The organism is Streptomyces sp. NPDC001493, assembly GCF_053597235.1.
On the sequence record NZ_JBSFHV010000019.1, the window covers coordinates 1 to 55986 of the forward strand.

A 55986-nucleotide genomic window follows, 5' to 3' on the forward strand; every position below is an offset into this window, starting at 1 on the left:
CATCATCAGACAGGATCAACTCGGCCTTCGGCCGCCCAGTACGCGCCACAGACCAAGCCTATACATCTGAACAGAATTCCTGACTCAGAAGACTAGCGGGCAGGGCGTGGACGGAGTGAGTCGAACCGGCAGGTTCCCCGCGGCCGGCCATTGAGGGGAGACGATGACGGCCTGCACGAGTGCGACTACCTCCGGCAGCTTGTCCAGCGATGAGGTACGGGTCGCTCAGGCAGTTTCGCGGTGTTCGGGTTGCCTCGTGGGTTCGCCGGCGGCGTCGCACAGAGCGGCGAGGCCGATGGCGAGGGCGTTCTGGGCTTCGGGGCTCATACGATCCATGGCCTGGCGCAGGACCTGTTCCCGGCGGTGCCGGATGCCGTGGAGGTAGGCGTTTCCCGCTTCCGTGAGTTCCAGTTGCGTGGCGCGCCGGTCCTCGGTGTGGGGGGTGCGGCGGAGGAATCCGGCGGCTTGGAGGCGGTCGCACAGGCGGGTGACGGACGGTGCGGCAGAGGAAAGGCGGCGGCCGAGCGCGGTCAGGTTGATGCCGGGTTCGCGTTCGATGAGGTACATCACACGGGTTTGGGCGGCGGAGAGCGGAGCGGTACTGAGCGTGTCGCGGTGGCGCTCCCACGCTGCTTCCAGCAGCTCCAGCATGTCGCCGATTCCGGGCGCGGTTCGGGAGGCGTGCTGGTCGTGGGCCTCGCGCATGTGACACTCCCGAGTGGGCGCTTCGTACCCGTTCTGGCTGGTCGATGTGAGCAGTCGCATAGATGAAGATATGTGAAGGAAAGGAAGACCGGTACCGGTGGACAGACCCAGTGCGGTTGAGCGTGCTCTGCGCGAGGCCGCGCCCCACGAGATCTTCGACGTGCTCCGTTCCCTGATCGAGGATCGTTTCGGCGCCCGTACAGTGGAACTGTTGATGGCCGACTACGCCATGACCCGGCTGCAACCGGTCGGCGTGCTGCCGCACACGCTGCGGCCGCTGTCGGTGCACGAGAGCGCGCCGGGCCGCGCGTTCGGGGCCCAGGAGCCGCACTGCGTGCACGACGCCTCGGCTTCCACGGTAACGGTGCACCTGCCGGTCAGTGTCCGGGGGGACCGGCTCGGTGTGCTGAGCGTCACCCTGCCGGCCACCGGGGACACGGCGGAGGCGAACACGGTGAGGGAACTCCAGTTGTACGCGGACGCGCTGGCGCACGAAGTGGTCGTGGCGGAACGCGACACCGACGTGTTCCTCCAGGCCCGTCGGGCCGAGCGCCTGACGCTGGCCGCCGAGATGCAGTGGCAGCTGCTGCCCGGCCGCTCCTGCGCCCGCCCCGAGTACAGCCTCGGAGCGCAGCTGGAACCCGCGTACGCCATCTTCGGTGACAGTTTCGACTGGTCTGCCTCCGCCGACGATCTGTATCTGACCGTGAGCAACGGCATGGGCGAAGGGATCGACGCCGCGCTGCTGACCAACCTCGCCGTCAACGCCCTGCGCAACGCCCGCCGCGCCGGACTGGACCTGAGCGATCAGGCGTATCTCGCGGACCAGGCCGTCCACGGGCAGTACAGGGGCGCCAAGTACCTGGCGACGCTGCTGCTCCGGTTTCACCTGCCCACCGGTGAGGTGGAGATCATCGACGCGGGCTCGCCGCGGGTGTGGCGGCTTCGGGCGGGGGCGGTCGAGACGGTCGAGCTGGAGGCGCAGGATCCGCTGGGGATGTTCGAGGACACGGCCTACGTCCCCCAGCACCTTGCCGTCGAGCCCGGTGACCGCCTGTTCTTCATCAGCGACGGCGTCTACGACGCTCTGTCACCCGCCGGGGAAAAGTACAGCCTGCGCGCCCTGGCCAGGTCCATCACCAGCACACGGCTGCTCCCCGCCTCCCAGGTGCCCCGCGCGATGCTGCAGGAACTGCTCGGACACCGCGGCTCCGGCCCGGCTGCCGACGACTCGTTGGTGATGTGCCTGGATTGGCACGGACGCCCCACGGCGGAAGAGGAAGGCCTTCCTCCCGGCGGTTTTGTGTGATCACGGCGTGAAGGTTCCGGTTGCGTGGCGTGTACCCCGCGTGCAGCACACCGGCACGGGAACGCGGCACGTGGGGCAGGTTGCCATCGAGGACGCTTCTGGAGGATGCTTGCCGCACGGCAAATACTTTCGTCGAGCAGGGGAAGGTGGTGCGGTTCGCCCAGGGCGGGCCCTCTTACATGGCCTCAACCAGGGAAAATACCGCTACCCACACGAGTTGGTGGGGCCTCGCCCCCTACCCCGCCATCGTGGCGGACGCGGCTGGGACCGTTCTTGCTCTGAACAGCGCGGCCGCTCTCCTCCTGAACGGTGCGACGCCCGGGGCGAGTATGCAGGACGTGGCTCCGGGCTGGCTGGCCGACGCCCACCGGTGCGTGACGGCCTCACGCACCGGGACCGCCGTAAGGGCCGAGACGGACTCCGCCCGGCCCGCTCCGGTGTCGGGGCGGATCGGCGCCCAGACCTTCGAGGCACATGCCACGCCCACGCCGGAAGGGAGCGTGGTGTGGTGGCTGGTCGACGATACCGACCGTCGGCTCGCGGAAGAAGCACTCGTCACGGAGCGTGAACGCACTCGTTTCCTCTCGGAGGCGTCCAATGTCCTGCTGGCCTCGTTGAACGCCGACAAGTGCATGTCCGCGACCGCGCAGCTTGCCGCCGAGTACCTCGCGGACGTCGCCATCGTCGTCGCCCCCGCCAAGGGCGGCAAACTACCCGTCTCCCGAGCCCTCACCGGGCAGGAGGCCGACCGCGCTCTGCTCGTCGCCGACCCGTCCGATCTCCCCGGACTCGCGGAAGCGCTCCAGGGGTTCCCGCCCGTGCCGTCGCGCTGGATCGACCCCGCCACCCTGCCCGGATGGGCCCTCCCGGACGGCTTCACCGAGAAGATCGAGTCGGTCGTCGTGACCCCCCTGCCCGGACACGGGGTGCCGGCGGGAGCCCTGATCCTCCTCCGCCGCAGCGGTCGCGCGCAGTTCAACCGGGACGAAGAGGTCTTCGCCCGCCTGTTCGCGGCCCGGGCCGGTGCCGCGCTGTCCGCCGCACGCCTCTACAGCGAACAGAGCGCCATCACCCAGACCTTGATGCGTGACCTGCTGCCGCCGACCCTGCAACGCCTGGACGGGGTGGAGATCGCCGGCGGCTACCGCCCCGCAGGCGCCGCCGAACAGGTCGGGGGCGACTTCTACGACGTCCACCCCGGCAGCACCGCGGCGGACGCGTCGCTGGTGGTCCTCGGGGACGTGTGCGGCAAGGGACTGGAAGCCGCCGTCCTCACCGGCAAGATCCGCAACACCCTGCAAGCGCTGCTGCCCATGGCCGACGACCACGAACGAATGCTGCGACTCCTCAACGGCGCACTGCTGAACTCCCATCACACCCGCTTCGCCACACTCGTACTGGCCTCGGTGCACCGCGCGGAGAACCAGGTGAGACTGCGCCTCACCTCGGCCGGCCACCCCCACCCCCTCGTGGTCCGCGCCGACGGAAGCATCGAAGAGGTCCCCACCCGCGGTTCACTGATCGGGGTCCTCCCCACGATCGAGGCACTCACCGTGGAGGCCGTGCTGGAGCCGGGCGACACCTGCCTGCTCTACACCGACGGATTCACCGAAGCCCGCGGCGGTCCGCTGGGTGACGAACTGTTCGGAGACGAACGCCTGCGACGGGCCCTGTCCGAGTGTGCCGACATGCCGGCCGAAGCCGTCATCGAGCAGATCCAGATGCTCGCCTCCCAATGGCTGCGCAACGGCCGCCACGACGACATGGCGCTCATCGCCATCAGCGCACCCCGCACGCAGCATCTCAGCGCCGTGAACGGCCACACCCGAGGCAGGTACACCGCATGACCCCCACGACCGCCGTCGCCCAGGGCCTGCGGGACCAGTTGTGGGCGGCCATCACGACCCGCGACGAGTACCGCGCCGCCGACATCGTCTTCACGGCTCTCGACAACGGGCTGGACGCGGAGACCGCCCTGCTGGATCTCATCGCCCCGGTGCAGGCGAAGGTGGGCGCCGAATGGGCCGCCAACCGGCTCAGCGTCGCGCAGGAGCACGCTGCCAGCGCCATCACCGAACGGGTCATCGCCGCCCTCGCCCACCACCCCGCCCACCGCACCCCACCCGGCCTCGGGCACATCACCGTGTCCTGCGTGGAACAGGAATGGCACTCCCTGCCCGCCCGCCTCCTGGCCGAAGTCCTCACCCTGCGCGGTTGGCGGGTCGACTTCCTCGGTGCCCAGGTCCCCACCCCGCACCTCATCGCCCACCTCCACACCAGCGGCGCCGACGCGGTGGCCCTTTCCTCCTCCCTCCCCACCCGGCTGCCCGCCGCCCACGCGGCGATCACCGCCTGCCAGGCAATCGGTGTCCCCGTTCTCGCCGGCGGCGCGGCCTTCGGACACGACGGCCGATACGCCCGCCTCCTCGGCGCCGACGCCTGGGCCCCCGACGCACGCGCCGCGGCACGGCTGCTCGCCGACGGCATCCCCGCCCCCGCGGTGGGTCGCGGGCACCAGCAGATCGACGACCTGCCCCACCTGATCGACCAGGAGTACACGCTCGTCGGCCGCACCCAGCCGCAGCTCGTCAAGACGGTTCTCGCCCAGCTCGTGGACCGCTTCCCCGCCATGGCCGCCTACACCGTCCACCAGCGTGAGCGCACCGCCGAAGACCTCGCCCACATCGTCGAATTCCTCACCGTCGCCCTCTACACCGACGACGACGACCTGTTCACCACCTTCATCACGTGGACCGCGGGCATCCTCACCGCACGCCACGTCCCCGCCCACTCCCTGCACCCCGCCCTGGACATCCTGGCCACCGAACTCAAGGACTTCCCCCGGACCGCACGGCTGCTCGACCAGGCGCGCCTCGCTCTGGACCGTGCACCCGCCACCACAGCGCCGCACTCCGGAGCGACCACATGACGCCTCTGTCCCCCTCGTTCACCCTGACGGCCGAAACCGGCCACGGCAGCGCATGCCTCCACCTCGCCGGCGACCTGGACTACAACACCGGCGACACCCTGGTCGAGCGCGCCGGCCGGTTCCTCACCGAGCAGCCCGGGCTGCACGACCTGCGCCTCGACTGCGCGGAACTGACCTTCTGCGACTCCATCGGCGTCTCCTCCCTCCTGATGATCCACCGCCAGACCACCGCGCACTCCGTACGCCTCCACCTGGACAACCAGCCCCCGTTCCTCCGGCGCCTCCTCGACATCACCGGAATCCAAAAGCTCTTCGCCCAGCCACGCATCGCCCAACAAGCCGAATGAGCCCCGGCGTGTGTCTGAACCGACGGTGCAGAGCGTGCTCAGGGCGATCGGCTACGTCGGATGGGACGAAAACAACCTAGATCACCGGTAGTAGCGCTAGCTTGATCTTTAAGCAGTGGGTCCGAACGGCTTGTCGTACTTGGTCACTCGGATTGGTAACTGCCGTACACGCGGGCGGCCTTCGGCTGAGCATGTGATCCGACCAAGGAACACACAACGCTCAGCACGAAGGCCGTGAGGATGAGTCTGTCGCACGACACAGTCCTGGGGGACCCGTTTGCGGAACTGTCACGCTTCCGGGGTGCGTTCTACTCCTGCCTGACCAGGCGTGCGGACGCTCTGTTCGAACTCGCGGACGCGGTGTTGTGCGCCGACGGTCCGGTCCGGTCGCTGGTGGAACTCTCGCTGGTCGGCGAACACCGGCGCGGGCACGGCGGACTGTACGACGCCCTGTCCGCGGGCCGGGTCGAGGTGGGCCGGCTACGGCGAGCGCTCGCGGCGGTGGAACTCCCGCGGGCGCCGGACGGCCGCTTGGTCCTGGCCGCCGACCTGACCTGCTGGCTGCGGCCCAGCGCCCCCACCTCGCCGCAGCGCATCCTGTGCCACACCTACGGCCGGGGCAAGGACCAGCACATCCCGGTACCCGGCTGGCCCTACTCGGTGATCTGCGCACTCGAAACCGGCCGCACTTCCTGGACCGCACCGCTGGACGCAACTCGTCTGACGCCGGGCGACGACGCCGCCACCGTGACCGCCAGGCAGATGCGCGACCTCGTCGAACGACTCATGGACGCCGGACAGTGGAACGACGGCGACCCGGACATCCTGATCGTGGTGGACGCCGGATACGACGTCCCCCGCCTCGCCTTCCTGCTCAAGGATCTGCCGGTGCAGGTGCTGGGCCGGATGCGCTCGGACCGTGTCCTGCGCCGCACTGTCCCACCCCGCGATCCCGGCCTGCGGGGTAGGCCGCCCCGCCACGGCGGCGAGTTCGTCTTCGGCGACCTGGCCACCTGGGGCTCACCCCACGCAGCGTCAGTGACCGAGACCCGCCTCTACGGCACCGCGACCGCCCAAGCCTGGGACCGCTTGCACCCGAGACTGACCCACCGCTCGGCCTGGACCGCACAACTGGGCGCCCTCCCGGTGATCGAGGGCACCGTGATCCTGCTGCGGGTCGACCACCTGCCCAGCGGCGCGACACCCAAGCCCGTCTGGCTGTGGTGGTCGGGCACCGACGCCACCCTCGCTCAAGTCGATCTGCTCTGGCAGGCTTTCCTCCGGCGTTTCGACATCGAGCACACCTTCCGCCTGTTCAAGCAGACCCTGGGCTGGACCTGCCCGAAGATCCGTACTCCGGAAGCCGCGGACCGGTGGACCTGGCTGATCCTCACGGTCTTCACCCAGCTCCGGCTCGCCCGGCCCCTGGCCGCCGACCTGCGTCGGCCATGGGAGAAACCCAGCCCGCCCGAACGGCTCACTCCCGCCCGGGTCCGACGCGCTTTTCGGCACCTCCGCCCCAAAGCGGCCTGCCCGGCCGGAGCACCGAAACCCTCACACCCCGGCCCGGGACGACCACCCGGCATCAGGAACAAGCAGCCAACCACCCGCTACGACGTGCACACCGCGGGCAAACCAGACCCCACGAAACGACGAACCAAGAAAGCACCAAGCCCACGACCACGCCGCACTGGTTAAAGAACAAGCTAGCCCTTGAGCTTCGCCATGCGCGCTCCTTCGATCGTGCCAGCAGGCCGGCAGCCTGCTGGTCTGTTGCTCCCGGAAGGCTGCCAGATCAGAGGCCTCTTCACTCTCACTCCAGGCCGAGCCGTGGGGGCGGCGGCCTTCCGCGCCACACGATCGAGTGATCACCAGCCCGCTGGCCTACCTTCAGACCAGCGGGCGGGTAGCGAGCTCGGGCAGGCGGTACGGCCCGTCCCGAGCCGGGTCGGCTCGGGACGGGCCCGGGTGTTCAACCGCTCCAGGCCGCAGTGACCCTCCAGACGGACGGCGGGAGGGCCGTGAGCGCCCTCGTGGGCCGCTTGAGCAGCACCGGTCGCATCGGTCACCGGGGTGGGCCATGTCAGGAACCGGCCGGGCCTGTCGGACGGTCCGGTCAGGCGGCGGTCGGCTGGGGCCGGCGCAGTTCTGCCCGGCCGAAGAGGAGGGCGTAGCCGTCGGGGAGCCGGTGGAGGATCCGGGTGATGAGGTCGGGGCCGACGAGGGGGGTGATGACGGCGAGTACGGTGCCGGTGTCCCAGCGGGCGGTGGCCGGGGTGGCGCCGGTGCGGGTGGCCAGGTCCTTGACGAAGCCCCAGCCGGTGAGGGGATCGGTGTCGGGGATCTGGGCGGTCAGGGTGAGCGCGGCCTCGACGGGCAGGCACCGGGCGAGGTCGACGCGTTCGTCTCCGGTGAGCTGCCGGCCGAGGGCGGCCAGGACGTTGTCGACGGATTCCGCGGCGCGTTCGCGGGTGGGGTAAGCGCCTTCGTAGCGCACGCGTTCCAGCATCTGGTCGAACGTCATGGCCGTCTGGGGCCGGTTCGCTCGGGGCTGGTCGTACATGGCTGCGGTTGCCTTTCTGCGAAGGATGCCGCCGCGCGCGGGCGGCGGGCCGGTGGTGGTCAGGTGGGCTGGGGGTGTCCGAACAGGAGGTCGTAGCCGGGCGGGAGCTGGAGAAGGACCTCGCGGGTGAGGACGTCGCCCGCGGCGGCGGCCGCGGTGGACAGGACCGCGCCGATGTCCCACAGGGCGGTCTTCTCCGTGGCACCCTCGATCCAGGCTGCGGTCGCGCGGACGAACCGCTCGGGCGAGAGCGGCTCCGCCGCCTGCAGCGGGTTGAGGAGGATCAGGGCGTAGGTCTCGGGGAGCCGGGCGGCGAGCTGGGCGCGCACGGTGCCGACCAGGTGCGCGCCCAGCAGGGCAAGGACGACGCGTGCGACGCGATCGGCCTCTTCGGGGGTCTCGTACTCGCCGTGTTGCTGGACGTGGGCCAGAAAGGATTCCCTGCGCATCGACATCACGTCACCTCCGGGAACGGGGTGAAGGGGTCAACGGGGGTGCGGAGGGCGGGGCACCGGGGGGAATGGGATCTTCCCGCCCTCCGCTGCCGGGTTCTGCTGGAGGACTCAGCCGGAGATCTGCTTGCGGCCGGACTCCCCGCCGATGGTGACCTTGCGGGGCTTGGCTCGCTCGGCAATCGGGATCCGCAGGGTCAGGACACCCGCGTCGTAGTCGGCCTCGATCCGCTCGGTGTCCAGGGTGTCGGCCAGGACGATCTGGCGCGAGAACACGCCCAGCGGCCGCTCGGACAGCTCCACCTTCACCGAGTCGGCCTGCGCGACCGGGCGGCGCTCCGCCTTCACGGTCAGCATGTTCCGCTCGACGTCGATGTCGATCGCGTCGGTCGTGACCCCGGGAAGGTCGAAGGCGATGACGTACACGTCGCCCTCGCGGTAGGCGTCCATCGGCATGACCGATGGCTTCGACCACGTGCCCGACGTACCCGACAGCTGCTGGACGATCCGGTCCATCTCGCGGAACGGGTCGGTGCGCATCAACATCGCGAAACACCTCCAGTTGGTTCAGGCAGAAACTGCCAATGCGCTTCAACGTGCCACTGTTGTAACATGTCATCGAAACGATGACAAGCAGGAAGTCATCAGGAGGATGACAGGACGGAAGAGAGTCCCGTGAACCAAGCCACCCCACCCACCACGCCCGTTTCCCTCACCGCCGCCGCGGCGGCGCTGGAAGCCATCAACCAGTCCATGAAGGTCGCTCAACAGCCCCCCGCCCTCACGCCGACGAACGCGGCCCCGCCGTCCGACGCCGGCCCGCACCCTGCCCTGGCCGCACTGCTGATGCTGCGCGAGGTCCGCGAACAGCTCGCCGGCTGGGAAAGCGGGCTGATCGAGACCGCCCGCGGGCACGGCGCGAGCTGGGCCGACCTCGCCGGGCCCCTCGGCGTCGCCAGCCGCCAGGCCGCCGAACGCCGCTACCTGCGCCTGCGCCCCGGCACCCCTGGAAGCACCGGCGAGGAGCGGGTCCAGGCCACCCGCGACACCCGCGCCGCCGACCGCTCCGTCACCGCCTGGGCCCGTGACAACGCCGCCGGCCTCCGGCGCCTCGCCGCACAGATCACCGCCCTCACCGACCTGCCCACCGACGCCCAAGACGCGGTCGGCGAGCTGAACCTGGCCCTCGCCGACAACGACCCCGCCCGGCTCCTGGGCCCCCTGACCGCCACCCAGCCACATCTGCGGCCCGCAGCCGCAGACCTCGCCGACCGTATCGAGGACCTCACCCGGCACACCGAACAGCTCCGCCGCGACATCCACGACCAGCGCGGCACCTAGCTTGACTCTGTCGGGGATCTTGGAGAACTCCAGTGCGGAAGCATGGTCGACGGGCATGCTCGGGTAGTTCTGCCGACCGATGCAGCTGTCGAGGTGCCCGTTGTCCCTGCGCCCCCGTTCTGGTGAGCACGTTCCGCCTCTGTCCGCGCGGGTCGCGCGGGCGAGCAACCCAGGTGGCACGACGGCGATATGGGTGCGGGACCGGCTGGATGGGCAGTGGCGCGATGAGGACTTCGCGGACTGGTACCCCAGGGACGGACGTCCGGGGCTCTCGCCCGCTCAGCTGGCCGCTGTCTGTGTGCTGCGGTTCTTGCTCGGTCTGTCGGACAGGCAGGCCGCCGAGGCGGTCCGCTGCCGCATCGACTTCACATATGCGATGGCCATGGAGCTGGACGATCCGGGATTCCACCACAGCGTGCTGGCCGACTTCCGCGATCGTCTCGCTGAAGACTGCCGTGCCGACCGCCTTCTCGACCTTGCACTGGCCGGTCTCAAGGAGGCCGGACTGGTGCGCGAGCGCACCACGCAGGACGAGGCCTGGGGGCTCCGCTACGGTCGGCCCGTCCGCCTGGGGAAGAACCCCACCAAGCCCATGACCAGGATCCTTGCCACCGGAAACGACGCCGTCCGGGTCCTGGAACACCTCTACCGGCACAGAGCGGACCGCATGTCCGGTCCTCGTGTTCAGGCTCTGCGGCAGATCGTGTTGCAGAACTATCACCGTGACGCTGCTGGGCACCTTCGCTGGCGGACCGCCGAGAAGGAAGGCGGGGCGGGCCTGCCGCCGTCGTCGTGGGCGATCGTCTCGCCCTACGACACTTCGGCCCGCTACGCACGACACGGGCACATCATCAGCTGGAAGGGGTTCGCCGCTCATCTGACCGAGACCTGTGCTGCCAACGGCCCCAACGTGATCACGGATGTCGCCACCACCGCGGTCACCACCCACGACAGCCAGGTCCTGCCCGGCATCCACACCCGCCTGGCGCGTCGCGGGCTGCTGCCCGCCGAGCACTTGGTCGACGACGGCTACACGTCCCTGCCTCATGTGGAACAAGCTGCTCGTGAACACCAGGTCACCGTCTCCGGGCCGCTGAAGAGCAATCCCACGCACCAGCACTGCCGAGGCGAGGGTTTCGCCCGGGACGACTTCCATATCGACTTCGACCGTCAGCAGGTCACCTGTCCCCAAGGGCAGGTCAGCGCGGGCTGGCACGGCCCCTACCCGACCTCCTCACCCACCGCGGCCCCGCTGATCGTGGCACGGTTCACCAGAAACCAGTGCCGTCCCTGCCCGGCACGGACGCAATGCACCAGCACCGCCGACAGCGCCCGCACCGTTGGCTTTCCCCGCGCAAGCTCCGTGACCTGCAGCTCCGCATCCGCGCCGAGCAGCAGACGCCCGAGTGGAAGGCCCGCTACGCGGTTCGCTCCGGAGTGGAGGGCACGGTCAACCAGTTCGCCCACGGATACGGCATGCGGCGCTGCCGCTACCGAGGACAGGCAAAGGTCCACGTTCAGCACGTGTTGACGGCCATCGCCGTCAACATCGAGCGCCTCAGCGGGCTGTCACCGGCTGAGGAAGCCCCCACACCCCGCCGGCCGACTGCCTTCCAGAACTACCTCGACCAGCGCGACATCCCTCGCCCAAAGTTCTGGCGAACCCTGGGCAGTTGAATCCGTCGACACCAAGATCCCCAACAGAGTCAAGCTAGATGGCGGGCGCGCGCAGAAGGCGCTCACGGGTCGCCTCAGGCCGTTCCCGCCGCAGAACCGGTGCGGTCGAGCTGAGGGAAGCCGCGAAGGCGGCGACGAGATCGTGCGGGACGCTGGCGGCGAACGATGCCGCCCACAGCCAGCGCGCGCCGAGCACGGGTTCGGACCACGCTTGCCATCCGGCCGCCCCCGTGTCGTCGGCTTCGGCGACCAAGACGCGCGGGTCGGCGTCCTGGACGAGGTGCGAGACCTCGCCGAGGCTGATGTGCGAGGTGAACGTCGGGTCCGTCGCTGCCGCCTGGCGCTGGTCGATGTCGCGGAACCATCCGTGGGCGGAGACCGCGTCGAGAACGAGTTCGGCCGCGGCGAGCGGAGCGGCGGGCTGGTCGCTCGCGTCGAGCGCGACGAGAAAGTCGGCGACCGCCTCACCGGGGACGTCGCGGGTGAAATAGGCCGACCACTGGGCGAGTGGACTGACCGCCTCGGCCCGGGCGGAGACCTGCCAGGCGACCGGAAGCTCGCCAAGAGTGAAGGGCTCATCCGCCAGGGACCACTGAGCCCAGCGCAGGGTGTCGGGGCTGATGTGCAGGACGGTGCTCCGTAGAACTTGGCGGTCCTCCGGTGCCTCGTCCGGCTCGTGGCGTCCGCGGACGATCGTCAGACTCGTCCAGCCCAGGCCGGCGAGCGTGTCGGCGACCACGTCGTAGAGGCACCCGTCGTCACCTGCAAGGTGCCGGGGACCGACCCAGAACGCGGGCTGGCCACCGCTCGGAGTGGACGGGTTGAGCGGGACATCGGGGTACAGCGCGCCTCCAAGGGCTCGGTGGATCTAGTTGCCGGCGGCGCGGCGGCGGGTACGGCGTGGGGGTGCTTGGACGGGACCTTGCCACGTCAGAGCAACGGCGACCTCCGGCGGCAGGTGACCGAGCTGCGCGTCCTCGTCCCGCCCTTCGGCGAGGTAGACGACGGTCCGGCCGGTCTCGTCGACCGACTGCAGGACCAGCGCCAGACGGTGGGCCATCGGAAAGAACGGGTTGACGGCCTGGCGGACAGGAGCGTTCGGGTCGCAGGCGGACAACAGGTCGATGAGACCGCCGACGGTCAACTCCGGGGACCTCACGAACAAACCTCCTGGTGGTGGGGAATCGAGTTTCTGGGGATGGAGAACGAGTCACGGAGCGGACCGCCGCTCGGACGGCCGGCTCGCAGAACGGAGGCACAGCCTCTCGGTGTCCGCGTCGTCATAGACGGTGAGAGGTCTCCAGCACGCGGGCTACGGCGGCGGCGACGATGTCGGCCGGCGTGTCGGTGTCGAACGACACGTGGTAGCCGGGCACCGTGGCGGTCCCGGTGACGGCGATCTTCCATCCCTCGCCGTCCGTGCCGGGGCGGCCGAAGGGGAACCATCCGAGGTAGAACCGGCCGTCCTTGGACGAGACGTGCACATCAGCCCGGTCATCGACGACCAGGTGGAAGTCCTCGGCGGAGAACAGGTCCGTGACCAGGGTCGGCTGGCCGGGACCGAGCTGCCACTCCCGCAGCCGGAGCGCTTCGACGGTGGTGCGGAAACCAGGGCCCGACGGAGCTACGGTCACAGGCAATCACCTCTCTGACCTGGGGTTTCTTGCAAGGTCGTCTACGTTGACATGCCCTCGCGCACGTTGGCCAGTCTTTCCGCGATCTTTCCTGTCTGCCCCCGGCGAACTGTGTCCTTTGACATCCAATCGAGGCGATCGACAACGAACCCAGTCGTCCAGGGCGAGCGGAGTGAGTGCCATCGCGGACGGGTCAAGCCGCGGATGCGGGCCCGGGCGGGAGATGGACGGTCATGATCAGATTGCAGGTCTCGTCTCCCGCCCCGCGATAGGTGTGGGCGACGTCGCCTTCGAACGTGGCGGTCTGCCCGGCTACGACCGGGTGCTCCGTTCCGTCGACGACCAGGACCATGCGCCCTGCGATGACGCTGACAGTCTCGACGACGCCGGCCTGGTGGGGGTGGCTGGGATACTCCTCGCCCGGTTCCAGGCGCCAGCGCCACACCTCGACTGGAGCGGGCCCCGAGGTCGTCAGCATGAGCCGAGCCTCGCTGCCCTGTTCGCCCGCCCACAGCGGCATCACGGTGCTGACTGAGACCACACGGACGCGCCCTTCGGTCGGACCTTCCATCAGTGCGGACACCGAGACACCCAGCGTGTCGGCCAGCCGGACCAGGGTCGCGAAGTTCGGATTGCCCTGCGCCTTCTCCAGTCCGACCAGGGCTCCCTTGCTGACCTTCGCCCGGCGACCGAGCTCGTCCAGCGACAGGCCCGCGCGACTACGAGCCGAACGGACGTTGTGCGCGAGCGTGCGCAGGGCCGCATCTGTCTCGGTCACCTGGTCACCATCCCCATCGATTGGTCAATGGAATGAACCACCCGGTCGTTCGGTTGACAAAGAATGGTCGTTCCGATGTACGGTTTAGTCGTTCTGTTGCAATCGTAAGGGATCGTCTCGTGATAGCTCTACTGCTGGCCCTGGGCAGCTCACTGGCCTACGGGTGCGCTGACTTCCTCGGCGGCCTGGGCGCCCGACAGGCCCACGTGCTGCGCACTGTGATGATCGCCGCGCCGGCCAGCCTCGCAGTCGAGCTGCTGCTGTGGCCCGTGCTCGGCGCCTCGTTCAGCCCCGCCGCGCTCAGCTGGGGCGCCGCCTCCGGCGTGGCCTCAGCCGCCGCGTTCGCCCTGCTCTACCGCACCCTGGCAATCGGCCCGATGAACGTGCTCTCGCCCGTCACCGCCCTCGTGTCGGCCATGCTGCCGGTCGGCGTGGGCCTGCTCCAGGACGAGCACTTGGGTACCGCCGGCCTGATCGGGCTGCCGCTCGCTCTGGCTGCGGTGGTGATGGTCAGCGCAGGCCACGGCACCGTATCGGCCCGCCCGTCGCGTACCGCGCTGCTGCTGGCCCTCGGGGCCGGCGCCGCCATCGCCCTCCAGCTGATCTTCCTGCACCAGGCCCCGTCCGACAGCGGCGTGGCACCCCTGATCATCGGACGGGCGGTCTCCTCCGCCGTCACCCTCGCCGCGGCCGGCCTGACGTACCGCAAACTCGGGACGGAGAAGCCCGCATACGCGATCTCGGCCGCCGCCGGCGTGCTGGACTCGGTGGCGAACCTGCTCTTCCTGCTCGCCGCCCGCAGCGGGGACCTCGCCGTCGTCGCCGTGATCACCGCTCTCTACCCGGCCGGCACCGTCCTGCTCGCCCGCAGCGTCCTCGCCGAGCGCATCCACCGCGGACAGATCGTCGGCCTGGGCGCCGCCGCCGTCGCCGTCAGCCTCCTCGCCCTCACCTGAGACCTCCGGCACCACCGCCCCGCAAGGAGACCAGCATGTTCACCCAGCCCTGGGACTCCAGCCTGGACGAAGCCGAATGGCAGACCTGGATCGCCGAAGGCCACGACTTCGGCCTCCTCAGCGTCAACGGCCTGCCCGGACAGGCACCCGTCGCCGTCCCCACCCACTTCACCAGCGACCCCGGCCACCTCTTGGTCCACCTCGCCCGGCCCAACCCGGTCTGGACGGCGATCGACAACGACCCGAACGTCCTGTTCACCGTCTTCGGCGACTACGCCTTCATCCCCGGCCCCTGGCGAGCCCAGCCGGACACCCCACCCGCCGACGGCGTCCCCACCAGCTACTACACGGCCGTCCAGTTCACCTGCCGCGCCACGATCGTCGACGATCCCGAAGACAAGGCCGAGCTGCTGCGCCGCCAGATGGCCCACTTCCAGCCCGACGGCGACCACGCCCCCATCTCCGTCGGCCAGGCCCCGTACGGCCGGATGCTGCCCGGCATCCGCGGCCTGCGCCTGGAGGTCACCGACGTACGAGCCAAGTTCAAGTACGACGACCACAAGCCCGTCGAGCACCGCACCGCCGTCGCCGGCCGCCTCACCGAACGCGGCCAGGGCCTCGACGCTCCCACCGCCCACCAACAGCGCCGCCGCCTGGACCGCATCGGCCCCTGGAAGCCCTGACCACCCGCCCCATGCGCACGAAGGAACGGAAACCCCACCCCATGACCGTCTTCCGTATCGCCCCCGCCGTCGCAGACGCCTTCCCCGACACCCTCATCGCCGTGGTCACCGCCACCGGCCTGCGAGGCCACGAGCCCTGGCCCGACACCGCCGCTGCCCTGGAGTTGCTGGAGCAGCAACTCACCGACGGGGCCTGGCAGCCCGCCGACGAGACCGACCCGCGCATCGAGGCATGGCACACCGCCTACCGCTCCTTCGGTACCAACCCCCGCCGCATCCGCCCCAGCGTCGATGCTCTCGGCCGCCGCCTCGCCAAGAAGGGGACACTGCCGCGGATCAACCCGGCCGTCGACTCCTACAACGCCGTCTCCGTAAGCCACGGCCTGCCCGCCGGCGCCTTCGACCTCGACCACGTCACCGGCGATGTCACCATCCGCTACGCGGACGGCACCGAGACCTTCACCCCGCTCGGCGAACCCGACACCATCGAAAACCCCAAGCCCGGCGAGATCGTCTACGACGACACCACCAGCGTCCTGACCCGCCACTGGAACCACCGCGACGCCCACCGCACCCGCGTCACCGAGGACTCCGCCCGTGTCGCCTTTGTCCTCGAAACCCTCCAGGCCACCCGCGACAGCCACCTGCTCAAGTTCGCCGCCGAGGAGCTGCACGGCCTGCTGATGCTCCACGCCGAGCAAACGAGCGTGCGTTACCTCAGCCCGGAAAACCCGGAAGTCACAGTGTGAGCAGGCCGTCCACACACGACACGTCGACGTACGGAGCCGTGCTCACCATTCTGCCGATACCGACAGCAGACACCCCAGCGTGATCAGCCCTCCGACGTGACTTACTGTCAGAGAACCGAAACGACTGGGTTCGCTGTCAAACGCCTCGATTGGATGTCAAGGGACAAACTGGTCCGCGGCCATCCAACCGAGGTGCTTGAACAGCGGACCCAGACGTCGCTGACCCCCCCCCGACGGAGAAGACGGCGGGAACGGTCCGTACTCCCCCGGCCGTCGCCGTCCCGGCTGTAGGTGCGCGGCGCGCCACCGTCAGGTCTGTCCGAAGAGCGCGGAGGCCCCAGGCCGCCACTTCAGAACCTCAGAGGGGCAAGGTGGTGAGCCTGAGGGCTCAGAGGGCAGGGCCGGTGCGGCCAGGGAGCCGGGCGTGCAGCAGCTGCTTTCGCCTCTCACGGGCGAACGGTTTTTCGCGGGTCGGGTGGAGCTCCCGGGCGGGCGGCGTGACGGCGGAAACCCGGGAACTCCCCCTCGCGGCGCTGGCCTTCGTCGGGTGGCAGCGACGGTTAGCCGAAGTCTTACCGGCGCCGATCGCCCCTCCGGGGCGGCTCGCCGTTCGTCGCACCGGTTCAGTCGTGCGGCGGTGTGACTCGGGCCGACTCGGCGGCGGCGCGGGCGTCTTCGACGGTGGGGTGCAGCCGTAGCCCGGTGTGAGTGCCTTGGCGATGAGGTGATGATGCCCACGGTGTGCGGCGCCGGACCTTCCTCCCGGCAAGGCACCCAGCGCCGGGAGCGGTCCGCAGACATGCCAGAGTGATCCGCATGATCCCCGCACACGTCCCCGACGCGCCTCCGTTGACGTACGCCGACAGCTTCGACGTACCGGTCCTGTTCCGTAGCGGACCCGCGAAGAAGCCCCGGAGGCAGTGGCGGACCGCCAAGCACACGGCGTGGACCCGATCGGACGGGTTCCCCGCGTCCGACGGCTGGTACGCGCCGACCACTACCTGGCGGGAGATCATCAAGGCCGCAACCGAAGTCGGCCGCGACGTCACCCCACATCTGCAGAACCAGCCGCGCTACGCGCACGGGGAACTCGTCGCCCGGGTCTCCCCGCTGTACGCGTACCTCGGCGCGCACCCCGTGACGCCCCGCCACCCCGTGCACGGCGCAAAGGGCCGCCGCCTGACCTGGAACCCGGTCTACGCGCACGGCACCGAGCGCAGCGCGAAGGTCGCCGCCGGGTATCGGCTGGGCTTGACGATGACCGAGTGGGCCTGCCGCTCGCTGCTGGGTCTCGGCCAGACCGAGCACCTCGAACTCGGCGGCCCGATCCCCGCCCTGCTGACGACGTTCAAGAATCCGAAGGCGAAGTTGCCCGATTTGTGGGGTCGCCACGAGACGGAGCAGTTGTACTGGCTCATCGAGGCCAAGGGCGGTGACGTAGGTATCAAGAAGTTGCGCGAGGGGTGGGAACAGCTCGCGGCCGGCAGCAAGGCCCTCGGCGCGTACGCGCACCGCACCGTTCTGGTCGGAGCCTCCGTGAGGCCTGACGACGACCTGTTCCTCACGATCGACCACAACCTGCACCCCGGGCTGCCGCCGCTCGCCCCCGCCGGATCCGGTACCGCCAAGGCGGCGGGCCCGGGCAATCTGGAAGACCGCCTCGGCGACAACGACGACGCGCTCATCGGCGCCGCCCGCGCCCAGATGCTGACCTACCTGGCACTGCGCTCGGCTCCCGCCGCACAGCTGCGCACCGTACCCGTAGCCGCCGACCGATCCTCCCGCCGCCGACGCACTGGGCTGACCACCCCGCTGGAGGGCGACGACCTCACCCTCGCCATGCGGGCCGAAGCCCTCGGAGCAGCGGCCGGCACCAAACAGCGCACGTTGCGCACCCGGATTCGCGCCATGGGCCTCGACGATTTCCTCAGCTGTCGCATCCCCGGTACAGAGGTCCACCTCGGCATGTCTCGGAAGCTTTTCGCCGCCTGTGAGCGCCTCCACGAGGAGGACCTCGCCATCGCCCGGCGCACCCCGGGCCTGCGCGCCGAGGACCAAATGTTCGCCGATCCGGAACTCAGCGAAGAGGATCAGGAAGAACAACGCCTCACCCAGCGGCGTATCTTCCGCTACCAGCAGGAGGAAGCCCGCCCACGGCTGCGTCCCCTGCTCCGTGACGCCTACGAGCACGGAGCGGAGAGGGGCTGGACCAGCCTTCTGCGTCGTTCTGAAGAACCGGAACTCGACTTGCGGGGAGACGAGAGCCTCCTCGAAGCAGCGACACCGGAGACCTATGTGGCCGTCAGCCGGTACGACCTGCCCCCCGCGCGCCTCTAGGCCGTGTATCGAAAGTAGATCTTGGGCTGTGAATGATCACGGTTCATGGGGCGGGGAGATCTGACGGACGGGCAGTGGGCAGCGCTGGAGCCGTTGTTGCCGAATGGTGCCAGGGCGGGGCGTCCACCGGTCTGGTCTCGGCGGCGGCTGATCGACGGCATACGTTTCCGTGTCCGGACCGGTGTTCCGTGGCGGGACGTCCCGGCCGAGTACGGGCCGTGGGGCCGGGTTTACGACCTGTTTCGCCGGTGGCAGCGGGACGGCACCTGGCAGCGAATCCTTACCCGGCTCCAGTCCCTGGCTGACGCGAAGGGCGCGATCGTCTGGGAGCTGAGCGTCGATTCCACGGTATGCCGCGCCCATCAGCACGCGGCTGGGGCGCGAAGACAGGGTGATCTGCAGAAGGAACCGCCGGGCGGCGTCTTCACCGAGCCTGATGATCACGGTCTGGGGCGTTCGCGCGGCGGGTTCACCACCAAGCTGCACTTGGCCGTCGAGCAAGGGCAGAAGCCCATGTCGGTGGTGGTGACGGCAGGGCAGCGTGGGGACTCGCCGCAGTTCGAGGTCGTGCTGGAGAAGGTCCGGGTGCCCCGGGTCGGGCCGGGCCGGCCGCGCGTGAGACCGGTCCGCGTGAGGGCCGACAAGGCGTACGCCACCCGTAAGAACCGTGCCTACCTGCGCCGGCGCGGCATCAGATGCACCATCCCGGACAAGGCCGATCAGGCTCGCAATCGTCGCAAGCTTGGTTCGCGTGGCGGTCGGCCCCCGCGTTTCGATCCGGCCGACTACCGCGATCGTCACGCGGTCGAGTGCGGGATCAACCGCCTGAAGAGGCACCGCGCTGTCGCGACGCGGTACGACAAACTCTCGGTCCGTTATGAGGCGACCGTTCTCGTCGCTGCCATCCATGAGTGGCTGTGCCCCTCCGCCGCCCCCGCGGCATGGGCTCCAAGGCCACGCCACAGGCGGGGAGTTGTAGCGGAAGAGCAGGACCCGGTGATCCTCGCGCGAGTGTTCCCGGCGGCCGGCCGCCATGAACCTCGCTGCGCTGGTGGAGCTGGAGGGCTGGCTCAGTTCAGGCGGCCGGGAGGGCCCAGTCCTGCTGCTCCGCCCACTGCTCGAAGGTGGTCATGGTCAGGCCGTAATGGGCGGCGTGGTGGGGGCGAGCGGGGTAGCCGACGCGGTCGTTCCAGGTCTGACTGTCCGTCGTGGGGGCGCCAAGGCGCTGATCCTGCTCCTCGCGGGAGACGAAGACGGCGGTGATCTCGCGGTCGGCGGCCTTGGAGAGAGTCTCCGCGATTTCGGTGTGGGTCAGGGCGTCGCCCGCGAACTCGATCTCGGCTTCGTGGAACTTTCCGGGCTCGGCCACGGCGGCAGCGACCGCGGCTCCGAGGTCATCCGAGCAGATGAGCGCCATCACGGCCTGCGGGCTGGCAGCGGTTACCAGCTTGCCCTCAGGCAGGTCGGGGAACATGTAGTCCCGCTTGGGCGGAAGGAAGTTCTCCATGTAGAGGGCGGGCTTAAGAATGGTCCAGTGCTCCACGCCGGCCTGCCGGATCGTGTCCTCCGCGGCCTCCTTCTCGTCGCAATAGGCCGTTGTCACAGGGTGGATGTCCTCGATGTCCGGGTGCTCGTTGCGCCATCCGGTCGCGGACACGGAGGTGTGGATGATCTGGGTGACGCCGGCTCGCTTGGCCGCGGTGGCGACGTTGCGGGCCTGGCGCTGCTCGGCCCCGGGATCAGCGGGGTCGACGCCCGGCATCTGCACAGAGAAGATCACGTCCTGTCCGGCGCTGGCGGCCTCCAGGGACGCGAGGTCGTTCATGTCGCCGGTCGCGAGAGCGACGCCCTGCCCGGCGAGCGCCTGAGCGGGGGCAGAGGTGGGGTTGCGGACGAAACCGGTCACGGGATGCCCTGCGCGCAGAAGCGCCTGGACGGCAGCGCCGCCCTGCATCCCGGTCGCGCCGGTGACGAGAACTTTCGCCTTGTCGTTGTGCGTCATAGCGGGCCTTGCTCTCGATTGATCACGGATGGTCGGTAGGCGGGCACGAAACCCCACTACTAGAGACCGTACAGTATCGAGTCGCGAGTGTACCTAGTTCGTGATCTGCCTGAGCAGAGGCGACCGGCCAGCAACCCGGTCCGATCCGCAACTTCCCCGGGCAGGTCAGGAAGGCCCGGTGGGCAACGAAACAGATGGAGTACCGTCGTGCGTATGACCAGGTCAACCCGCCCCGCTGGACGCCAACGCCCCAGCGGCGCCTTCGGGCCCGTCCGCGACGAGACACGCAATGCCCGCATCATCGAAGCGGTCCTAGACCTGATCGTCGAGAACGGATACGCGGAGCTCACCATGGCCTCGGTGGCGGCGCGCGCGGAGGTGGCCAAGGCCACCGTCTACCGCCGCTGGGCCTCACGCGAAGATCTGGTCGCCGACGCCCTGGAAAGCCTCATGCTCCCCGCGGCCGTTCCGGCCGAGGTAACGGCCGCCGCCACACTGCGCGAGGACCTCATCGCCACGCTGACCCACAGTTCCGCATGCCTGCAACCCCGGGGCCGCCGCTTCTCCGCCGTGCTGGCCGCCGCCACCGGCTCTCACCCCCAAATCACCGACACCCTGCGCGAGCGCTACATCGCCGGGCAACGCGAAGGAATCGCCGCCTGCCTCCACCGCGCTCAAAAGCGCGGCGAGATCACGGCAGAGAAGGTTGAGCGTCTGCTTGCCCCGGACAGGCTGGAAATCGCCGCAGCCGTCGGAGTGATGGTCCTGCAAGAGGACCTGCTCGGTGCCGTTCTCGACATCGACGGGCTCGCCCGCCTGGTGGACCAGGTACTGCTGCCTCTCATCAGCGCCACCACTGCTCGGCCCCTGTAGGCCAAGATTCATTTTCGATACACGGCCTAGGCCTGCGGGTCCGCGAAAGCATTGTGGAGATCGCGGTCTGGGACACCGACCCCACCCTGCCCACACCCCGCACGCCGGCCCCGGACCGGATCGGCCAGCACGGACTCGAAATCGTCCGGGCCCTCGCCGCGTCCTTCGACGCCCGCCGTGAGCCCGGCGGCAAACGCGTCAGCGCCCGCATCAACCTCACCCACACCGCCTCCGAACCCGCGGCGTAAGCCAGCGTTCATGCCAACTGTTACACCGGGTGTTGGGCGCACGGAGAAGGGCGACTTACGAGTAGGCCGAGGGCGGTGTCGCTTTCGCGCAGTGGGCGGTTCGAGTGCAGCGGATGTCGCAGCGGCTTCGGCGTATACCTCGACTTTCCCGCGGGTGTGCCTGCCCGTGCGGGCGCGGGTCGCGAGACCGTACCAGCACAGGGTGCGCAGGACCGTGAGGCTCCACATGGTCATCAGGGGTGCGCAGGCGAAGACGAACAGTCTGTGCGCCACCGCTCATTGTCGGGGCGGATCGTCAGGTAGCGCAGGCTGTGGAGGTCGCCGAACGCGATCGCGATCAGCAGAAGAAGGGACAGCGGGGCCGCTCTGCTGAAGGGCTGCAGGACGATGAACCAGGTGAAGGCGGCGACGGTCGACAGGGTGACGAACCAGTTGCCCACCTGGTTCCAGAACGCATAGCCGCTGAGGGGCAGGTACCGGACGCGCCAGAAGGAGCGGATCGCGGAGCCGCGCATCCAGTGGATCTGCTGGCGGATGTGGTGGCTGAGGCTCTGGGGCATGGTGGCGCGGAGAGGGCTATGGCCTGGCGGAGCGCGTCAACGCGCGCAGAAGGGCAAGCCCGTCGTCAGAGGAATACCGCAACAACGCCGACGGTTGGGTGGGGCTGCTGGGGTGGTCCGGAGGATGAGCAGCCCTCGGCGCGGGACCGCCCGCGGGCCCGAGTAGCAGCGGGCCAGACCGACCACTCCGTCACCCCAGTCCACGATGCCGCAGCCCAGGGCGGATCTGCAGGCCACCAGATCCCCGGATGTCAGAGATCGTGTCGCGGACGCTGACCCACGATCGACCGGGGCAGTGGGGCCCGGCGGCGAACCACCGCCAAGAAGTGCTGCCCACGTCTGGGTCGGGTGCCAGAGGGAAGGGCGACCGGACGGCCGGGGAGGCCGCGTAGCGAGATGGGGTGAGGCACGCCCGCGGCGAGGCCGAGCCTGGTGCTGGAGAGCAGGCGCTCGTCGGCCCGGGCGCCACCCGGCTGTACCAGACGTGCGAGCCGGCGTGAACGGGCGTCGATCACCGAGGCGTGCGACCGTGGCCGGGGGGCAGGAGCGAGGAGCCGTAGGTCGAAAGCCGAGAGGCGCGTCGGTCGGCGGCTCCAGTGCGATCGCCGACGGAGAGGACGTCGTGATGGAGACCATCGCGGTGGAGGCGGGTGCGGCCCCGACGCGGCCGAGAAGGCTCGTGCGCTTTCCGGGTGTCTACGCCCCGCAGGCGGACAGCTACTTCCTCGCAGCCGCCCTGCACCGGGAGGGCATCGGCCCCGGCATGGACGTCCTGGATCTCTGTACCGGAACCGGCGCCTTGGCCCTGCGGGCGGCTCGGCTGGGGGCGCGGGTGACTGCGGTCGACATCAGCAGACGGGCTGTGGCCGCCGCGAGGGTGAACGCCTCGTTCGCCGGGCTGTCGCTCTCCGTGCACCGGGGCGATCTTCTCGGAGCTCTGCCCGGTCGCCGTTTCGACGCCGTGATCAGCAACCCGCCCTACGTGCCGGCGCCCGACCCCGCCCTTCCGCGGCGCGGGCCGGGCCGGGCCTGGGACGCGGGTCCGGACGGCCGGGCACTGGTGGACCGCATCTGCGACACGGCCCCCGACGCGCTCAGGGCGGGCGGGCTGCTGCTGATGGTGCACTCGGCGCTCAGCCGACCCGAGGAGAGCGTCCGCCGTCTGGAGCGGGCTGGTATGCGTGCGTCCGTCAGCGATCGGCTGTCCATTCCGTTCGGACCGGTGCTGCGAGGCCGTCTGAAGTGGCTCCGCGCCTGCGGGCTGCTGGCCGCGACCGCCGCCGCGGAGGAACTGGTGATCATCCGTGCGCGAAAGAAGTGAGGACGTGGCCGTGCCGGGGGAGCGCGAGGAAGCGCCGGGGGTCGGTGCCCGCCGCGCCCGCCTGGTGATCGTGGATCCCGAGGGCCCGGTCCTGATCGAGGGCCCCGTCACGCTGCGGACGGCCGACGGCCGAACCGTGACGTCGGAGCGGTTCACCGTGGCGGTCTGCACCTGCCGCCGCAGCCGCACCCACCCGTGGTGCGACACCAGCCACCGACGGCGCGAGCGGATCTCCGCGCCGCCCGACGAACCCCGGCCGGAGCCGGCCTCCCCCGAGCACCGACCCGAAGACCCCACCCCGAGGGAAGGCTCCGCATCGTGAAACTGGCCGCGACCGCCGACTCGACGCCCACCGGTCCGCCGCGCTCGGGCTCTTCGCCGCATTCGGAGGCCGGGCCTCCGCTGCCGCGTCCGCGAGGCGACCTGTCCGCCGGCGTCCTCGCGTACCTCACCGGCGACCGCACACGCCTGCCGTCGGACAACGAGGTCGGCCGGGCCGACCCGTTCGGCGACGACTTGCAGCTGCTGCTGTACGTCCTGTACGAGACCCACTACCGCGGGTTCGCCTCCGTTGACGAGGACCTGGAGTGGGATCCGGCGCTGCTGACGGTGAGGGCGGCTGCCGAGCGGCACTTTCTCGCCGCTGTACGGGCACGCACGACGGGCGGCGCCGACGTGGCGAAGGCCATCGAACCGCTGCTGATGGAACCGGTGGGCGACGACGGCACCAGTGTCAGCCACCACCTGCTGCGCGAAGCGAGCCTCCCCCGCCTGCGGGAGTACGCCGCCCTGCGCTCGCTCTACCACCTGAAGGAAGCCGATCCGCACCTGTGGGTGGTCCCGAGGCTCCGGGGGCGGCCGAAGGCGGCAATGGTCGCCATCGAGTACGACGAGTTCGGGGCCGGCCGGGCCGAGGACGTCCACGCGCGGCTCTTCGCAGACCTCATGGCCGACCTCGGTCTGGACACCGCGTACGGGACATACCTCGACGCAGCGCCGGCCGAGGCGCTCGCCACCGTCAACCTGATGTCTCTCTTCGGCCTGCACCGCTCGCTGCGCGGTGCGCTGGTCGGGCACTTCGCCACGGTGGAGATCACCTCGTCGCCCGGCTCGCGCAGGCTCGCCCAGGCACTTCGGCGGGCGGGCGCGGGCCCGGCGGCCCAGCGCTTCTACGACGAGCACGTGGAGGCCGACGCGGTCCACGAGCAGATCGTGCGCCACGAGGTGATCGACGGGCTGCTGGAAGACGAACCGCGGCTGGCCGCCGACATCGTCCTCGGCATCGAAGCCACCGGACTGCTCGAAGACCGGCTGGCTGCGCATCTTCTCGACGCCTGGCGCCAGGGTCGGACAGCGCTCCGCGCACCGCTGTAACCGACGGCCGCTACCGAGCCCGCCGCGGCCAGTTGAGGCGACGGCGAGCCCCGCCTCCGCCGCCGTATGCCCCGGAGGCGGCGCAGACAGCGCATTCTGCCCGCCTGTTCCGTTATTAGCGTTTTGCCCATATTTATTTGGCTAAGGAGATTCCATGAGCGAAATGAAGAACCCTCTGAAAGCCGCGGCCGAGAAGGCCGCGGACGCCCTACGGGGCACCGACGGCCCGCCCGGTGGTGTACCCGGGGCGCCGAGCGCGCTTCCGCCGTCCGTCGACGAGCCGACGTCCCCGCGTGAGCCGCTGCCGCCCAAGCCCGACCAGGCGGGGCCGGAGACGGTGAGCCCGACCGGGCAGCCGACGGGGGCGGACCATGCACGGAACGCGCAGAGCGGGGCGTACCTGACGACGGCCCAGGGCGCGCGGCTGCACGACACCGACCACTCGCTCAAGGCGGGCCCGCGCGGGCCCGTTCTCCTGCAGGACCACCACCTGCGGGAGAAGATCACGCACTTCGACCACGAGCGCATCCCCGAGCGGGTCGTCCATGCCCGGGGCGCGGCGGCGCACGGGGTGTTCCATGGTTACGGGACGGCGGCGCGGCTGTCGAGGGCGGCGTTCCTGGCCAAGGACGTGGAGACGCCGGTGTTCGTCCGGTTCTCGACCGTCCTCGGTTCCCGGGGCTCCGCCGACACGGTGCGCGACACCCGGGGGTTCGCCACGAAGTTCTATACCGAGGAGGGTGTTTTCGACCTGGTCGGCAACAACATCCCGGTGTTCTTCATCCAGGACGCCATCAAGTTCCCCGACGTGATCCACGCCGGGAAACCGCACCCGGACCGGGAGATCCCGCAGGCGCAGAGCGCCCACGACACGTTCTGGGACTTCGTCACCCTGCACACCGAGGCGACCCACCACACGCTGTGGAACATGTCGGACCGGGGCATTCCGCGCTCCTACCGGATGATGGAGGGCTTCGGCGTCCACACCTTCCGCCTCGTCGACGCCGAAGGCGCCTCGACCCTGGTGAAGTTCCACTGGAAGCCGAAGCTCGGCGTGCACTCCCTCGTCTGGGAGGAGGCACAGATCGCCGCCGGGGTCGATCCCGACTTCCACCGCCGCGACCTCGCCGACGCCATCGAGGCGGGCGCCTTCCCCCAGTGGGAACTGGGCGTGCAGACCTTCCCGGACAACGAGGAGCAGACGTTCGAGGGCATCGATCTGCTCGACCCGACGAAGATCGTGCCCGAGGAGCTCGCTCCCGTACAGCCGATCGGTCTGATGACGCTCAACGCCAACCCCTCGAACTACTTCGCCGAGACCGAGCAGGTCGCCTTCCACTTGGGCAACCTGGTTCCGGGCATCGACGTCACCAACGACCCGCTGCTCCAGGGCCGCCTCTTCTCCTACCTCGACACCCAGATCAGCCGACTGGGCGGCCCGAACTTCCCGCAACTGCCGATCAACCGCACCCACGCACCGGTCAACGACATGCTGCGCGACGGCATGCACCAGACCGCCGTGCACCGGGGCGTCGCACCGTACCGGCCCAACTCCCTGGACGGCGGCTGCCCCTTCACCGCCGGCGCGGACACCGGCGCGTTCATCGAGGTACCGGCCCCGGTGGCGGCGAGCACCAAGGTTCGCGAGGCCCCCACGTCCTTCGACGACCACTTCACCCAGGCCCGCCAGTTCTGGCTCAGCATGACGCCGGTGGAACGCGAACACATCGTCGCCGCGTACACCTTCGAACTCGGCAAGTGCTGGGAGCAGGCCGTCAAGGAGCGCGCGCTGACAGTCCTGGCCCGGATCGACACCCAGCTCTGCCAGGAGGTCGCCACCGGACTCGGCCTGCCCGCCCCCACCGCGGACGGGCCTCTGCCCGAGCCCGCGCCGAGCCCCGCCCTCTCCCAGGTGGGCGGTGTCTGGCCGCTGGACGGGCGGATCATCGGCATCGTCGCCGACGACGCTGCCGATCTCGCCGGCGTACGAACCGTCCGCGAAGCGGTGCTCGACGCGGGCATGGTCCCGCTCGTCATCGCCCCGGCAGGAGGCAAGCTCGACGCGGACGGCGACCCGGTCACCGTCCAGCGCACCTTCGCCACCGCCCGGTCCGTCGAGTTCGACGCCCTCCTGCTCGCAGGTACTCCCGGTCCCGGCGGCGACGCGGCCGGAGCACGGGACGCCAAGGCCGACAACACCGGCACCGCCGACGAGGTCGCCACCGACCCCCGCGTCCTCCTTCTGGTCAACGAGGCGTTCCGCCACGGCAAGGCGATCGGCGCCTGGAACGGCGGCGAAGGCGTCTTCCCGCTCGCGGGCATCGTCGCCGACGCTCCCGGCACCGTCACCGGCGACAGCGGCACAGCAGTGCTGGAACAGGTCACCACCCTCCTCGGCTCCCACCGCGCCTGGGAACGCTTCACCTCGCAGATCTGACCGCCGGTCGGCGTCCCGGCCGCCACCGCACCGCAGACGCGGAAACCCCGCTTCCAGTGTTGCCGCAGGGCTCACCCGGCCCTGCGGCAGCACGTCCCCACGACGCGCAGGCGAGAGGAGAGCGACGATGGCCACGAGCACGGCCCGCCCGGCGGAGGACACCCTGCCCATCAGCATCCGGCTGCCGGGCATCCTGCTGGGAGTGGGGCTCGGCGGATTCGTCGACGGCATCCTGCTACACCAGCTCCTGCAATGGCACCACATGCTTACCAGCACCAACGACGACCGCATCGGCGTCAAGTACTACTCGCTGCACACGGTCTCCGGACTGGAGATGAACACCGTCTGGGACGGCGTGTTCCACACGATCTGCTGGCTGGCCGTCCTCACCGGCCTCGCCGTCCTCTACGCCCGGGTCACCCACCACCGACGCAGGGTGTGGACCTCCCGGGTGCTGTGGGGATGGGGCCTCGCCGGATGGGGCCTCTTCAACCTCGTCGAAGGGCTGCTGGACCACCAGATCCTCGGCATCCACCACGTCCACGAAGGCCCCCACCGCATCTGGTGGGACCTGGGCTTCCTCGCCCTCGGCGCGGTGCTGCTCGCTGCCGGATACCTCCTGCGGCGCGGAGCCAGGCCATTCGACCTCGACGAACCGGCTTCACCAGGGGCGCCGGGCCGGTGACGGACCACACCCCTCACGCACACCCGGCAGGCGCCGGCGCATGGGAGTCATGGGTCCCCCTCGGCGTCGTCGGGATCCTCGCCTGCGGATACCTCCTCCTCGTCCAGCGGGCACGGGCACGCAACCCCGCTCGCGGATGGACACGGCGGCGGGCCGCCAGCTTCGTGGCGGGGTGCGCGCTCCTCGGCGCCGCGCTGAGCCCACCTGTGTCGACCTTCGCCCATGCCGACTTCCGAAGGCACATGACCCAGCACCTCCTGCTGGGCATGTACGCCCCCTCCTGCTGGTCCTCGGCGCACCGGTCACCCTGCTCCTGCGAACCCTGCCCGCCCGCCGCGCCCGGTCACTGACCAGGCTGCTCCACACCCGGTCCCTGCGCGCCGTCACCCACCCCCGCACGCGGCCGTATCCCAGCTGATGTACGGAGGCTTCCTCATCGACGTGCGCGCCCCCGTCGACCAGGTGCGGGGCGGCGCGGAGATCATGTACTACGGCGGCGACATCGGCGAGCTGCTGCTGGCCGGCGCACTGGTCGCGACCTGGCGTCCCGCCTGCCGCCTCCGGACCGTCGCCGCGCGCCCCGGGCCGGGGGTGGGCGACGCCCGATTTTCGGAACTCTGATTTCCGGAGGGAGGCCGGCGCCGTGACGACCCTGACCGGTCGGAAAGCTCCTCGGTGCCGACGGTCCGTGCCGACGACCGGCAAAGATGTCGAAGGAGATCCTTCCGTCGCGTCGGCGGACGTACGCCGATTCGTGAGCGCGTCAGACGGGACCAGGTGAGCAGGCCCTGCCGGCCCGGGCACAGGACGGTAGCGTCGCTTTTGGGTGGCTGCCCCTCGTGGACGTCGGCGACCGCCGCGACAAAGCCGCGTGCGACCCGTGTCGGTGCTCCGTTGCGATGGGACGGAGCACGTGAGGTCGCACGCTGCTGCTGTGCCGCTTGTTCACGCTGTGGGTGCGGAGCACGAAAGCGGTCGCCGGGCCCGCCCCTCGCCACTTTGCGATAGCCGGCCGGGTTCGTCCCTCGGCGGCGCTCATCTTCTCAGGCGGATATGAGCGTAGCGGCCGCCTCGCCGCAGGCGAGGCGGCCGCGGGCAGCCTCGAGAGCGGACTCGAGATCACGGGTACCGGTGGAGACGCACAGCGTGTACTCCACGTCTTCCAGTCGCCGACGCGCCAGCGCGTCCTCCGCGTCTGCGGACCGGAGCGATTCGTACCGCTCGATGAGACCCTTCAGAACCACCGGGTGAGCCATGAGCACAGCAATTCTCCTTCCGGGCCAGGGCCTCCATCCGCCCGGGCTGTCCTGTCGAGTACCCGCAGATGCTGTCCTCATCCATCTGTTCGCACACCACGGTCATCTCGCCCACAGCCCGGGGGCCGTGCGCTGCGATGCGGTCGACGCCCCTCACAACCGTTCCGTACGCGCTGATGGGCGGCCTCGATCCGAGCCGTCAACGGGGTGAGGGAACCCTGGGGATCGCAGGTAACCCGCAGAGCGGAAGGCGCCGGTGCCAGGTGCCCACCCCCGCCTCGCCGGCGTCCCCGCTGCGGGGGCCGAACGGTGCGCAGGTTCTCGTCCGCCATGGCGCAGCCCGCTTACGCCGAATGCGTCGCACCTGTGGTGGACCTGCCGGACCTCGGCGAGCGTGGAAACGGCGTCCGCAATGGCGCGGGCCTTTCTGGCTGAGGAGCGAGTATGTCTGAGCGCAACACCGTCCTGCGCAGCGTCCACGATCTGGGGATGGCGGCGTGGTTCGGCGGGTCTTTGATGGGCGCGGTCGGCCTGAACGGGGCGGCCCGGAGCCAGGGCTCCACGGCGGCGGAGACGGCCCGGATCGCGAGCGAGGGCTGGACCCGGTGGATGCCCGTGAACGCTGCGGCGATCGGCGCGCACCTGATCGGTGGCACGGGTCTGCTGGCCGCGAACGCCGCCCGCGTGCAGACCCAGCAAGGTGTCGCCGCTTCGACGCTGGCCAAGACGGTGCTGACCGGGGCGGCCCTGGCCGCGACCGCCTACTGCCGGGTGCTGGGCAAGAAGCTCGAACTGTCCGCCTCCGACGACCCGCGCGACCTGGAGAAGGCAGCGGCCCACCCCGTCGACCTGGACAAGGCCCGCAGCCACCTGACGCTGATGCAGTGGGCCGTACCGGCTCTGACCGGGGCGATCGTCGTGCTCAATGCCCTGCACGGAGAGCAGCAGCGTCCGCTCCAGCAGCAGGCCGGTATGGTGCGCAGGGCCACGTCCCAGCTGCAGGCTCAGCTGCCCCAGTTCCCCCACCACTGCTGACCAGCGATCCACATTTTCCGGACCGTAAAGACCCCACCTGAGAGACCGGCACCACCTTGCTGTGCGCATCGATCCGCAGGGCGGGCTATGCCTCGACCCAGCCGCTGAGGGTGTCGCAGGTGTAGCGCACTTCTTCCATGAGGCGGGTGGCCTCGACGACGAGTACGCCGTAGGGCCGGCCGGGGTCGGACAGCGGCAGGGTGCGCGCGTCGGCCTCGGCGACGACCTCGCGGCATCGGCGTTCCACCTCCCCGGCCATCCGAGTGAGCCCTGCGGTCTGCTGCGGCAGCGTCGCCTCGTCCAGTGTGCTCAGCGCGAGGGCCGTCTTCGACACCGCTTCCAGGAAGTCGGCGTACCGGGCCAGGAACGGCCGGTAGACGTATTCGTTCTCCTCGTCCTGCCACCGGTCGAGGGACCGGGTCATGGAGGCCAGTTGGTACAGGGTCCGCTCCAGCGCGCCGAGCACCGAGGCGTACCCGTGGAAGGTGAGGTGGCCGCGGTGGCGGCGCAGCAGTCGGCGCGGGTTGTAGCGGACGCTCTCCACTGCAGTGTCCAGTCCGGCCCTGGCCTGCTCGATGAGGCCGCCGGTGCGGGCGGCCCGATCGCGCCAGCGGGCGGTGGTGTCCGCGTCGAGGGCTCCGTCGCGCAAGGCGGGATATATGTCGGATGTGAGGTCGTGGAGCGTACCCGCTAGGACGCGGACGGCGTATTCGGCGCTCCGGTAGCGCAGCGGCGGAGCGATGGTGACGTTGACCGCGGTGCCGATGGCGCAGCCGATCAGGACCAGGAGAACGATCTGCCCGAGCTGGATCACGCGGGTGGAGTTGTCGGGCCCGGCGATGTAGGTGGAGAAGGCGAAGAGGGCCGCGGTGGCCACCTGGGGGCCTTGTGTTCCCAGGACGCGCAGGCGGCTGATTGAGAGGGCGATCACTGCCACCAGGACGAAGGTCAGCAGATCCGGGCCGGCGAGGAAGCCCAGCACGGCTTGGACCGCGACGCCCACCGCGACGGCCCCGACGTAGCGCAGCGACTGCACGACGGACTGGTACACGGTCACATACATGATCGTTACCGCGGCGAACGGCGCGAACGCCGGCGAGGCGGCGTCCATGAGGTCGTACGACACGACCCAGGAGAGGGTGGCGGCGAGGGTGCTCTTGCCGATCAGTAGCAGCGTGTGCCGCTCCGGGCCGTCCTCGTGCGCGGCCCTTTGCCACCAGTCGGCCGCCCGCGTGCCCCATTTCCGCGCTTTCGCGGTAGCCCCGTCAGTCGGCACACCGGGCACCGCGCTCCGCATGCCCGTCCCCGTAACTTTGCGGGTCGAACGCGCGCGGCGTGGTCGCTTCGCGTTCAAGAGCGGCGAGGCGTGAGAGTGAAGAGCCCGCCGGCCGGGTCCTGCAGTGTTCGTGAGAACCCCTTCGGCGTCCCGCTCGTGGCGGGCAGCCGAGGTCGGCGACCGCCTTCCCGCGCAGCCGCCGCCACGGCGGCCTCCACGTCGTCGACGCTGAAGTTCACCAGCCAACGTGGCCGCAGATGCGGCTCGGCCGATCCCGGTGTTCCGCCGCCCCGGAGGGTGAGGGCCACCGTCCCCTCCGCCTCCACCACGACGTGGTCGTCCTGGTAGGTGACCTCGATCCCGGGCTCCATCTCCCAACCCAGCACTCCGCCGTAGAACAGGGCAGCGTCGAAGACGTTACGGCCTTGCAGATCGATCCGAGAACGGATCCGAGACTCCACGGTCCACGCCGGAACAGTTCCTTCCCAGAACCCGAAGGTCGCTCCTTCCGGATCAGCGGCCAGACCGGCGCGTCCCTCGCGCAGTGCCACCGGGCCAACGGCGACGGTGGCACCTCGCTCTTGGACTCGGGCGGCGATCGTACCGGCGTCGCGAACCAGGAAGTAGGGGGTCCACTCGGATTCCGGAGCGAAGCCCGGCCTTCGCGTGCCCAGTACCGCGACCGGTGCGCCGTCGGCGAAAGCCACGAGAAACTGATCTCCCAGGGGGCTGGGCTGGAACTTCCAGCCCAGAACCGCCGCGTAGAACGCCCGGGTCGCAGGCAGATCCTCCACTGTCAGGCTGACCCAACACGGGCTACCCGGCACGGGCGACTGCCGGCCGGTGATCGCAGACATCAAAGCCCTCCTCGCTCCTATGTGCTCGTCCAGCCTCCCACCACCGCAGGCAAAGGCCGGGACCCGCTGTACATGGTCTCTCCTCGTCGAGGAAAGCCCCGCCGTTGACCGGACGCCGCCGGTCTCTCAGCTGTTCGGCCCCTCTCGGCTCGCACCGCTCGGGGACCCCCGCCAGATGGAGAGAGCGCGAGCTGGGTGCGTACCCGACGACCGGGTAGGCGACGACCGTCGGCGCAGGCAAACGCGCGCCCACCGGGCTCACCAGCTGCGAGGGAAGCGAACATGCCGCAGGATTCTCGTCCGGCTCGCGGAGGCCGAGAAGCGCGTCGTCGAAGACCGCTCGTCGACGCCAAGGCAGGAGCTGATCCGGCCGGGAGCCCCGGCCGCCCAACCGTACCGGTAGCGAGGCGACGCCCTCCGCAGGCACGAGGGCCCGTCCGAACAAGGAGAAACATGAACGACAGCAACCGCTCGCACGCCAAGAAGCCTTCCGACAGCGCATCCGACGAAGTCCTGCACGAGATCGAGGACGCCGAGACGGACGACGTGACCGGCGGCGAGCAGCGCAGCGGCAACGGAGACGGAGAGGCAGCTGACGCGCTGACCCCGAACGAGGACGCGCAGGAAGACGCGCAGAAATACTCCTGAATCCTCCGGCTCGACAACAGCGCACGCTCCTGGTCCAGAAGAAGCATGAGGAGCGCACGGAAAACCTGCACGTGAGGCGAAAGGCGGACAGAGATGCGAGCACTGATCTATCAGGGAAAGCGGGACGTCAGGGTCGAGACCGTTCCCGATCCGAAGATCGAGCAGCCCGACGACATCGTCGTGCGGGTCACCTCGACCGGAATCTGCGGCTCCGACCTCCACCTCTACGAGGTGCTCGGCCCCTACCTCGACCCCGGCGACATCCTCGGCCACGAGCCCATGGGCATCGTGGAGGAAGTGGGACCGGAGGTGACCGCCCACTCCCCCGGCGACCGCGTAGTGATTCCCTTCAACGTTTCGTGTGGTCACTGCTACATGTGCGAGCGGGGCCTGCACTCCCAGTGCGAAACCACCCAGGTGCGCTCCCGGGGCATGGGCGCCTCCCTCTTCGGATAAACCAAGCTCTACGGCCAGGTCCCCGGCGGGCAGGCTGAGTTGCTGCGCGTCCCCTTCGGCAACTTCCTGCCGATCCGGGTCCCGCAGGGGCCGCCGGACGACCGGTTCGTCTGCCTCTCCGATGTCCTGCCCACCGCCTGGCAAGGCGTCGAGTACGCGGCTATCCCACCCGGCGGCACGGTCACCGTCCTCGGGCTCGGCCCGATCGGGGCGATGGCTGCCCGCATCGCCCAGCACCGCGGGGCCGGCCTGGTCATCGGCGTGGACCTCGTCCCCGACCGGCTGGAGCGGGCGAGCGCCTACGGTGCCAAGTGCCTCGACCTGCGTCGCCACGGAAAGGACCTCGGCGACGCAATCCGCGAACTCACCGACGGTCGCGGCACCGACTCCGTCATCGACGCCGTCGGAATGGAAGCACACGGAGCCCCGGTCGCCAAGGCCGCCCAGTGGGCGGTCGGGCTGATGCCCGACGCCGTCGGCGAACGCCTCATGGACAAGGCGGGCATCGATCGGCTCTCCGCGCTCTACGCGGCGATCGACGCGGTACGCCGCGGCGGCACCGTTTCCCTGGCCGGCGTCTACGCCGGCTCCGCCGACCCGCTGCCCCTCATGACCATGTTCGACAAGCAGATCCAGCTCCGCATGGGACAGGCGAACGTCAAACGCTGGGTCGACGACATCCTCCCGCTCCTCACCGACGAGGACCCCCTGGGAGTCGACACCTTCGCCACCCACCACCTGCCCCTGGAACAGGGACCGCAGGCGTACGCCACCTTCCAGCAGAAGACCGACGGCATGATCAAAACGCTCCTGATCCCCTGAGGTCGTTCCTCTGCCCTCCGCCCCGGGCGCGGGAGGGCAGAGGCCGGTCAGCCTCCCGAACGCGCCGCTTGCACGCGCTCGGTGCGCTGTCACCATGGTGCTATGGGGAAGAGCGCTCTCATTGTGATCGACATGATCAACACCTACGATCACCCGGACGCGGATCTCCTGATCCCGTCCGTACGAGAAGCGGTGCCCTACGTCGTACATCTGCTGGAGCGTGCTCGCGCCGCGGGCGTCCCGGTCGTCTTCGTGAACGACAATTTCGGCCAGTGGCGCTCCCACCACGGGGAGCTGCTCGAAACAGCCCTGGCCGGGCCGCGATCGGAACTTGTCCGCCCCGTGCGGCCGGACGGAGACTCCCTCTTCGTGGTGAAGGCGAGGCACTCGATCTTCTACGAGACACCCCTGAGCTACCTGCTGAATCAGCTCGGGGTGGACCACGTCGTCCTCACGGGCCAGGTCACCGAACAGTGCGTGCTGTACTCCGCCCTCGACGCCCACATCCGCCACCTGCGGGTAACGATCCCGAAGGACGCCGTCGCCCACATCCACGAAGACCTCGCGACCGCCGCCCTCCTGATGATGGAACGCAACATGGGAGCGACGATCACGACAGCCGGAGCGGCACGGTTCTGAGGACCGCCTCAGGGGAGCGGTGTCCCGCCGGTGGCGTTCAGGATCTCGCCGGTGATGTACGAGGCGTTCGAAGAGGCGAGAAATACGTACGCCGGCGCCATCTCGGCGGGCTGTGCCGGCCTGCCGAACGGGCCCTGCTTCCCGAACTCCGTGGTGTCGGGCAGGGTCGCCGGGATGAGGGGGGTCCAGACGGGGCCGGGCGCCACGGCGTTGACACGGACACCGTCGGCCGCGACCATCTGGGCGAGCCCCTGGGTGAAGGTGACGATCGCACCTTTGGTCATCGCGTAGTCGAGCAGGTGCGGGCTGGGCTTGTACGCCTGCACGGATGTCGTGTTGATGATCGATCCGCCCGGCGGGATGTGCGGCAGAGCGGCTTTGCAGAGCCAGAACATCCCGTACAGATTGGTGCGGACGACCCGGTCGAACTGCTCGGTGGAGATCGCGGCGATCCCGTCGGGCTGGGACATCTGGTACGCCGCGTTGTTGACCAGGACGTCGATGCGGCCGAAGGCCGAGACGGCCCGCTCGACGAGAGCATCGCACTGTTCCTCGTCCCGGATGTCGCACACCACGGGTATCGCCGCCCGTCCCGCCTGCTCTACCAGGCGGACGGTCTCGCGCGCCTCGTCCTCTTCCTCGGCGAGGTGCGTCAGCAGGACGTCCGCGCCTTCCCTGGCGAACGCCAGGGCGACCGCGCGCCCGATGCCGGAATCGCCTCCCGTGACCACGGCCGCGCGATCGGTCAGGAGACCGGAACCCCGGTAGGAGTCCTCGCCATGGTCCGGCGGTGGATCCATGGGACCTGTCCAGCCCGGGTGTTGCTGCTCCTGCTGCGGAAAGTCGGGACGCGGATGGAGCCGGTTGGGGTCCTGCGGTCGATCGTCGCTCGTCATGATGCTCCTTCTGCTCTTCGGCGGACGGTTTCCGGGAGGTCGGAAAGCACCCGGCAAGGCGCGCCGTCGCCACGGCCGTGCTCCGGTCCTACTTCTCTGGTCGTGACCCAGCTCATCGGCGGCTGATGTCGCCCCCGGGGGCGCTGCGCGAGGTGCTGGTGCACATAGCCCGTTCCCCTGCGCATGTGTGCGAGGTCAACACTGAGATCGGACTCGGCCGTGCGCAGCAGAGCGACGATCCTCCGGCCGGATTGGTGACCAGCCGACTCACCTCCCCCGCTCCTCTTTTGTCCCACCTCCCGCGCCGTATCCGTCCCGAGCCATCTCTTGAACTCGTCGGCGCACATGTTGACGGCATCACCGAAGCGGTCGAGCACGCTCTGCCGACCCTCGTTACCGCAGGTGCTCACTAGCCGCCGCTGCCTCACTTGCGCAGTGATTCCGGGCGGTGCACCTCGACCTGCCCGTCTCGTCACTGCGGACCTCATGCTGAGGTGGTCGCCCCTCGGATGACTCCACGGTGCCGCCAGCCGCCTCGGCGCGCTGGTCGATCCCGCGCTTCACCGAGCCTTCCACGTCCTGCCCGTGACTCTTCCAGCTGACGTCGTCACCTTGGGAGAGCAGCTTCCTCCCTTCACCGTGGCCACGTGAGCGAACCCTTCTCCCGCGACACGACAGGCGACACGTGTTCGCATCGTCGCCACCTCCAGGATCGGCGCTTCCCACCGACCCCGCACTCCGGGCCCGAACCGGGTCGCACGCTTCTGCGAGGCTGTCTCAGTCCGCATCGATGTCGTGTACGGAGACGCGGATGGTGTCCAGCGTGCCGTCGGCCGCGTCGGGGATCAGCATCCCTGCGCGTGCCCCGCTGCGCAGGTAGTCGACCACGGCCTGGTCGAGTACCTCGCCAGGGAGGACTGCGGGGATCCCGGGCGGGTAGGGCGTGAGCATTTCGGCGCAGATCCGGCCGACCGCCCGTTCGGCGGGAACCTGCTCGACCTCCCCGAAGAACGCGTCGCGGGGAAGCGTCGCCTGGCGGAGCCGGAGTTCGCCCGGGCCCGGGAGACGGACGTCAGGGGCGGCCGGCAACTCGTCCGCGTGGTCGACGAGATCGCGACCGTCGAGGAGCCGTGCCGTCGTGGTGTCGTCATCGGCATGCGTCAGTTGGGCGTTGATCCGGCGGTGATCGGAGGTATGCAGGTTGATGCGGTGGTTCTGGCGCAGCCAGTCGGCAGCGGTGTAACCGTCGATAGGAAGGGCGCTCAGGTCGATGAAGATCTGCAGGGGGTCCATGTCGGCAGCTCGCTCGGGGCCACAGAAGTCGTCGCGTCCGTTGACGTGCAGGCCCGTGACGTCGTCGATGGCCGCGCGCACGCGGTGGGCCCGTGCGAGGGCCTCGTCCAGGAGTTCGCGGCCGTGCTCCACCATCTGGCGGCGCCATCCGTCGAGGGCGGCGTAGACGAGTACGGAGGGGCTGGTGGTGTCCAGCAGGTCGGCGCGGGCGACGAGGGTGTCCTTGGTGACGAGGTAGCCCTGAAGGTGGAAGACCGACCCCTGTTCCAGCCCGGAGCCCATCTTGTGGACCGACGTCACGCAGACGTCGGCGCCGGCGTCCATCGCCCAGGTGGGCAGGTCGGGGTGGAAGGGCAGATGTGCTCCCCACGCCTCGTCCACGATCAGCGGCCTTCCGCGCTGATGGCAGAGCCCGGCGATGGCTCCGATGTCGGCGCAGGTGCCGTAGGGCGTGGGGCTGGCGACCAGGGCCCCGCGCGCGTCGGGGTGTTCCTCGAACGCGGCCCGGAAGGCTTCGGGCGTGGGCGGGTGGGTGAGGTAGAGGCCGGTGTCCCACTGGGGATCGACCCAGACGGGACGAATGCCCGCGAGGATCAGGCCCGAGATCACCGACTTGTGGACGTCCCGGCCCACCAGCAGCTTCTGGTGCGGCCCCGCCACGGCGAGCATCGCGGCCTTAGCCGAGAGAGCTGCCGCACGTCGAGAAGAAGGTGTGCTCGGCGCCCACCGCGTCCGCCATCAACGCCTCGGCACGCTCCAAGACCTTGTGCGACATCGTCCGGTCGTCCAGACCGGACACCGCGAGCATGTCCGCCCGGAAGAGAGAGTCACCCAGAACCGCCCGGACCCTCGGATCGGCTCCCCTGCCTTGTTTGTGGCCGGGAGGTGTGAAGGGCAGCTGGTCCTGGGCCTGATAAGCGGTCAAAGCGTCAAGAACGGGTGCTTCGGAGTGGTCCATGGGGTGCGGCTTTCCGGTGCGGGAGGGACAAAACACGGGCACGTGGGCCGGGAGTCCTTCTCGAACCGAAAGGGTCCCACGACCCGCGCGCGGAGGTCAGGGCAATGCCGGTGAGGAGCCTCAGTGGTGGGGCGTGATGCTTCTTCCGCGGCATTGCCTGGTTCGACGGTGTAGGCGGATGCGGTGCGTTGACGCTGCCTGCCCCGCCGCCGGTTTTTTGCTGCGGCTTTCTCCTCGTCGCTCACTACGAACGCTTCCCAGCCATAGGAGCTTCTTTAGCCGAGAAAGTAAAAACAAAACACCTATAAGCCAACAGATCGGACAATGCTCCGTTTGCTCTACTTCGGTGGGCTCGTAGAGATAGCGGTGAGACGTCGTCAGCTCAGAGTTAGCGCGGTGCGGTCCTCTCACCAGGCGGATCGCGATGCGCTCCGACGCCCGCATCACGAAGTCCTTCACCGACTCGTCGACTCGCCGTTGTCAGGGCAGCAGGGCGCTCTACCGCGTCCTCGGCGTCACGCGGTGTCGGCGCGTCGCCCTCGGCGACCGTATGGCGCCGTGCCTCCAAGGCCGGAGTAGGCCTCAGCTTCAGTCCGCCGGCTCGGCGGCGGTATGGGTGAGGCTGACATGGGCACTGACCCGCTTGCCGCCGGCTTCGGGGCGGCAAGCGAAGTTGCCGGCAAGGGCGTTGACGATGTCCACCATGCCGACCTCGGGTGACCGATTTCGCCGAGGCCCGAAGGCCGGGGAGGTGGGCAGAGTGGGGGGTGTCCCAGACCGTGATCTCCACCATGCTCTTGTGGACGCACAGCTCGGGTCCGCTCGTCGAAGTGGACGCGGGGCGCCAACTGGAGCAGCCTCGTCGAGAAGGCTGGGACGGCGCAGAGTGCCAGCACTCTCGCAGCGGGCGCGGTTGCCTGGATCGGGGTAGGAGAACCGATCACAGAGCAGTCCCGGCGGATGGAGGAGCGCATGGCGAGGAGCCGGGCAGAGACAAGGTTCAGGCATCCGCGTCATGAGCGGCGGGGTGAAGCGCGGCTGCCTGCGGTCATGGCGACCCTGGCGGCGATCGTCCTCTACTTGGCTCTCCCGCAGCAGTTGCTGGTCGCCCCCCGGTTCGTACTGCCCGGTCTGGAACTGTTGCTTCTCGTTCCCCTGGTGGCGATCAACCCCCGGCGTCTGACCCGCCAGACCCGGACGTTCCGCGTGCTGTCCCTGACCCTCGTACTCATGATCGCGGCGAGCAACATGATCGCCCTCGGCATCCTCGTCCACGAACTGATCCACGCCGGAGTGAAGGACGGGCCCGCGCTGCTCACAGCGGCCCTGCAGGTGTGGCTGACGAACATCATCGTGTTCGGGCTGGCCTTCTGGGAACTGGACCGCGGTGGCCCCGTCACCCGGACCCAGGCGCCCCGGGACGAACTGCCCCTGGCGGACTTCCGGTTCTCCCAGGACGAGAACGACGACGCGATCCAGGAGGTCGCCGATGGCGCGAGCGGCACCTCGGACTGGGTACCCACTCTCGTGGACTACCTCTACATCTCCGTGACCAACTCCACCGCCTTCAGTCCCACCGACACCATGCCGCTCTCCAGCCGCGCCAAACTGCTGATGAGCGTCGAGAGCATCGCGGCACTCACCACGTCACTGCTCGTCATCGCACGCGCCGTCAGCGTCCTGCACTGACCACGCGGAACCCAGCACTTCGGGACTCCCGACGTCGGCCCGACAGGTCGGGCCCGCAGCGGGTGATGGGGGGCCGGTAGTGCTCATTGCTGGGGGCGGGGTTTTGCCTGGGTGGCGTGGCGGGCGGCCTTGTAGGTCTCGGGCAGGAAGCGGTGTTCGATGGCGGTGCGTTTGGTGGCGGTGTCGCCGCCGACGATCTCGGCGCGGCATTCCATCATGGCGATGAAGCCCTGGCGGGCCACCTGCTTGCGGCTGTTCTTCTTCGCGCCGGTGCCGAAGGCGGTGTTGTTCATGCCGGCGCGGGCGTGGAAGTCGCTGTCGGTGGCGCCGGGCATGAGGCAGGTGACGGTGAGATCGTGTTCTTTGAATTCTTCGCGCAGTCCGAGGGCGAACATGCGGGTAAAGGCGCGGGAGGGCCCGTACACGGTCTCGTACGGCGTGGGCAGTGTCGCGGACAGGGACGAGGTGATGAGGATCTTCCCGTCACCGTTGGCGGCCATCTGCCGGGCCACGTGCTTGGCGAGGTGTACCACGGAGGTGACGTTCAGGGAGATCAGGGAGAGTTCGTCGTCCAGATCGGTGTCGAGGAACGCGCCTCCGATACTGCGTCCGGCGTTGAGTACTGCTGCGGCCAGGGGGCGGCCGGTCCTCTCCACGGCCCGCCACACCGTCTCGACCCCACTCGCCTCGGCGAGGTCGGCCGGTACGGGGGTGACGTGGGCGCCGTCCCGGGTGAACTGTTCAGCCGCCTCGTCGATCTTCTCGCTGCGGCCCGTGGCGACGAGGTCGAACCCGTTGACCGCGCACAGGTGGGCGATCTCGTAGCCGATGCCGTTGGAGGCACCGGTGACCAGGGCCAATGGCCGGATGGAATGGGCGCTCACAGGCTGCTCCTGTCGTCGAAGTTGGGACTATGGGTGTCGTTGTCCGTACGAGGGGTTCCGGTCGCGGCGGGGTGTTGCGGTCGGTCATCAGCCGCCATGTCTAGCTGGAAAGGCGCCGTGGTGGGCGGGCAGGTGGGGCAGAGGATCGCTCATCCTTGCCGGGCGAGGACAACCGCTGGCCAGCTCGCCGACGAGCAGCTCTACGGCCATCTCGGCCGCGGTCCGCTCCCCGTCCATCACGGACGTGTCAGTGGCGTCGGTCGGTGCTCTCACCGCGGCGAGCTGGTCGAACTCTTTGCGGCGCGGGCCGGGCGCGCTGCGGTGGGCGCCGCGTCCGGGAGGCCGGGCGGCTCGGGGTGGGGCGCCGCAGCGCAGAGGCGGGGTGAGATCTACGTTGCCGACCATGACTGCATCCTCCTGCCCCGGCGAAGGCGTCGCGATCGCACTGGGCGGACCGCTGCGTCGCAGGAGGTCGCGTCACGGGTCGCGACGGAGGTGCCGGTGCCGCTGCGGGACAGGTCGTTGCCGGCCGTCGAGGTCCCGGCAGCGGCTGCTGGGGCTTGCTTGGATGTCGCCAGGAAGGACGACGGCGTCTCCTGACCACCACGGCCCGCTCCACTGCATCTTGGGCTTGGCCTGTAGTCGAGACTCGGCGAGGGCGGCCATGGCCACCAGCATGATCATCATGCTCGTGACGGTGTCCGCGGTGAGCTTTTGCCCAGGAACAGCACCACCAAGCGGCGGTACTGAGGTCGACCTCGAGGGCGAGGGCTGGAACCTGACCTGTCGCGGCACTCGTGCCTCGGGCCGAACGGTGCAGTCGCTGGAAGGTGGCCTTCGCCGCCGCGCTCCCGGCTCTCGCGTCGTGGCGCGGTCCGATATCACGGGGCGGCATTGACACTGGTCGCATGGATCTGGTCACGCTGGGAGTCGAAGAGGAGTACGTCTTGCTCGACGCGGTAACCGGGTTGCCGGCGCCGCTGAGTGAGCAGGTGCGGGCCACGGCCGGGCTGGAGCCGATGCTCGGCGAGGACGAGGTGCAGCCCGAACTGCTCGCGGCTCAAGTGGAGGTCGCCACTCCCGTGTGTGAGCGACTGGAGGAAGTCGGGGGCCACCTGCTGCGATTGCGCTTGGCCGTCGGTGCGGCCGCGGAGGCCAACGGGTGCCGGCTCGCGGCCTGCGGTACTCCGCCCGCCAACGGGTTCGCCTCGACCCCGGTGACCGAAAGAGCCCGCTACCGTGCCCTGTGGGCGCAGGCGCCCCAGCTGGTGGCTGAGCAGTTGATCAACGGCATGCACGTACACGCCTCCGTGCCCAGCCGGGAGGCCGGCGTGAGCGTCCTCAACCGTCTGCGGAGCTGGCTCCCCGTCCTGATCGCCATGTCCGCGAACTCACCATTGTGGGACGGTCGGGACACGGGGTTCGCCAGCTGGCGGACGGTGATGTTCGACCGCTGGCCCGTCAGCGGTCCGCCTCCGACGTTCATCGACGCCGCGGACGAAGCCAGGCGTGTCGAGACCCTGAAGCACAGTGGCATCATCCGTGACACCGGCCAGATCTACTGGCACGCACGGCTCTCAAGGCGCTACCCGACCGTCGAGGTACGGTGCTTCGATGTCCAGCTGCGGGCGGACGAGGCGACCATGTGCGCCGGCATCGTCCGCGCCCTGGTCACCACCGCCCTCCAGGAGGCCGAAGCGGGCATGCCCGAGCCGCACCTTCTCCCCGAGGTCCAGCGCGCCGCGACGTGGCAGGCGGCACGCCACGGCCTCAGCGGGCATCTGATCCTGGGTACCGGGGAGCGCGTCAGCGCCGGAGATGCCATTGCACGCCTCATGGAACACATCTCCCCCTCACTCGACACCACCGGCGACACCCGCCAACTCACCGCGCTGGTGCACCGACTCCTCCAGCAGGGCACGCCCGCTGACCGGCAACGGCACGCCCTCGGCGAGGGCGGCCTCCAGGGGGTCACCCAAATGATCACCGCGCAGACCACGGCCGACTGATGTCCCTGCGGGAGCCCGATCCCGCCAGCGCCCCGGGCTCGGCGGCGCAAAGCGCTATCGCTGTCCCCCCGCGGGCTCGCGCGAGCCAGTTCTGGTAGGGGGTGGCCCCAGGCGCGAGCCGTCGGGAGCGGTGACCGCGTCTCTCCGTACAGCGGCGCAGAGCCCGGCGGATTCGTCGGTGACCACGACACGGCCGTCATCGGGCTGGGGCCCGCAGGGTTAGGCGCCCGAGTTCGCCCAGCGGGAAGCCGCCGCGGCCGGACACATTCAAGGTGCCGCCCAGCAGCTTGCCCGTGGCGGCATCGGCGAGGGCGTCGTCGGCCGCGATCGGCTGGAGCCGCGTGCTCGGAAGGCGCACGATGTTGTCGTCCGTCGTCCAAGACATGATGTTGTCAACGAGTTCCACGAACTGCGTGGCCGGACGACGGGGAAGGGGACCGTGCCTGCCTTGAACCGTTCTTCCTGGACCACCTTGGCCTGGTACTACGGCACGTCGGCGACACGGTCGATGCCGACGATCGACAGAACGACGGCATACTCGACGCCCCCTGCAGCGGCCGGCAGGTTGTCCGTGGTAGCGCGGAAGAACGAGCTGGAGCTGGCGTCGAAGGCCGGAGGGCCTGTGGCATTGACCACCACGGCTGCCGACTCCACCGCCACGGGCACACCATCCCGGTGAGCAGGTCGCAACCGGGGGATCGGTCCTGGGCCGTGACCTCGTGTCCGTCGGCCTGCAGCCTCTTCACCAGCCGAGACCCCATTAATCCGGTACGCCGACCACGCAGATCATGATCCTTAGCAACCTTCCGATCACACGCTGACTGGACCGACACCCTCCGCACGAGCTCCACGTTCCGTCCGAAAGGACTGGACGCGCCTCCCAGCCGCCGCAACTTACTGGAATGGGTTCGGCACAGCGAGCCCGCGATACGGGGCCGGTTCACCAGCCGCGTCCCAGGGGGGGCGCTTCCTGTGGCGGCGCGCGACGCTGGCGTCACGCCCTGAGCCGCCCCCTCAAATCGGGGCAGACGGATGCGGGCACCCGGGTCCGCCCGGTGCACCGCCCGGAGCAGCGCCCTCGTTCGGCCTATTCGTGCTCTGCCCGGGCCGGCCCGAGTTCGGGAGCTGTCGGCCGACTTCGCTCGCCCACACGTCCACTCGGTCATCCGGGGGATGGCGGCGCTCCGATGCGTATGAGGGAGGGGAAAGCGGGGAGGCGGGTACTGCTACGGTTCCGTCCGCCCCCAGGTGGGGCTGCCCTCCGGCGGGCGGCGGGACGCCCTGGCTACTGGAGGTCCGCGCATGTCTGCTCCTGACGCGTCCGAAAGCACCGACCTGTTGGGGGTCTACCTCAACGACCACTACGCCGGGGCGACGGGCGGCGTGGAGCTGTTCCGGCGTGCCGCGAAGGCGCGCTCGGACGGGCGGGGGGCGGCGGTGCTGGCCGACCTGACCCGGCAGATCGAAGAGGACCGGGACGATCTGGGCAAGATCATGAACGAGCTGGGCATCTCCGTCAGCAGTTCCAAGGCGGCCCTGGGATGGGTCGCGGAAAAGGCGGGCCGCCTCAAGCCCAACGCGCATCTGCTCTCCCGCTCCCCGCTGAGCGACGTCCTGGAAGCGGAGTCGATGCTGCTGGGCGTCCTGGGCAAGGCAGCCTGCTGGCGCACCTTGCGCGCGTTGGCGGAGTCCGACCAGCGGCTTTCCGCAGGGAGGCTGGACACGCTGTTGGAACGCGCCGAGGCGCAGAGCGCCGCACTGGAGAAATTGCGTGCCGCGACTGCCGCACGAACGCTGGATTCGCGACGTGCCGAAACTCGGTGAACCGCCGCAGCCGGAGCCCGCAGTCGGCCCCTTGCCGCAGTCAGCGTGAAACGCAGGGTGGCACCACAGCCGCCCTGCTCGACGAAGGAGCGAACGCATGACGAACGAGCAGTCCAAGACGGCGTGGGGCGACAGGTCCGTGGAATCACCGGTCGCGCAGAGCGTGGGCTGGGACGAGGTGGATGTGCGCGCGGTGGACACCGTGCGTCTGTTGGCGGCCGACGCGGTGCAGCGGGTGGGCAACGGTCACCCGGGAACGGCGATGAGCCTGGCCCCGTTGGCGTACCTGCTGTTCCAGAACGTCATGCGGCACGATCCGGCCGATGACCAGTGGCTGGGCCGGGACCGGTTCGTGCTGTCCTGTGGCCATTCCAGTCTGACGCTGTACATTCAGCTCTACCTGGCCGGCTACGGACTGGAGCTGTCGGATCTGGAGGCGTACCGGACCTGGGGTTCGGCGACGCCGGGGCACCCGGAGTACCGGCACACCCGCGGAGTGGAAATCACCACCGGCCCTCTGGGGCAGGGCCTGGCCAGTGCGGTCGGCATGGCCATGGCCGCCCGCCGCGAACGCGGCATCCTCGACCCTGACGCGGCGCCGGGCACCAGCCCCTTCGACCACCACGTCTATGTGATCGCCTCCGATGGTGATCTGATGGAGGGCGTCGCCTCCGAGGCCGCGTCCCTGGCCGGGCATCAGGAACTCGGTGACCTGACGGTGTTCTACGACTCCAACCACATCTCGATCGAGGACGACACCGACGTCTCCTTCAGCGAGGACGTCCCCGCACGTTTCGCCGCGTACGGCTGGCATGTGCAGACCGTCGACTGGACACACAGCGGTAGCTACGTCGAGGACGTCGACGCGCTCCTGGCGGCGACTCGCGCGGCGCGGGAGGAGACCGGCCGCCCTTCCCTGATCATGCTGCGCACGCTGATCGGCTGGCCTGCCCCGAACAAGCAGAACTCCGGGAAGGCACACGGAGCCGCTCTGGGCGAGGACGAAGTCGCCGCCACCAAGCGGGTGCTGGGCTTCGACCCTGATGCGCACTTCACCGTCGAGAACGCGGTGCTGGCCCGTACCCGGGAAGCCGCCGACCGCGGTCGCGAAGCGCACGCGCGGTGGAACGAGACGTTCGCCGCCTGGCAGGAAAGCCACCCGGACCGGGCCGAACTGCTGGACCGTCTGCAAAGGCAGGAACTGCCCGGCGGGTGGAGCGACGTGCTGCCGTCCTTCCCGGCGGACAGTGAGAAGGGTATGGCCACCCGTGCCGCATCGGGCGCGGTCCTCAGCGCGCTGGCACCGGTGCTGCCGGAGCTGTGGGGCGGCTCGGCCGACCTGGCCGGCAGCAACAACACCACCATGGACGGCGAGCCGTCCTTCGTACCGGTCGACCGGCAGACCGCGAACTGGAAGGGCGGCCCGTACGGCCGGACCCTGCACTTCGGGATTCGCGAGCACGCCATGGGCTCGATCCTCAACGGCATCGCCCTGCAGAGCCTCACCCGGCCCTACGGCGGCACGTTCCTGACATTCTCCGACTACATGCGCCCCGCTGTCCGTCTGGCCGCGCTGATGAAACTGCCCGCCACCTACATCTGGACCCACGACTCCATCGGCCTGGGCGAGGACGGCCCCACCCACCAGCCCGTCGAGCACCTGGCGGCGCTACGGGCCATCCCCGGCCTCGATGTCGTCCGTCCCGCCGACGCCAACGAGACCACCGCCTGCTGGCGCACCATCCTGGAGCACGGTGACCGCCCCGCCGGGCTGATCCTGTCCCGGCAGAACCTGCCAGTCCTGGACCGCGACGGCGGCCGGTACGCCCCTGCGGGCGGAGCGGGCCGCGGCGGATACGTCCTGGCCGATGCGGCGGGCGACGCGACACCGGATGTCATCCTGATCGCAACCGGCTCCGAGGTCCACATCGCCTTGGACGCCCGCGACCTGCTCGCCGCGGACGGTCTCGCGGTGCGGGTGGTGTCCATGCCGTGCAGGGAGTGGTTCGTCGCCCAGCCTCAGGAGTACCAGGACCAGGTACTGCCCACGAACGTCCGGGCCCGGGTCAGCGTCGAAGCCGCCGTCGGGCAGGGATGGCGCGACCTGGTCGGCGACGCGGGGCGCATCGTCAGCCTGGAGCACTACGGCGCCTCCGCCGACTACCAGCGTCTCTACACCGAATTCGGCATCACCCCGGAAGCGGTCGCCGCAGCCGCCCGCGACAGTATCCGCGACACCCAGCGAGCACCCCGCCCCGGAGGACACCAGCACACCTCCGCCCCCACCAGCAGCGGCACCGGCGACCGCCCCTGACCAGCCGGCCGCTGCCCCTTCCACGAGCAGGGAGCGATCACGCCCAATCTGGCATCACCTCAGCGCTCGTCCCCCAGCAGGGTGCCAGAAAACGGCGATCACACCGATCCTCCCTGCGGACGCGCGGGCGGCGACGGCGAAACCGAGGACCGCCGGCCGGGCGGACACCTCCCCGCGGCGCCGGGGCAGTTGAACGCAAAGGAGCGGCGGGGCCCCACCCGGGGGCGGCTTCCCGTACTGGAGCCCCGATGGGCCCTTCGCCCCCATGCTCGTCGGCCTGCCGTAAGGCGCCTCTACGAGCGGGCGGCGCGCGGGTCGGTGTCAGGGCTTGAGGATGACCTTGGTCCATCCGGGATCGCGGTCGTCGAAGTGGCGGTAGGCGTCGGCTGCTTCGGCCAGGGGCAGTTCGTGCGAGACGAGGAAGGACGGCTTGGCCCGGTCGTGGTGGATGAGGTTTCCGAGGTGGCGGTTGTATGCCTTCACGTTGGCCTGGCCGGTGCCGATCCGTTGCCCCTTGAACCAGAACTGCCCGAATTCGAAGGGGAGTTTCCCCTGACGGGTCAGGTCGGTCGGGGCGCCGTCATCCTGGGGAAGGAAGACGCCGACGACGCCGATGGCGCCAGTCGCTTTCACCGAGGCGACAAGGTCGTTCATGGTGACTTCGGGGTGTTCTTCGCCCTGCGGGTCGTGGGCTTGGTAGCCGACGCATTCACAGCCCTTGTCGGCGCCGCCGTCGGTGAGGTCGAGGACCTGCTCGACATGGTCGCCGCGGGAGTCGTCGACGGCAGTGGCGCCGGCCTGCTCGGCCAGCCGCAGCCGGTCGCTCTGGCGGTCGACGAGCAGAATCTGGCTCGCCCCGCGCAAGCGGGCGGAGTACGCGGCCATCAGCCCCACCGGCCCGCCGCCGTAAACGACCACGGACTCGCCCGGCGAGACGCCGGCGAGTTCGGTGGCGTGGTAGCCCGTGGGGAAGATGTCCGCGAGCATGACGTAGTCGTTCTCCTTCTCCCCCGCGTCCTCCGGCAGGACGAGGCAGTTGAAGTCGGCCCAGGGCACCCGCAGATACTCGGCCTGGCCGCCGGCGTAGGTGCCCATGGCGGCGAAGCCGTAGGCCCCTCCGGGTGTGTCGGAATCGACGGAGAGGCAGAAGCCGGTGAAGCCTCGCTCGCAGTTCGCGCAGAATCCGCAGCCGACGTTGAACGGGAGGCAGACCCGGTCGCCGACTTTCACCCGGTCCACGCCGCCGCCGATCTCGACGACCTCGCCGAGGTTCTCGTGGCCGAGCGTCCGGCCGGTCTCCATCGTGGTGCGCCCCTCGTACATGTGAAGGTCGGACCCGCAGATGTTGGTGGAGGTGATCTTGACGACCACGTCGGTAGGACGTTCGATTTTGGCATCAGGGACGTCGACCACTGCAACATCCCTGGGACCCTGGTAGACCAGCGCTTTCACGCAGCTCACCGCCTTCCGGCAGGGGCACCCACCGGCCGGTGCAGCCCGCGGGCGCGCAAACGGATACCTCCGTCCACCATGCGCGCCGAACGCCGGTCACGCAGAACCGCCCGCCGTACCGCAGCCGAACACGGCCCGGCGGTAGCGTGCCGATCATGAACCTTCGCACCGCAATCGAACGCGCTCAACGCCTCCAGCAGCTGCACGCGGAGCGCAAACCGCTCGTGCTGCCCACCGTGTGGGACGTCTGGTCCGCGCGTACAGCCGTCGCCGCCGGTTTTCCCGCGCTGACCATCGGCAGTCACCCCCTCGCGGACTCCCAGGGCGCCGACGACCAGGAAGGCCAGACCTTCGAGGAAGTACTCGCCGCGGTCCGACCGATCATCGCGGCGGTCGACGTGCCCGTCTCCGTCGATCTGGAAGCAGGCTACGGGCAAGACCCCGCAGACCTCGTCGCCGGTCTCATCGAAGCCGGCGGAGTCGGCCTGAACGTCGAGGACACCGTCCACTCCGAGAGGGGCCGCGTACGCAGCACGCAGGAGCACGCGCGCTACATCGGCGGCCTGCGCGCAGCGGCCGACCACGCCGGCATCCCGGTCTGGATCAACGGGCGCACGGACCTCTTCCTGCACGCGGCCAACCCCGCCGACGTCCTCGATGAGGCCATCGAGCGACTGCGTGCCCTGGAGCAGGCCGGCGCCGACAGCGTCTACCCAGTACGCATTCAGGACGACGACGATCTGCTCGCCGCGGTGACCAGCGCTGTCGCCGTCCCGGTGAATTCCACGGCTCATCCCGTCAAGCACGATCTCGAGCGTTTCCGGCGCCTCGGTGTCGGCCGGATCACCTACGGTCCGCTGCTGCAGTTCGCGATGACCGACGCGATGAAGAGCATGCTCGGCCCGTGGGCGCCCTGACCGACGGACAACCCCGCCGTCGTGGGCGTCACCTGGAGACAGCGGCGCCCACGCCACGTACGGCCGCGCCCCGCCGGCCACGTCCTCGCTACTGGGCCGTCATCGGCGGCCGTGCGGTTCAGGACGGGCACGGCGGCGCGCTCTTGAGCTGCTGTGACGGAGCGGTGCCGACGGCGAATCCCTCTGGTGACGGTCGTCGCGGTGTGGGGCGGCGGTGCTCAGGCGTCAATGCTCATGCCGGTGCGGAGCTTGGCGACGATACGGCTGAGCAGGCGGGAGACCTGCATCTGGGAAACGCCGAGTTCGGCGCCGATCTGCGCCTGCGTCATTTCCGCGCCGAAGCGCATCTGGACGATGAGGCGCTCGCGGTCGTCGAGCTGCGTCAGGAGAGGAGCGAGAGCGTGCAGGTTCTCGACCATCTCCATCCCGGGATCGTGCTCACCGATCACGTCGGCGTAGCTGCGCTGTCCCTTGCCGCTGTCCCCGTCGTCGGCGGGCAGTTCGAGGGAGCCAGCGGTGTAGCCGCTGGCGGCGACCAGGCCTTCGATCACCTCGTCCTCTTCGAGCTTGAGGTGCGCGGCGAGTTCCTTGACAGTGGGGTCGCGGTCGAGTGCGGTGGCGAGGTGTTCCTTGGCCTTCGCGAGCTCGACGCGCAGTTCCTGGAGCCGGCGCGGGACGTGGACGGCCCAGGTGGTGTCGCGGAAGAACCGCTTGATCTCCCCGACGATGTAGGGGATGGCGAAGGTGGTGAACTCGACCTCGCGGGAGAGGTCGAAGCGGTCGATCGCCTTGATCAGGCCGATCGTGCCGACCTGGATGATGTCCTGCAGGTCACCGTCCCCGCGGTTGCGGTACCGCTGCGCCGCGAAACGGACCAGCGACAGGTTCATCTCGATCAGCGTGTTGCGCGCGTACTGGTACTCGCGGGTCCCCTCCTCCAGGGTCTGGAGACGGTCGAAGAACAGCTTCGACAGGGCCCTCGCGTCCTTCGGCGCAACCTTCCCGGCATCTTCGACCCACGGAAGGTCCTGCGCCCCGGCGTAAGTCCGCGCCCCGCTCGTAGCCTCAGGCTCGGTCATCATGTCGGACGGCGTGGTGGTGCTCACTGGCGAAACTGTCATGGATCTGCCTTCCTCGCGCGCTACCCCGTCCGCCTTCCCCTTGCCCCCGGTCCGGACGGTTAGGCACTGTCCGGCGGATCATGGGTAGTGCTCTACAGATGCCGGCTACCGGGCGTGGCATGATCGCGCCATGGAGCACTTCATACGTCCCAAGGGTTCACCACCTGTCAACGGATACAGTCACGCGGTCGCGTTCACCGGAGCGATGGTTGCCGTCTCGGGTCAGGTTCCTGTGGACGGCGACGGGAACCTGGTTGGTAAAGGGGACGCAGAGGCGCAGGTCCGGCAGGTTTACGCGAATCTGACTACTGCCTTGAAGGCAGCGGGCTCTGGCCTGGAACACATAGTTAAACTGACGGTTTACCTGACCGATCTGAACGATTTGGGCGCGTTCCGCAAAGTGCGCGACGAGCTTCAGGACGCAGAGAACCCGCCCGCGTGCTCCTTGGTGAGGGTTGCTGGGCTGGTTCACCCGGACTTCCGGGTCGAGGTGGACGCATTGGCCGCGACACCGAGCGCCGGGTATTGATGAGGCACTGTCCGGCAGATCATGGTCGGAGCCACAGGCGAATCGCCGCTGCGGTGACCGTGCCGTAAAAGACGTAGGCCCGCTTGTCGTAACGGGTGGCGACCGCCCGAGAGTTCTTGAGCCGGTTGATGGTCCGCTCGACTTCGTTGCGACGCCGGTAATGCTCCTGATCGAACCCGGCAGGCCGGCCGCCCGCGCTGCCTCTGCGCCGGCGGTTGGCCCGCTGATCCCTCGGCTCCGGGATCGTGTGCTTGATCTGACGTCGTCGCAGGTAGCGCCGGTTGCGGCGAGAACTGTAGGCCTTGTCGCCGCTGACGTGACCGGGCCGGGTCCGGGGTCGCCCGCCCAGCGGGCGGGGCACGCGGATCCGGTCCAAGACCTCGATCATCTGTGGTGCGTCGCCCCACTGGCCCGGCGTAACCAGAAAGGTTAAAGGGCGACAGCCGCCCTCACCGGCAAGGTGGATCTTGCAGGTCAGTCCGCCCCGGGACCGTCCGAGTCCTTCATCGGGTCGGTGGTGCCGGGGCGTAATCCTTTTTTCGGGACCCGCGGGCTGGCCTTGCGGGCGCCTGCCGCGTGCTGGTGGGCACGGCAGGACGTCGAGTCAACCCCGACCATCGACCAGTCGACGCGGCCGGCGAGATCGGCGTCAGCCTGGACCGCCTGCAGGATCCGGTCCCAGGTCCCGTCCGCCGACCAGCGGCGATGCCGCTCATAGACGGTCTTCCAGGACCCGTAGCGTTTTGGCAGATCACGCCACGGCACCCCGGTCCGGACCCGGAACAGAATCCCGCTCACCACCAAGCGGTGATTACTCCACCGGCCACCGCGACGACCCCGCGGCGGGAGATGCGGCTCCAGAAGTGACCACTCGTGATTCGTGAGATCCCCCCGACCCATACCCGACCAACGAGCGACCGATCGGAAGGTCACATGATCCGCCGGACACCACCTAGTCCTCCGCGGAGAACTGACCGCAGGCATACAGCGAACCGGACATGACGGATCACCAGGAGAGCCATGGATGCCAGAGATCGCCCCGGATGCCCCCGACGGCCACCGCAGCGGATCCGTGACGGGCCCACCCGGCGGCAACCACGCCGGGCACCTTAACCAGGCAAAGCCGTACTTCGTGAGGGTCGGCGCATGGCGGGGCGCAGCCGGAGCCTTCGACAAACGCTACCGACGACCCGCAGCCCGCGGAGCGCACGACCACCCTGCGGAGCCGACAGAGCCGCCGTCATCGAGGCGCTGCAGCGGGCTGCTTCCTTCCGGCCCACGACGGAAAACGCGGACGAGGAACAGCGGCGACAGGAGCTCCTGCTCAACGAGCAGTCAGCGGCTCTCCGGCGACAGCTGCGCTCCCTCGCGGAGGAACGCCAACTCCTGAGCGATCTGGAGACACAGGCTGCCGGCTACACCGGTGCCGTTGCCCGCGGCATGTCACGTCTGTCGGCGCTCAACCTCGTACCCGACAGCTTCCCCGGCGAACACAGCTGCCCTCTGTGCGGAAACGAGCTCGCCGAGCCCGATCCCACCGTCGCCGAAATGCACACCACCCTCGCGGACCTCCGAGGGCAGCTCGAAAGCGTCCGCACCGTCCAGCCCCGCCGCGAGCAGGCCCTGCGCGAGATCGAACAGGCGGCGACGCGCCTGCGCGAGCAGCTCCGCGGCATCGAAGGCGCCCTCAGCATCATCGCCGAACAGCGCAACCAGCACGCCGGACTCCTCGGCCAAGCCGAAGCACAGGCCTACACCCGCGGCAGGATCAGCGCCTACCTGGGGCAGATCGCCACCGTCTCTGACGGTGGACGCCTCCAGCGCCTGGAGTCGGACGTCGCCGTCTCCCAGCGGCTCGTCCAGGGCCTCGAAGAGCAGCTCGACACCGAGGCGATCGGCGACAAGCTCACCCACAGTCTCAGCTACCTGAGCGGCAAGATGACCAGCCACGCTCGAACACTGAGACTCGAACACGGGGACCGTTTGGTCCGCCTGGACGTCAAGAGGCTCACCGTCGTCGCCGACACTCTCCAGGGCATCACCGAACTGCTCCGCATCGGCAGCGGCAAGAACCACGTCGGCTACCACGTGGCCGCCCACCTCGCGCTCCACCAGTACTTCGTCGACAACAGGCGCCCCGTGCCCCGCTTCCTGATGCTCGACCAGCCGACTCAGCCCTACTACCCCTCCGACATGGCCAAACAGCACGGGCGACTGGAAGACCTCGCCCTGGACGAGGATCGAGTGACCGTTACGCGCCTTTTCGAACTGATGCACCAGGTCGTCCGGGAACTTTCCCCAAAATTCCAGATGATCGTGAGCGACCACGCAGACCTGCCCTACGACTGGTACCAGGCCTCCGTTCGCTACAACTGGCGCAACGGCGAAAAGCTCATCCCCACCACTTGGCTCGACGACCATCCCACCCCGTAGGCCGGTCGGCCTCGCGCTTGTCCTCTCCGAAGATCGTCCTCGGCGTCTGCGGTGGCCAGGGCGGCGGCCCGAGCCCGTTCCCAGGTGACGTCGACGGCGCACCCAAATCAGGCATTTGCGTGTTGTCTGGTGGTAACCGAGCATCTTCGCCCGGACGTTCATCCCTGCACCCGGCGTTCGCTTTACAAGTACTGCTGGACCCACCAGAAGCCGAGGCCGACGAGTCCAGCTCCAGTGGCGTAGGAAGCACCGCGCAGAGCGCTAGAAAGCAGAGCGTGACGTCGGCGAGCAAGCCAGCGTCCTGCCTCACGAACTCGTCGGCGGAGGGCGGGCGTGGTGCTGAGGTCGTTACTCCTGGGCATGGAGAGCTCCGTTTCTGTTCGGCGCCAAGCGAGAGCCACGAGGTCCAGAGGTGCGGGGGCTTCGTGGGTGCTGTTTCCGGACGTTTGTCTGTCTGGGACGTGTCCTGACGTTGCGTAATTTGATGTTCCACCTGCGGCAGCTGGACAGAGGTGGGTTGGATGTTGTTCTGCTGACAACGCCGGGTTGTTCGCAACATCCCCTGGGGAGGGTCAAGCGTGACTGGTGCGAAGCGGCCAGGTCGTCCGTGGGCCGCAGCCAAGGGCTCCTGCACCGAGATAAATGATCTTGTCGGCATTATCCGATCGTGGCTGGACGAAGCAGGTCTGAGCGTGCCGGAGTTACACGTCCGGCTCGTCTCAGACCACTTCCGCGACGGGGTGATTCCGCCACTGAGGAAGCTGCGGGACAAGCTCGCCGGCGACGGGCTGACATGGGACTTGGTCGAGGCGGTGGTGGACATGTGTTTTCACCACGAAACCCAATCAATGACATCCCGCCGCCTGGAACCTGCCCGGACTCTGTGGGAGGTGGCTCAGACGAGACCCACCCTGATCGCCCCCGATGGCGAACCGGTTGTGTCCGTCCACGAGGTGTTCCAGGCGCAGGAACGAGCACTCAACGCCCTGGAGGAACTGAACCAGGTACGCAAGGCCTACGAAACCAGTGAACGTGCCCGTAACCAGTCTTTGCAGGTTGCCACCGTCCTCTTCAACCTTCTGGGGCAGGCACAGGCCCAGATCTCAAGTCTCTCCCGTCGTCTGGACGCTCTGACCTCAGCCCCAGACCGACTCGTCAGCGAAAGCTCAGGAATCCTGCTTAACCAACTGGACCGCGCCACGACGCAGAGAGAAGAGCTGCAGCTTCATCTCGCTCGAGCAGAGGCCGAGCGAGCAAGCGCGCAGGCTATCGCAGACCTGGCGGCACGTCGGATCCTTGTTTTGGAGGCTGAGATCCAGGAACTGCGGACCACGGGCAGTCCAAGCCCTTCGTCCGAGTCGTCCACCAGTATGCAACTACCCAAGATCGATGGCCCGTCTGACGAAGACAGCACCCTCGACCGAGTAGACGAGGCGCTCCAGACCGCTCGTTTCGTACTCGATCGGGAGCGCGAGGCCGTGGAGGAGGTCGCGGACGAACTGGGGTGGCGTGGCTCGCTTGAGGGCCAAGAGCTGAGGCAAGAGAACACAACTTCTGGCTGGTCTGAAGCCGAGAGGTGGGCAGCTTCTGGCGGAGGGTTGTCCGGAACAACGACGGACAACCCTCCCAGCAGGAGCGACGTACCTGTGGGAACCGAGGTGGCCATCCGAAGGAACTCTGACCTCCATCGGTTTGTCGGGGCGGCGACGCGGCGCATCTCCCGCGGTATTGATCTGGACGAGATCGTGCTCGGCCTCTGCCGGGCCAGCGTGCCGACCTTCTGCGACGAGATCCTCATCTACCTGCGCGATCCGCTGCCGGTGGGCGACGAGCGGCCGGTCGAGCCGTTCGTGCTGCGGCTGCGCCGCAGCGACCGGCTCCGGCTGGCCGACGAGGACCCGTCCCCGCATAACCCTGTGGGAGCCCGATTGCCCGTGATTGCTTTAGAGACCGATCCACCGCCCATCGCAGAACTCTGCGAGGTCCGTACCGGCGGCGCGCTCGGCGAGGTGCTGCGCGGCGTGCGCCCGGTCTTCGGCGACAACGCGACGGCCCGGGCGGCCCTGCTCGAACTGCTGGGCACCGGCCGCCCCGCGCCCACCGGCCACCGCGCTATCCTCGCCCCGCTGCGCGGCCGGCGGCGGGTCATCGGCTCGGCTGTCTTCCTGCGCACCACCGGCCGCAACCCGTTCGAGGCGAACGACCTGCTGGCAGCGGCGCAGCTCGCCACTCACACCGCGCTCGGCATCGACAAGGCCGTCCTCTACGGCCGCGAGGCGTACATCGCGGACGAGCTCCAGCGCACCATGCTGCCGGACTCCCTTCCGCAGCCCACCGGGGTGCGGCTCGCCTCCCGCTACCTCCCCGCAGGCGAGACCGCCCGAATCGGCGGCGACTGGTACGACGCGATCCCGCTGCCCGGCAGCCGGGTCGCGCTCGTCGTCGGCGACGTCATGGGCCACTCGATGACCTCCACCGCGATCATGGGGCAACTGCGCACCACCGCGCAGACGCTCGCCGGCCTCGACCTGCCGCCCCAGGAGGTCCTGCACCATCTCGACGAGCAGGCGCAACGGCTCGGCGAGAACCGCATGGCGACCTGCCTTTACGCGGTGTACGACCCGGTAGCGCACCGCATCACCGTCGCCAGCGCCGGCCATCCGCCGCCCGTGCTGCTGCACCTCGGCGGCCGTGCGGAGGTGCTCGACGTGCCGCCCA

52 protein-coding genes and 6 pseudogenes (1 of these 58 only partly in view) are annotated in these 55986 nt (G+C 69.3%); 34 read left to right on the plus strand and 24 right to left on the minus strand.

The window, feature by feature from the left end:
* Positions 1-225: 225 nt before the first annotated feature.
* Complete coding sequence (locus ACWCWD_RS25000) at positions 226-705, minus strand: MarR family transcriptional regulator (protein ID WP_450775801.1); 480 nt, start codon at positions 703-705, stop codon at positions 226-228.
* A gap of 97 nt (positions 706-802) precedes the next feature.
* Here ACWCWD_RS25000 and ACWCWD_RS25005 point away from each other — a divergent pair, with 97 nt between their 5' ends.
* The 5 genes from ACWCWD_RS25005 (at position 803) to ACWCWD_RS25025 (ending at position 6988) form a co-directional block, all read left to right on the plus strand.
* Positions 803-2014, plus strand: coding sequence for a PP2C family protein-serine/threonine phosphatase (locus ACWCWD_RS25005; protein WP_450775803.1), 1212 nt, complete (start codon positions 803-805; stop codon positions 2012-2014).
* A 179-nt stretch (positions 2015-2193) separates the two neighbouring features.
* Positions 2194-3861 carry a PP2C family protein-serine/threonine phosphatase gene (locus ACWCWD_RS25010; protein WP_450775805.1) on the plus strand — a complete coding sequence of 556 codons (1668 nt, stop codon included), beginning with the start codon at positions 2194-2196 and terminating at the stop codon, positions 3859-3861.
* A complete protein-coding gene (locus ACWCWD_RS25015) occupies positions 3858-4943 on the plus strand; it encodes a cobalamin B12-binding domain-containing protein (RefSeq protein WP_450775807.1) in 1086 nt (361 codons plus the stop codon). Before ACWCWD_RS25010 ends, ACWCWD_RS25015 begins: the two co-directional genes overlap by 4 nt.
* Positions 4940-5290: an STAS domain-containing protein gene (locus ACWCWD_RS25020; protein ID WP_450775809.1), complete on the plus strand. Its 351-nt coding sequence runs from the start codon at positions 4940-4942 to the stop codon at positions 5288-5290. The genes ACWCWD_RS25015 and ACWCWD_RS25020 overlap by 4 nt, the downstream gene beginning before the upstream one ends.
* Positions 5291-5530: 240 nt before the next feature.
* Positions 5531-6988: an NF041680 family putative transposase gene (locus ACWCWD_RS25025; protein WP_450775811.1), complete on the plus strand. Its 1458-nt coding sequence runs from the start codon at positions 5531-5533 to the stop codon at positions 6986-6988.
* Between the two features lie 418 nt (positions 6989-7406).
* On the opposite strand, the gene ACWCWD_RS25030 is transcribed toward ACWCWD_RS25025, so the two are convergent.
* The 3 genes from ACWCWD_RS25030 to ACWCWD_RS25040 all read right to left on the minus strand — a co-directional run bounded on the left by ACWCWD_RS25030 (position 7407) and on the right by ACWCWD_RS25040 (position 8851).
* Positions 7407-7853 (minus strand): DUF2267 domain-containing protein, encoded by a 447-nt coding sequence (locus ACWCWD_RS25030; protein ID WP_450775813.1) that lies wholly within the window; start codon positions 7851-7853, stop codon positions 7407-7409.
* A 59-nt stretch (positions 7854-7912) separates the two neighbouring features.
* Positions 7913-8308, minus strand: coding sequence for a DUF2267 domain-containing protein (locus ACWCWD_RS25035; protein ID WP_450775815.1), 396 nt, complete (start codon positions 8306-8308; stop codon positions 7913-7915).
* Between the two features lie 108 nt (positions 8309-8416).
* Positions 8417-8851, minus strand: coding sequence for an Hsp20/alpha crystallin family protein (locus ACWCWD_RS25040; protein ID WP_266713162.1), 435 nt, complete (start codon positions 8849-8851; stop codon positions 8417-8419).
* 129 nt (positions 8852-8980) lie between these two features.
* Between ACWCWD_RS25040 and ACWCWD_RS25045 the strand changes: the two genes are divergently transcribed.
* From ACWCWD_RS25045 to ACWCWD_RS25055, 3 genes and pseudogenes are all read left to right on the plus strand, one after another.
* The gene (locus tag ACWCWD_RS25045; RefSeq protein WP_450775818.1) at positions 8981-9646 is read left to right on the plus strand and encodes an HSP18 transcriptional regulator; all 666 of its coding nucleotides are present in this window, start codon (positions 8981-8983) and stop codon (positions 9644-9646) included.
* Positions 9647-9725: 79 nt separating this feature from the next.
* Positions 9726-10061, plus strand: a pseudogene (locus tag ACWCWD_RS25050) (transposase); the annotation flags it as partial.
* A gap of 893 nt (positions 10062-10954) precedes the next feature.
* Positions 10955-11323 carry a transposase gene (locus tag ACWCWD_RS25055; protein ID WP_450775820.1) on the plus strand — a complete coding sequence of 123 codons (369 nt, stop codon included), beginning with the start codon at positions 10955-10957 and terminating at the stop codon, positions 11321-11323.
* A gap of 34 nt (positions 11324-11357) precedes the next feature.
* On the opposite strand, the gene ACWCWD_RS25060 is transcribed toward ACWCWD_RS25055, so the two are convergent.
* From ACWCWD_RS25060 to ACWCWD_RS25075, 4 genes are all read right to left on the minus strand, one after another.
* A complete protein-coding gene (locus ACWCWD_RS25060) occupies positions 11358-12167 on the minus strand; it encodes a DUF317 domain-containing protein (RefSeq protein WP_450776097.1) in 810 nt (269 codons plus the stop codon).
* Positions 12168-12191: 24 nt separating this feature from the next.
* Positions 12192-12482: a hypothetical protein gene (locus tag ACWCWD_RS25065; protein WP_450775822.1), complete on the minus strand. Its 291-nt coding sequence runs from the start codon at positions 12480-12482 to the stop codon at positions 12192-12194.
* Between the two features lie 121 nt (positions 12483-12603).
* The gene (locus ACWCWD_RS25070; RefSeq protein ID WP_450775824.1) at positions 12604-12957 is read right to left on the minus strand and encodes a DUF317 domain-containing protein; all 354 of its coding nucleotides are present in this window, start codon (positions 12955-12957) and stop codon (positions 12604-12606) included.
* A gap of 193 nt (positions 12958-13150) precedes the next feature.
* Complete coding sequence (locus tag ACWCWD_RS25075) at positions 13151-13735, minus strand: helix-turn-helix domain-containing protein (protein WP_450775826.1); 585 nt, start codon at positions 13733-13735, stop codon at positions 13151-13153.
* 119 nt (positions 13736-13854) lie between these two features.
* Here ACWCWD_RS25075 and ACWCWD_RS25080 point away from each other — a divergent pair, with 119 nt between their 5' ends.
* The 5 genes and pseudogenes from ACWCWD_RS25080 to ACWCWD_RS25100 all read left to right on the plus strand — a co-directional run.
* Entirely contained in the window at positions 13855-14691 is an 837-nt protein-coding gene (locus ACWCWD_RS25080) for an EamA family transporter (RefSeq protein ID WP_450775828.1), read from the plus strand.
* Positions 14692-14726: 35 nt separating this feature from the next.
* Entirely contained in the window at positions 14727-15374 is a 648-nt protein-coding gene (locus tag ACWCWD_RS25085; RefSeq protein ID WP_450775830.1) for an FMN-binding negative transcriptional regulator, read from the plus strand.
* Between the two features lie 41 nt (positions 15375-15415).
* The gene (locus ACWCWD_RS25090) at positions 15416-16123 is read left to right on the plus strand and encodes a B3/B4 domain-containing protein (RefSeq protein WP_450775832.1); all 708 of its coding nucleotides are present in this window, start codon (positions 15416-15418) and stop codon (positions 16121-16123) included.
* Positions 16124-16939: 816 nt separating this feature from the next.
* Positions 16940-18460, plus strand: coding sequence for a gamma-glutamyltransferase (locus ACWCWD_RS25095; RefSeq protein WP_450775834.1), 1521 nt, complete (start codon positions 16940-16942; stop codon positions 18458-18460).
* A gap of 45 nt (positions 18461-18505) precedes the next feature.
* Positions 18506-19378, plus strand: a pseudogene (locus ACWCWD_RS25100) (IS5 family transposase); the annotation flags it as partial.
* Positions 19379-19535: 157 nt separating this feature from the next.
* Here ACWCWD_RS25100 and ACWCWD_RS25105 read toward each other — a convergent pair.
* Complete coding sequence (locus ACWCWD_RS25105; protein WP_450775836.1) at positions 19536-20462, minus strand: NmrA family NAD(P)-binding protein; 927 nt, start codon at positions 20460-20462, stop codon at positions 19536-19538.
* A 213-nt stretch (positions 20463-20675) separates the two neighbouring features.
* Between ACWCWD_RS25105 and ACWCWD_RS25110 the strand changes: the two genes are divergently transcribed.
* Together ACWCWD_RS25110 and ACWCWD_RS25115 are read left to right on the plus strand one after the other, a co-directional pair.
* The gene (locus tag ACWCWD_RS25110) at positions 20676-21335 is read left to right on the plus strand and encodes a TetR/AcrR family transcriptional regulator (RefSeq protein ID WP_450775838.1); all 660 of its coding nucleotides are present in this window, start codon (positions 20676-20678) and stop codon (positions 21333-21335) included.
* Between the two features lie 53 nt (positions 21336-21388).
* Complete coding sequence (locus ACWCWD_RS25115) at positions 21389-21583, plus strand: ATP-binding protein (protein ID WP_450775840.1); 195 nt, start codon at positions 21389-21391, stop codon at positions 21581-21583.
* 233 nt (positions 21584-21816) lie between these two features.
* Here the strand turns inward: ACWCWD_RS25115 and ACWCWD_RS25120 are convergent, their stop codons facing one another.
* Positions 21817-22143, minus strand: coding sequence for a hypothetical protein (locus ACWCWD_RS25120; RefSeq protein WP_450775842.1), 327 nt, complete (start codon positions 22141-22143; stop codon positions 21817-21819).
* A gap of 625 nt (positions 22144-22768) precedes the next feature.
* Between ACWCWD_RS25120 and ACWCWD_RS25125 the strand changes: the two genes are divergently transcribed.
* The 7 genes and pseudogenes from ACWCWD_RS25125 to ACWCWD_RS25155 all read left to right on the plus strand — a co-directional run bounded on the left by ACWCWD_RS25125 (position 22769) and on the right by ACWCWD_RS25155 (position 28581).
* Complete coding sequence (locus ACWCWD_RS25125; protein ID WP_450775844.1) at positions 22769-23464, plus strand: HemK2/MTQ2 family protein methyltransferase; 696 nt, start codon at positions 22769-22771, stop codon at positions 23462-23464.
* A complete protein-coding gene (locus ACWCWD_RS25130; protein ID WP_450775846.1) occupies positions 23448-23786 on the plus strand; it encodes a CDGSH iron-sulfur domain-containing protein in 339 nt (112 codons plus the stop codon). The genes ACWCWD_RS25125 and ACWCWD_RS25130 overlap by 17 nt, the downstream gene beginning before the upstream one ends.
* Positions 23787-23866: 80 nt before the next feature.
* On the plus strand, positions 23867-24838 hold the full coding sequence (locus ACWCWD_RS25135; protein ID WP_450776099.1) for an iron-containing redox enzyme family protein: 972 nt from the start codon (positions 23867-23869) through the stop codon (positions 24836-24838).
* A 154-nt stretch (positions 24839-24992) separates the two neighbouring features.
* Positions 24993-27275 (plus strand): catalase, encoded by a 2283-nt coding sequence (locus ACWCWD_RS25140; protein WP_450775848.1) that lies wholly within the window; start codon positions 24993-24995, stop codon positions 27273-27275.
* Between the two features lie 127 nt (positions 27276-27402).
* Entirely contained in the window at positions 27403-27960 is a 558-nt protein-coding gene (locus tag ACWCWD_RS25145) for a DUF2243 domain-containing protein (protein WP_450775850.1), read from the plus strand.
* Positions 27957-28378: pseudogene (locus ACWCWD_RS25150) on the plus strand (cytochrome c oxidase assembly protein). The gene ACWCWD_RS25145 and the pseudogene ACWCWD_RS25150 overlap by 4 nt, the downstream one beginning before the upstream one ends.
* On the plus strand, positions 28378-28581 hold the full coding sequence (locus ACWCWD_RS25155) for a hypothetical protein (protein WP_450775852.1): 204 nt from the start codon (positions 28378-28380) through the stop codon (positions 28579-28581). Before ACWCWD_RS25150 ends, ACWCWD_RS25155 begins: the two are co-directional and overlap by 1 nt.
* A 422-nt stretch (positions 28582-29003) precedes the next feature.
* On the opposite strand, the gene ACWCWD_RS25160 is transcribed toward ACWCWD_RS25155, so the two are convergent.
* Positions 29004-29222, minus strand: coding sequence for a DUF5133 domain-containing protein (locus ACWCWD_RS25160; protein ID WP_450775854.1), 219 nt, complete (start codon positions 29220-29222; stop codon positions 29004-29006).
* Between the two features lie 438 nt (positions 29223-29660).
* On the opposite strand from ACWCWD_RS25160, the gene ACWCWD_RS25165 reads away from it, so the two are divergent.
* Positions 29661-30251: a hypothetical protein gene (locus ACWCWD_RS25165; protein ID WP_450775856.1), complete on the plus strand. Its 591-nt coding sequence runs from the start codon at positions 29661-29663 to the stop codon at positions 30249-30251.
* An 85-nt stretch (positions 30252-30336) separates the two neighbouring features.
* Here the strand turns inward: ACWCWD_RS25165 and ACWCWD_RS25170 are convergent, their stop codons facing one another.
* Together ACWCWD_RS25170 and ACWCWD_RS25175 are read right to left on the minus strand one after the other, a co-directional pair.
* A complete protein-coding gene (locus tag ACWCWD_RS25170) occupies positions 30337-31548 on the minus strand; it encodes a hypothetical protein (RefSeq protein WP_450775858.1) in 1212 nt (403 codons plus the stop codon).
* A gap of 53 nt (positions 31549-31601) precedes the next feature.
* On the minus strand, positions 31602-32384 hold the full coding sequence (locus ACWCWD_RS25175) for a VOC family protein (RefSeq protein WP_450775860.1): 783 nt from the start codon (positions 32382-32384) through the stop codon (positions 31602-31604).
* A gap of 453 nt (positions 32385-32837) precedes the next feature.
* Here ACWCWD_RS25175 and ACWCWD_RS25180 point away from each other — a divergent pair, with 453 nt between their 5' ends.
* The 3 genes and pseudogenes from ACWCWD_RS25180 to ACWCWD_RS25190 all read left to right on the plus strand — a co-directional run bounded on the left by ACWCWD_RS25180 (position 32838) and on the right by ACWCWD_RS25190 (position 34949).
* The gene (locus ACWCWD_RS25180; protein ID WP_450775862.1) at positions 32838-33032 is read left to right on the plus strand and encodes a hypothetical protein; all 195 of its coding nucleotides are present in this window, start codon (positions 32838-32840) and stop codon (positions 33030-33032) included.
* A 93-nt stretch (positions 33033-33125) separates the two neighbouring features.
* Positions 33126-34310 (plus strand): annotated as a pseudogene (locus tag ACWCWD_RS25185) (zinc-dependent alcohol dehydrogenase).
* Positions 34311-34412: 102 nt separating this feature from the next.
* Complete coding sequence (locus ACWCWD_RS25190) at positions 34413-34949, plus strand: isochorismatase family cysteine hydrolase (RefSeq protein ID WP_450775864.1); 537 nt, start codon at positions 34413-34415, stop codon at positions 34947-34949.
* Between the two features lie 8 nt (positions 34950-34957).
* On the opposite strand, the gene ACWCWD_RS25195 is transcribed toward ACWCWD_RS25190, so the two are convergent.
* The 4 genes and pseudogenes from ACWCWD_RS25195 to ACWCWD_RS25210 form a co-directional block, all read right to left on the minus strand.
* On the minus strand, positions 34958-35845 hold the full coding sequence (locus ACWCWD_RS25195; protein ID WP_450775866.1) for an SDR family oxidoreductase: 888 nt from the start codon (positions 35843-35845) through the stop codon (positions 34958-34960).
* Positions 35842-36333 carry a DUF3140 domain-containing protein gene (locus ACWCWD_RS25200; RefSeq protein WP_450775868.1) on the minus strand — a complete coding sequence of 164 codons (492 nt, stop codon included), beginning with the start codon at positions 36331-36333 and terminating at the stop codon, positions 35842-35844. Before ACWCWD_RS25200 ends, ACWCWD_RS25195 begins: the two co-directional genes overlap by 4 nt.
* Positions 36239-36571, minus strand: coding sequence for a DUF2945 domain-containing protein (locus tag ACWCWD_RS25205; protein WP_450775870.1), 333 nt, complete (start codon positions 36569-36571; stop codon positions 36239-36241). Before ACWCWD_RS25205 ends, ACWCWD_RS25200 begins: the two co-directional genes overlap by 95 nt.
* 51 nt (positions 36572-36622) lie before the next feature.
* Positions 36623-38096, minus strand: a pseudogene (locus ACWCWD_RS25210) (aminotransferase class I/II-fold pyridoxal phosphate-dependent enzyme).
* Between the two features lie 1050 nt (positions 38097-39146).
* Between ACWCWD_RS25210 and ACWCWD_RS25215 the strand changes: the two are divergent.
* Positions 39147-39785: a hypothetical protein gene (locus ACWCWD_RS25215; protein ID WP_450775872.1), complete on the plus strand. Its 639-nt coding sequence runs from the start codon at positions 39147-39149 to the stop codon at positions 39783-39785.
* Positions 39786-39868: 83 nt separating this feature from the next.
* Here the strand turns inward: ACWCWD_RS25215 and ACWCWD_RS25220 are convergent, their stop codons facing one another.
* Positions 39869-40669: an SDR family NAD(P)-dependent oxidoreductase gene (locus tag ACWCWD_RS25220; protein ID WP_450775874.1), complete on the minus strand. Its 801-nt coding sequence runs from the start codon at positions 40667-40669 to the stop codon at positions 39869-39871.
* Positions 40670-41577: 908 nt separating this feature from the next.
* On the opposite strand from ACWCWD_RS25220, the gene ACWCWD_RS25225 reads away from it, so the two are divergent.
* Positions 41578-42678: a carboxylate-amine ligase gene (locus ACWCWD_RS25225; RefSeq protein ID WP_450775876.1), complete on the plus strand. Its 1101-nt coding sequence runs from the start codon at positions 41578-41580 to the stop codon at positions 42676-42678.
* A gap of 196 nt (positions 42679-42874) precedes the next feature.
* Here the strand turns inward: ACWCWD_RS25225 and ACWCWD_RS25230 are convergent, their stop codons facing one another.
* Both ACWCWD_RS25230 and ACWCWD_RS25235 read right to left on the minus strand, forming a co-directional pair.
* The gene (locus tag ACWCWD_RS25230) at positions 42875-43063 is read right to left on the minus strand and encodes a hypothetical protein (RefSeq protein ID WP_450775878.1); all 189 of its coding nucleotides are present in this window, start codon (positions 43061-43063) and stop codon (positions 42875-42877) included.
* 98 nt (positions 43064-43161) lie between these two features.
* On the minus strand, positions 43162-43338 hold the full coding sequence (locus ACWCWD_RS25235) for a hypothetical protein (protein ID WP_450775880.1): 177 nt from the start codon (positions 43336-43338) through the stop codon (positions 43162-43164).
* A 642-nt stretch (positions 43339-43980) separates the two neighbouring features.
* On the opposite strand from ACWCWD_RS25235, the gene ACWCWD_RS25240 reads away from it, so the two are divergent.
* Both ACWCWD_RS25240 and tkt read left to right on the plus strand, forming a co-directional pair.
* Complete coding sequence (locus ACWCWD_RS25240) at positions 43981-44502, plus strand: hypothetical protein (RefSeq protein ID WP_450775882.1); 522 nt, start codon at positions 43981-43983, stop codon at positions 44500-44502.
* 97 nt (positions 44503-44599) lie between these two features.
* Positions 44600-46816 carry a transketolase gene (gene tkt / locus ACWCWD_RS25245; RefSeq protein ID WP_450775884.1) on the plus strand — a complete coding sequence of 739 codons (2217 nt, stop codon included), beginning with the start codon at positions 44600-44602 and terminating at the stop codon, positions 46814-46816.
* Between the two features lie 321 nt (positions 46817-47137).
* Here the strand turns inward: tkt and ACWCWD_RS25250 are convergent, their stop codons facing one another.
* Positions 47138-48268 carry a glutathione-independent formaldehyde dehydrogenase gene (locus ACWCWD_RS25250; RefSeq protein ID WP_450775886.1) on the minus strand — a complete coding sequence of 377 codons (1131 nt, stop codon included), beginning with the start codon at positions 48266-48268 and terminating at the stop codon, positions 47138-47140.
* A 155-nt stretch (positions 48269-48423) separates the two neighbouring features.
* Here ACWCWD_RS25250 and ACWCWD_RS25255 point away from each other — a divergent pair, with 155 nt between their 5' ends.
* Positions 48424-49185, plus strand: a complete 762-nt coding sequence (locus ACWCWD_RS25255) for an isocitrate lyase/PEP mutase family protein (RefSeq protein ID WP_450775888.1) — start codon at positions 48424-48426, stop codon at positions 49183-49185.
* 218 nt (positions 49186-49403) lie between these two features.
* Here ACWCWD_RS25255 and ACWCWD_RS25260 read toward each other — a convergent pair whose 3' ends face one another.
* A complete protein-coding gene (locus ACWCWD_RS25260; protein WP_450776101.1) occupies positions 49404-50267 on the minus strand; it encodes a SigB/SigF/SigG family RNA polymerase sigma factor in 864 nt (287 codons plus the stop codon).
* Positions 50268-50436: 169 nt separating this feature from the next.
* Here ACWCWD_RS25260 and ACWCWD_RS25265 point away from each other — a divergent pair, with 169 nt between their 5' ends.
* Entirely contained in the window at positions 50437-50835 is a 399-nt protein-coding gene (locus ACWCWD_RS25265; RefSeq protein WP_450775890.1) for a RidA family protein, read from the plus strand.
* Between the two features lie 19 nt (positions 50836-50854).
* Here ACWCWD_RS25265 and ACWCWD_RS25270 read toward each other — a convergent pair.
* Positions 50855-51735 (minus strand): IS5 family transposase gene (locus ACWCWD_RS25270; protein WP_450776103.1). Its coding sequence is split into 2 segments (ribosomal slippage): positions 50855-51375 and positions 51375-51735, totalling 882 coding nucleotides; the frame shifts between segments, so codons are not numbered across the junction.
* 540 nt (positions 51736-52275) lie between these two features.
* Between ACWCWD_RS25270 and ACWCWD_RS25275 the strand changes: the two genes are divergently transcribed.
* Entirely contained in the window at positions 52276-53268 is a 993-nt protein-coding gene (locus tag ACWCWD_RS25275) for a DUF3732 domain-containing protein (RefSeq protein WP_450775892.1), read from the plus strand.
* A 1376-nt stretch (positions 53269-54644) separates the two neighbouring features.
* Here ACWCWD_RS25275 and ACWCWD_RS25280 read toward each other — a convergent pair.
* Positions 54645-54797: a hypothetical protein gene (locus ACWCWD_RS25280; RefSeq protein WP_450775894.1), complete on the minus strand. Its 153-nt coding sequence runs from the start codon at positions 54795-54797 to the stop codon at positions 54645-54647.
* A 132-nt stretch (positions 54798-54929) separates the two neighbouring features.
* Between ACWCWD_RS25280 and ACWCWD_RS25285 the strand changes: the two are divergent.
* Positions 54930-55986: pseudogene (locus tag ACWCWD_RS25285) on the plus strand (ATP-binding SpoIIE family protein phosphatase) (its annotated part continues 698 nt past the right edge of the window); the annotation flags it as partial.

Coding starts and splice junctions, on each gene's coding strand:
- ACWCWD_RS25000 (WP_450775801.1), bottom strand. CDS start 705: ATGCGCGAGGCCCACGACCAGCACGCCTCCCGAACCGCGCCCGGAATC.
- ACWCWD_RS25010 (WP_450775805.1), top strand. CDS start 2,194: ATGGCCTCAACCAGGGAAAATACCGCTACCCACACGAGTTGGTGGGGC.
- ACWCWD_RS25015 (WP_450775807.1), top strand. CDS start 3,858: ATGACCCCCACGACCGCCGTCGCCCAGGGCCTGCGGGACCAGTTGTGG.
- ACWCWD_RS25020 (WP_450775809.1), top strand. CDS start 4,940: ATGACGCCTCTGTCCCCCTCGTTCACCCTGACGGCCGAAACCGGCCAC.
- ACWCWD_RS25025 (WP_450775811.1), top strand. CDS start 5,531: ATGAGTCTGTCGCACGACACAGTCCTGGGGGACCCGTTTGCGGAACTG.
- ACWCWD_RS25030 (WP_450775813.1), bottom strand. CDS start 7,853: ATGTACGACCAGCCCCGAGCGAACCGGCCCCAGACGGCCATGACGTTC.
- ACWCWD_RS25035 (WP_450775815.1), bottom strand. CDS start 8,308: ATGTCGATGCGCAGGGAATCCTTTCTGGCCCACGTCCAGCAACACGGC.
- ACWCWD_RS25040 (WP_266713162.1), bottom strand. CDS start 8,851: ATGTTGATGCGCACCGACCCGTTCCGCGAGATGGACCGGATCGTCCAG.
- ACWCWD_RS25055 (WP_450775820.1), top strand. CDS start 10,955: ATGCACCAGCACCGCCGACAGCGCCCGCACCGTTGGCTTTCCCCGCGC.
- ACWCWD_RS25085 (WP_450775830.1), top strand. CDS start 14,727: ATGTTCACCCAGCCCTGGGACTCCAGCCTGGACGAAGCCGAATGGCAG.
- ACWCWD_RS25090 (WP_450775832.1), top strand. CDS start 15,416: ATGACCGTCTTCCGTATCGCCCCCGCCGTCGCAGACGCCTTCCCCGAC.
- ACWCWD_RS25095 (WP_450775834.1), top strand. CDS start 16,940: ATGATCCCCGCACACGTCCCCGACGCGCCTCCGTTGACGTACGCCGAC.
- ACWCWD_RS25105 (WP_450775836.1), bottom strand. CDS start 20,462: ATGACGCACAACGACAAGGCGAAAGTTCTCGTCACCGGCGCGACCGGG.
- ACWCWD_RS25110 (WP_450775838.1), top strand. CDS start 20,676: ATGACCAGGTCAACCCGCCCCGCTGGACGCCAACGCCCCAGCGGCGCC.
- ACWCWD_RS25120 (WP_450775842.1), bottom strand. CDS start 22,143: ATGCCCCAGAGCCTCAGCCACCACATCCGCCAGCAGATCCACTGGATG.
- ACWCWD_RS25125 (WP_450775844.1), top strand. CDS start 22,769: ATGGAGACCATCGCGGTGGAGGCGGGTGCGGCCCCGACGCGGCCGAGA.
- ACWCWD_RS25140 (WP_450775848.1), top strand. CDS start 24,993: ATGAGCGAAATGAAGAACCCTCTGAAAGCCGCGGCCGAGAAGGCCGCG.
- ACWCWD_RS25145 (WP_450775850.1), top strand. CDS start 27,403: ATGGCCACGAGCACGGCCCGCCCGGCGGAGGACACCCTGCCCATCAGC.
- ACWCWD_RS25155 (WP_450775852.1), top strand. CDS start 28,378: ATGTACGGAGGCTTCCTCATCGACGTGCGCGCCCCCGTCGACCAGGTG.
- ACWCWD_RS25165 (WP_450775856.1), top strand. CDS start 29,661: ATGTCTGAGCGCAACACCGTCCTGCGCAGCGTCCACGATCTGGGGATG.
- ACWCWD_RS25170 (WP_450775858.1), bottom strand. CDS start 31,548: ATGCGGAGCGCGGTGCCCGGTGTGCCGACTGACGGGGCTACCGCGAAA.
- ACWCWD_RS25175 (WP_450775860.1), bottom strand. CDS start 32,384: ATGTCTGCGATCACCGGCCGGCAGTCGCCCGTGCCGGGTAGCCCGTGT.
- ACWCWD_RS25180 (WP_450775862.1), top strand. CDS start 32,838: ATGAACGACAGCAACCGCTCGCACGCCAAGAAGCCTTCCGACAGCGCA.
- ACWCWD_RS25190 (WP_450775864.1), top strand. CDS start 34,413: ATGGGGAAGAGCGCTCTCATTGTGATCGACATGATCAACACCTACGAT.
- ACWCWD_RS25195 (WP_450775866.1), bottom strand. CDS start 35,845: ATGACGAGCGACGATCGACCGCAGGACCCCAACCGGCTCCATCCGCGT.
- ACWCWD_RS25200 (WP_450775868.1), bottom strand. CDS start 36,333: ATGAGGTCCGCAGTGACGAGACGGGCAGGTCGAGGTGCACCGCCCGGA.
- ACWCWD_RS25215 (WP_450775872.1), top strand. CDS start 39,147: ATGGCGACCCTGGCGGCGATCGTCCTCTACTTGGCTCTCCCGCAGCAG.
- ACWCWD_RS25225 (WP_450775876.1), top strand. CDS start 41,578: ATGGATCTGGTCACGCTGGGAGTCGAAGAGGAGTACGTCTTGCTCGAC.
- ACWCWD_RS25230 (WP_450775878.1), bottom strand. CDS start 43,063: ATGTCTTGGACGACGGACGACAACATCGTGCGCCTTCCGAGCACGCGG.
- ACWCWD_RS25240 (WP_450775882.1), top strand. CDS start 43,981: ATGTCTGCTCCTGACGCGTCCGAAAGCACCGACCTGTTGGGGGTCTAC.
- tkt (WP_450775884.1), top strand. CDS start 44,600: ATGACGAACGAGCAGTCCAAGACGGCGTGGGGCGACAGGTCCGTGGAA.
- ACWCWD_RS25255 (WP_450775888.1), top strand. CDS start 48,424: ATGAACCTTCGCACCGCAATCGAACGCGCTCAACGCCTCCAGCAGCTG.
- ACWCWD_RS25260 (WP_450776101.1), bottom strand. CDS start 50,267: ATGATGACCGAGCCTGAGGCTACGAGCGGGGCGCGGACTTACGCCGGG.
- ACWCWD_RS25265 (WP_450775890.1), top strand. CDS start 50,437: ATGGAGCACTTCATACGTCCCAAGGGTTCACCACCTGTCAACGGATAC.
- ACWCWD_RS25275 (WP_450775892.1), top strand. CDS start 52,276: ATGTCACGTCTGTCGGCGCTCAACCTCGTACCCGACAGCTTCCCCGGC.